Origin of the sequence: Bradyrhizobium sp. JR4.1, assembly GCF_040548605.1 — a bacterium.
In the GTDB taxonomy this organism is placed as follows: domain Bacteria; phylum Pseudomonadota; class Alphaproteobacteria; order Rhizobiales; family Xanthobacteraceae; genus Bradyrhizobium; species Bradyrhizobium canariense.
This window is the reverse complement of record NZ_JBEPRY010000017.1, coordinates 109,538-165,570: the sequence shown is the minus strand read 5'-3', so window position 1 is coordinate 165,570 and position 56,033 is coordinate 109,538. Positions and strand designations below refer to the sequence as shown.

General features: G+C 63.1%; 56 protein-coding genes and 1 pseudogene (2 of these 57 running past the window's edge). 21 read left to right on the top strand and 36 right to left on the bottom strand.

Annotated features, from left to right (window positions below; translation table 11 throughout):
• From ABIB90_RS28505 to ABIB90_RS28490, 4 genes are all read right to left on the bottom strand, one after another.
• A protein-coding gene (locus ABIB90_RS28505; protein WP_007601612.1) for an SDR family NAD(P)-dependent oxidoreductase crosses the window boundary here: on the bottom strand, positions 1-761 show its 5' portion. It extends 46 nt beyond the left edge of the window; the window shows 761 of its 807 coding nt (coding positions 1-761); the start codon lies at positions 759-761; the stop codon falls past the left edge of the window.
• 24 nt (positions 762-785) lie between these two features.
• The gene (locus ABIB90_RS28500) at positions 786-2,078 is read right to left on the bottom strand and encodes a TRAP transporter large permease (RefSeq protein WP_007601611.1); all 1,293 of its coding nucleotides are present in this window, start codon (positions 2,076-2,078) and stop codon (positions 786-788) included.
• A complete protein-coding gene (locus tag ABIB90_RS28495; RefSeq protein WP_354164881.1) occupies positions 2,069-2,617 on the bottom strand; it encodes a TRAP transporter small permease in 549 nt (182 codons plus the stop codon). Before ABIB90_RS28495 ends, ABIB90_RS28500 begins: the two co-directional genes overlap by 10 nt.
• A gap of 86 nt (positions 2,618-2,703) precedes the next feature.
• The gene (locus ABIB90_RS28490; protein WP_085349491.1) at positions 2,704-3,675 is read right to left on the bottom strand and encodes a TRAP transporter substrate-binding protein; all 972 of its coding nucleotides are present in this window, start codon (positions 3,673-3,675) and stop codon (positions 2,704-2,706) included.
• 324 nt (positions 3,676-3,999) lie between these two features.
• On the opposite strand from ABIB90_RS28490, the gene ABIB90_RS28485 reads away from it, so the two are divergent.
• Positions 4,000-4,776 carry a cyclase family protein gene (locus tag ABIB90_RS28485; protein WP_354201758.1) on the top strand — a complete coding sequence of 259 codons (777 nt, stop codon included), beginning with the start codon at positions 4,000-4,002 and terminating at the stop codon, positions 4,774-4,776.
• On the opposite strand, the gene ABIB90_RS28480 is transcribed toward ABIB90_RS28485, so the two are convergent.
• Entirely contained in the window at positions 4,773-5,501 is a 729-nt protein-coding gene (locus ABIB90_RS28480) for a Crp/Fnr family transcriptional regulator (RefSeq protein ID WP_354201757.1), read from the bottom strand. The genes ABIB90_RS28485 and ABIB90_RS28480 overlap by 4 nt on opposite strands.
• A gap of 497 nt (positions 5,502-5,998) precedes the next feature.
• Positions 5,999-6,709: a helix-turn-helix domain-containing protein gene (locus tag ABIB90_RS28475; RefSeq protein WP_354201756.1), complete on the bottom strand. Its 711-nt coding sequence runs from the start codon at positions 6,707-6,709 to the stop codon at positions 5,999-6,001.
• Between the two features lie 148 nt (positions 6,710-6,857).
• On the opposite strand from ABIB90_RS28475, the gene ABIB90_RS28470 reads away from it, so the two are divergent.
• On the top strand, positions 6,858-7,175 hold the full coding sequence (locus ABIB90_RS28470) for a c-type cytochrome (protein ID WP_007601604.1): 318 nt from the start codon (positions 6,858-6,860) through the stop codon (positions 7,173-7,175).
• A 6-nt stretch (positions 7,176-7,181) separates the two neighbouring features.
• On the opposite strand, the gene ABIB90_RS28465 is transcribed toward ABIB90_RS28470, so the two are convergent.
• From ABIB90_RS28465 to ABIB90_RS28455, 3 genes are read right to left on the bottom strand one after another with little or no spacing between them, the layout of a single operon-like run.
• Positions 7,182-8,285 (bottom strand): ABC-type transport auxiliary lipoprotein family protein, encoded by a 1,104-nt coding sequence (locus ABIB90_RS28465; protein ID WP_354201755.1) that lies wholly within the window; start codon positions 8,283-8,285, stop codon positions 7,182-7,184.
• 3 nt (positions 8,286-8,288) lie between these two features.
• Positions 8,289-9,056 (bottom strand): ABC transporter ATP-binding protein, encoded by a 768-nt coding sequence (locus ABIB90_RS28460; RefSeq protein WP_219682423.1) that lies wholly within the window; start codon positions 9,054-9,056, stop codon positions 8,289-8,291.
• Between the two features lie 2 nt (positions 9,057-9,058).
• Positions 9,059-10,195, bottom strand: a complete 1,137-nt coding sequence (locus ABIB90_RS28455; protein WP_354128474.1) for an MlaE family ABC transporter permease — start codon at positions 10,193-10,195, stop codon at positions 9,059-9,061.
• Between the two features lie 175 nt (positions 10,196-10,370).
• Between ABIB90_RS28455 and ABIB90_RS28450 the strand changes: the two genes are divergently transcribed.
• Together ABIB90_RS28450 and ABIB90_RS28445 are read left to right on the top strand one after the other, a co-directional pair.
• A complete protein-coding gene (locus ABIB90_RS28450) occupies positions 10,371-10,646 on the top strand; it encodes a hypothetical protein (protein WP_354201754.1) in 276 nt (91 codons plus the stop codon).
• Positions 10,647-11,135 carry a phage holin family protein gene (locus ABIB90_RS28445; protein WP_354201753.1) on the top strand — a complete coding sequence of 163 codons (489 nt, stop codon included), beginning with the start codon at positions 10,647-10,649 and terminating at the stop codon, positions 11,133-11,135. It abuts the gene before it with no gap.
• A 9-nt stretch (positions 11,136-11,144) separates the two neighbouring features.
• Here ABIB90_RS28445 and ABIB90_RS28440 read toward each other — a convergent pair whose 3' ends face one another.
• Both ABIB90_RS28440 and ABIB90_RS28435 read right to left on the bottom strand, forming a co-directional pair.
• Complete coding sequence (locus ABIB90_RS28440) at positions 11,145-13,838, bottom strand: bifunctional acetate--CoA ligase family protein/GNAT family N-acetyltransferase (protein ID WP_354201752.1); 2,694 nt, start codon at positions 13,836-13,838, stop codon at positions 11,145-11,147.
• Between the two features lie 69 nt (positions 13,839-13,907).
• Complete coding sequence (locus ABIB90_RS28435) at positions 13,908-14,747, bottom strand: universal stress protein (RefSeq protein WP_007601593.1); 840 nt, start codon at positions 14,745-14,747, stop codon at positions 13,908-13,910.
• Positions 14,748-14,941: 194 nt separating this feature from the next.
• Between ABIB90_RS28435 and ABIB90_RS28430 the strand changes: the two genes are divergently transcribed.
• Both ABIB90_RS28430 and ABIB90_RS28425 read left to right on the top strand, forming a co-directional pair.
• Complete coding sequence (locus tag ABIB90_RS28430; RefSeq protein WP_354201751.1) at positions 14,942-16,474, top strand: bifunctional aminoglycoside phosphotransferase/ATP-binding protein; 1,533 nt, start codon at positions 14,942-14,944, stop codon at positions 16,472-16,474.
• 12 nt (positions 16,475-16,486) lie between these two features.
• Positions 16,487-17,458 (top strand): CHAD domain-containing protein, encoded by a 972-nt coding sequence (locus tag ABIB90_RS28425; RefSeq protein WP_354201750.1) that lies wholly within the window; start codon positions 16,487-16,489, stop codon positions 17,456-17,458.
• Here ABIB90_RS28425 and ABIB90_RS28420 read toward each other — a convergent pair.
• A complete protein-coding gene (locus ABIB90_RS28420) occupies positions 17,455-19,302 on the bottom strand; it encodes a PHA/PHB synthase family protein (protein ID WP_354201749.1) in 1,848 nt (615 codons plus the stop codon). The genes ABIB90_RS28425 and ABIB90_RS28420 overlap by 4 nt on opposite strands.
• A gap of 208 nt (positions 19,303-19,510) precedes the next feature.
• Here ABIB90_RS28420 and ABIB90_RS28415 point away from each other — a divergent pair, with 208 nt between their 5' ends.
• Complete coding sequence (locus tag ABIB90_RS28415) at positions 19,511-20,239, top strand: CBS domain-containing protein (protein WP_354201748.1); 729 nt, start codon at positions 19,511-19,513, stop codon at positions 20,237-20,239.
• A gap of 74 nt (positions 20,240-20,313) precedes the next feature.
• On the opposite strand, the gene ABIB90_RS28410 is transcribed toward ABIB90_RS28415, so the two are convergent.
• The 3 genes from ABIB90_RS28410 to ABIB90_RS28400 all read right to left on the bottom strand — a co-directional run bounded on the left by ABIB90_RS28410 (position 20,314) and on the right by ABIB90_RS28400 (position 23,145).
• Entirely contained in the window at positions 20,314-20,772 is a 459-nt protein-coding gene (locus ABIB90_RS28410; protein WP_035994404.1) for a RidA family protein, read from the bottom strand.
• A gap of 21 nt (positions 20,773-20,793) precedes the next feature.
• Entirely contained in the window at positions 20,794-22,479 is a 1,686-nt protein-coding gene (locus ABIB90_RS28405) for a benzoate-CoA ligase family protein (protein WP_354201747.1), read from the bottom strand.
• A gap of 147 nt (positions 22,480-22,626) precedes the next feature.
• Entirely contained in the window at positions 22,627-23,145 is a 519-nt protein-coding gene (locus ABIB90_RS28400) for a MarR family winged helix-turn-helix transcriptional regulator (RefSeq protein ID WP_219682411.1), read from the bottom strand.
• A gap of 247 nt (positions 23,146-23,392) precedes the next feature.
• On the opposite strand from ABIB90_RS28400, the gene ABIB90_RS28395 reads away from it, so the two are divergent.
• Together ABIB90_RS28395 and ABIB90_RS28390 are read left to right on the top strand one after the other, a co-directional pair.
• A complete protein-coding gene (locus tag ABIB90_RS28395; protein WP_354201746.1) occupies positions 23,393-24,568 on the top strand; it encodes an ABC transporter substrate-binding protein in 1,176 nt (391 codons plus the stop codon).
• A gap of 29 nt (positions 24,569-24,597) precedes the next feature.
• A complete protein-coding gene (locus ABIB90_RS28390; RefSeq protein WP_007601580.1) occupies positions 24,598-25,053 on the top strand; it encodes a cupin domain-containing protein in 456 nt (151 codons plus the stop codon).
• A 2-nt stretch (positions 25,054-25,055) separates the two neighbouring features.
• On the opposite strand, the gene ABIB90_RS28385 is transcribed toward ABIB90_RS28390, so the two are convergent.
• The 4 genes from ABIB90_RS28385 to ABIB90_RS28370 all read right to left on the bottom strand — a co-directional run bounded on the left by ABIB90_RS28385 (position 25,056) and on the right by ABIB90_RS28370 (position 30,450).
• Positions 25,056-26,306 (bottom strand): flavin-dependent oxidoreductase, encoded by a 1,251-nt coding sequence (locus ABIB90_RS28385; RefSeq protein WP_007601579.1) that lies wholly within the window; start codon positions 26,304-26,306, stop codon positions 25,056-25,058.
• Positions 26,307-26,361: 55 nt separating this feature from the next.
• Entirely contained in the window at positions 26,362-28,713 is a 2,352-nt protein-coding gene (locus tag ABIB90_RS28380; RefSeq protein ID WP_354201745.1) for a bifunctional salicylyl-CoA 5-hydroxylase/oxidoreductase, read from the bottom strand.
• Positions 28,714-28,807: 94 nt separating this feature from the next.
• Positions 28,808-29,644, bottom strand: coding sequence for an enoyl-CoA hydratase family protein (locus tag ABIB90_RS28375; RefSeq protein ID WP_007601577.1), 837 nt, complete (start codon positions 29,642-29,644; stop codon positions 28,808-28,810).
• 44 nt (positions 29,645-29,688) lie between these two features.
• Positions 29,689-30,450: an SDR family NAD(P)-dependent oxidoreductase gene (locus ABIB90_RS28370; RefSeq protein WP_007601576.1), complete on the bottom strand. Its 762-nt coding sequence runs from the start codon at positions 30,448-30,450 to the stop codon at positions 29,689-29,691.
• A gap of 215 nt (positions 30,451-30,665) precedes the next feature.
• Between ABIB90_RS28370 and ABIB90_RS28365 the strand changes: the two genes are divergently transcribed.
• Genes ABIB90_RS28365 through ABIB90_RS28345 form a run of 5 tightly spaced genes read left to right on the top strand, consistent with a single transcriptional unit; the run spans position 30,666 to position 36,372 of the window.
• Positions 30,666-31,463: an alpha/beta fold hydrolase gene (locus tag ABIB90_RS28365; protein WP_354201743.1), complete on the top strand. Its 798-nt coding sequence runs from the start codon at positions 30,666-30,668 to the stop codon at positions 31,461-31,463.
• Positions 31,464-31,475: 12 nt separating this feature from the next.
• Positions 31,476-32,765 carry an acyl-CoA dehydrogenase family protein gene (locus tag ABIB90_RS28360; protein ID WP_007601574.1) on the top strand — a complete coding sequence of 430 codons (1,290 nt, stop codon included), beginning with the start codon at positions 31,476-31,478 and terminating at the stop codon, positions 32,763-32,765.
• 2 nt (positions 32,766-32,767) lie between these two features.
• Entirely contained in the window at positions 32,768-34,291 is a 1,524-nt protein-coding gene (locus tag ABIB90_RS28355; protein ID WP_354201742.1) for a class I adenylate-forming enzyme family protein, read from the top strand.
• On the top strand, positions 34,288-35,376 hold the full coding sequence (locus ABIB90_RS28350; RefSeq protein ID WP_354201741.1) for an NAD/NADP-dependent octopine/nopaline dehydrogenase family protein: 1,089 nt from the start codon (positions 34,288-34,290) through the stop codon (positions 35,374-35,376). Before ABIB90_RS28355 ends, ABIB90_RS28350 begins: the two co-directional genes overlap by 4 nt.
• A 3-nt stretch (positions 35,377-35,379) precedes the next feature.
• Positions 35,380-36,372 (top strand): 3-hydroxybutyryl-CoA dehydrogenase, encoded by a 993-nt coding sequence (locus ABIB90_RS28345; protein ID WP_354201740.1) that lies wholly within the window; start codon positions 35,380-35,382, stop codon positions 36,370-36,372.
• Here ABIB90_RS28345 and ABIB90_RS28340 read toward each other — a convergent pair.
• From ABIB90_RS28340 to ABIB90_RS28315, 6 genes are all read right to left on the bottom strand, one after another.
• A complete protein-coding gene (locus ABIB90_RS28340) occupies positions 36,369-37,415 on the bottom strand; it encodes a 2,5-dihydroxypyridine 5,6-dioxygenase NicX family protein (protein WP_354201739.1) in 1,047 nt (348 codons plus the stop codon). The two genes, ABIB90_RS28345 and ABIB90_RS28340, sit on opposite strands and share 4 nt — an antisense overlap.
• Before the next feature lie 37 nt (positions 37,416-37,452).
• Positions 37,453-38,220 carry an ABC transporter permease gene (locus tag ABIB90_RS28335; RefSeq protein WP_354201738.1) on the bottom strand — a complete coding sequence of 256 codons (768 nt, stop codon included), beginning with the start codon at positions 38,218-38,220 and terminating at the stop codon, positions 37,453-37,455.
• Complete coding sequence (locus tag ABIB90_RS28330; protein ID WP_354201737.1) at positions 38,217-39,002, bottom strand: ABC transporter permease; 786 nt, start codon at positions 39,000-39,002, stop codon at positions 38,217-38,219. The genes ABIB90_RS28335 and ABIB90_RS28330 overlap by 4 nt, the downstream gene beginning before the upstream one ends.
• Positions 38,999-39,844, bottom strand: a complete 846-nt coding sequence (locus ABIB90_RS28325) for an ABC transporter ATP-binding protein (protein WP_219682400.1) — start codon at positions 39,842-39,844, stop codon at positions 38,999-39,001. Before ABIB90_RS28325 ends, ABIB90_RS28330 begins: the two co-directional genes overlap by 4 nt.
• Positions 39,845-39,967: 123 nt before the next feature.
• Positions 39,968-41,662, bottom strand: a complete 1,695-nt coding sequence (gene ilvD, locus ABIB90_RS28320) for a dihydroxy-acid dehydratase (RefSeq protein WP_354201736.1) — start codon at positions 41,660-41,662, stop codon at positions 39,968-39,970.
• 78 nt (positions 41,663-41,740) lie between these two features.
• Entirely contained in the window at positions 41,741-42,724 is a 984-nt protein-coding gene (locus ABIB90_RS28315) for an ABC transporter substrate-binding protein (protein ID WP_027566680.1), read from the bottom strand.
• Positions 42,725-42,855: 131 nt separating this feature from the next.
• Here ABIB90_RS28315 and ABIB90_RS28310 point away from each other — a divergent pair, with 131 nt between their 5' ends.
• Entirely contained in the window at positions 42,856-43,827 is a 972-nt protein-coding gene (locus ABIB90_RS28310) for an NAD(P)-dependent oxidoreductase (RefSeq protein ID WP_354201764.1), read from the top strand.
• A gap of 25 nt (positions 43,828-43,852) precedes the next feature.
• On the opposite strand, the gene ABIB90_RS28305 is transcribed toward ABIB90_RS28310, so the two are convergent.
• From ABIB90_RS28305 to ABIB90_RS28285, 5 genes and pseudogenes are all read right to left on the bottom strand, one after another.
• On the bottom strand, positions 43,853-44,398 hold the full coding sequence (locus ABIB90_RS28305; protein WP_354201735.1) for a flavin reductase family protein: 546 nt from the start codon (positions 44,396-44,398) through the stop codon (positions 43,853-43,855).
• Positions 44,399-44,407: 9 nt separating this feature from the next.
• A complete protein-coding gene (locus ABIB90_RS28300; protein WP_354128498.1) occupies positions 44,408-45,637 on the bottom strand; it encodes an acyl-CoA dehydrogenase family protein in 1,230 nt (409 codons plus the stop codon).
• 107 nt (positions 45,638-45,744) lie between these two features.
• Positions 45,745-47,013, bottom strand: a complete 1,269-nt coding sequence (locus ABIB90_RS28295; protein WP_354201763.1) for a CaiB/BaiF CoA transferase family protein — start codon at positions 47,011-47,013, stop codon at positions 45,745-45,747.
• A gap of 238 nt (positions 47,014-47,251) precedes the next feature.
• Positions 47,252-47,680 (bottom strand): annotated as a pseudogene (locus ABIB90_RS28290) (GNAT family N-acetyltransferase).
• Positions 47,681-47,742: 62 nt separating this feature from the next.
• A complete protein-coding gene (locus ABIB90_RS28285) occupies positions 47,743-48,042 on the bottom strand; it encodes a hypothetical protein (protein ID WP_219682395.1) in 300 nt (99 codons plus the stop codon).
• Positions 48,043-48,395: 353 nt separating this feature from the next.
• Here ABIB90_RS28285 and ABIB90_RS28280 point away from each other — a divergent pair, with 353 nt between their 5' ends.
• From ABIB90_RS28280 to ABIB90_RS28270, 3 genes are all read left to right on the top strand, one after another.
• On the top strand, positions 48,396-48,596 hold the full coding sequence (locus ABIB90_RS28280) for a hypothetical protein (protein ID WP_007601553.1): 201 nt from the start codon (positions 48,396-48,398) through the stop codon (positions 48,594-48,596).
• A 59-nt stretch (positions 48,597-48,655) separates the two neighbouring features.
• Positions 48,656-49,084 carry a response regulator gene (locus ABIB90_RS28275; RefSeq protein ID WP_354164779.1) on the top strand — a complete coding sequence of 143 codons (429 nt, stop codon included), beginning with the start codon at positions 48,656-48,658 and terminating at the stop codon, positions 49,082-49,084.
• Positions 49,085-49,331: 247 nt separating this feature from the next.
• On the top strand, positions 49,332-50,870 hold the full coding sequence (locus ABIB90_RS28270; RefSeq protein WP_354164776.1) for an FAD-dependent monooxygenase: 1,539 nt from the start codon (positions 49,332-49,334) through the stop codon (positions 50,868-50,870).
• A gap of 389 nt (positions 50,871-51,259) precedes the next feature.
• On the opposite strand, the gene ABIB90_RS28265 is transcribed toward ABIB90_RS28270, so the two are convergent.
• From ABIB90_RS28265 to ABIB90_RS28240, 6 genes are all read right to left on the bottom strand, one after another.
• Positions 51,260-51,475 (bottom strand): hypothetical protein, encoded by a 216-nt coding sequence (locus ABIB90_RS28265; RefSeq protein ID WP_354201734.1) that lies wholly within the window; start codon positions 51,473-51,475, stop codon positions 51,260-51,262.
• Positions 51,476-51,619: 144 nt separating this feature from the next.
• A complete protein-coding gene (locus ABIB90_RS28260; protein ID WP_354128500.1) occupies positions 51,620-51,826 on the bottom strand; it encodes a GDCCVxC domain-containing (seleno)protein in 207 nt (68 codons plus the stop codon).
• A 246-nt stretch (positions 51,827-52,072) separates the two neighbouring features.
• Positions 52,073-52,390 carry a hypothetical protein gene (locus ABIB90_RS28255; RefSeq protein ID WP_354164770.1) on the bottom strand — a complete coding sequence of 106 codons (318 nt, stop codon included), beginning with the start codon at positions 52,388-52,390 and terminating at the stop codon, positions 52,073-52,075.
• Positions 52,391-52,435: 45 nt separating this feature from the next.
• Positions 52,436-52,675, bottom strand: coding sequence for a DUF6894 family protein (locus tag ABIB90_RS28250; RefSeq protein WP_007601548.1), 240 nt, complete (start codon positions 52,673-52,675; stop codon positions 52,436-52,438).
• A 77-nt stretch (positions 52,676-52,752) separates the two neighbouring features.
• Entirely contained in the window at positions 52,753-53,019 is a 267-nt protein-coding gene (locus ABIB90_RS28245; RefSeq protein WP_354164767.1) for a hypothetical protein, read from the bottom strand.
• A gap of 160 nt (positions 53,020-53,179) precedes the next feature.
• Positions 53,180-53,365, bottom strand: coding sequence for a DUF3606 domain-containing protein (locus ABIB90_RS28240; protein ID WP_007601546.1), 186 nt, complete (start codon positions 53,363-53,365; stop codon positions 53,180-53,182).
• Between the two features lie 131 nt (positions 53,366-53,496).
• On the opposite strand from ABIB90_RS28240, the gene ligD reads away from it, so the two are divergent.
• The 3 genes from ligD to ABIB90_RS28225 form a co-directional block, all read left to right on the top strand.
• Positions 53,497-54,420 (top strand): non-homologous end-joining DNA ligase, encoded by a 924-nt coding sequence (gene ligD, locus ABIB90_RS28235; protein WP_354201733.1) that lies wholly within the window; start codon positions 53,497-53,499, stop codon positions 54,418-54,420.
• 1,221 nt (positions 54,421-55,641) lie between these two features.
• Entirely contained in the window at positions 55,642-55,842 is a 201-nt protein-coding gene (locus ABIB90_RS28230) for a hypothetical protein (protein WP_354164760.1), read from the top strand.
• Positions 55,839-56,033: the 5' portion of a hypothetical protein gene (locus tag ABIB90_RS28225; RefSeq protein ID WP_007601533.1), read on the top strand. The gene runs 12 nt beyond the window's last position; only the first 195 of its 207 coding nucleotides appear in the window; the start codon lies at positions 55,839-55,841; the stop codon falls past the right edge of the window. The genes ABIB90_RS28230 and ABIB90_RS28225 overlap by 4 nt, the downstream gene beginning before the upstream one ends.

Genomic DNA, 56,033 nt, shown 5'->3' with positions numbered 1-56,033 from the left:
GTCCAGCCGCCATCGACGAACAGCGTGCTGCCGCTGACATAGCTCGCGGCGTCCGAGGCGAGATAAGCGACGGCTGTCGCGACCTCGTCGGCGCTGCTCCAGCGGTTGAACACGGTGTGGCCGGCGTAGAGATTGTAGATGTCGGGACGCTGCTTGAACGGGCCGGTCAGCGCGGTCTCGGCGATGCTTGGCGCGATCGCGTTGACCCGCACGCCGGAGCGTCCAACCTCGGAGGCAAAGCCCTTCACCAGCAGGCCAATGGCCGCCTTGGTCGAGCCGTAGACGCCGAGGCCCGGCTCGATGGTCACCGCCCGCACCGAGGAGCAGGCAATGATGCTGCCGCCCTTCTGCTCGACCATGATGCGGCCGAAAGCCTGGAAGAACCACACCGTGCCCTTGATGTTGAGGTTGAGGACGCGGTCGAGATCCTCCTCGGTGTAGTCGAGGATGGTCTTGCGGATGTTGAGCCCGGGCGTCGTCACCGCGATGTCGAGCCGTGAGAATTTCTGCATCACGGTCTTGGCCAGCGCATTGACATCAGCAGCGCTCGCGGCGTCGCACGCAGCCGCCTCGGCCCAGCCGCCCTTCTCACGAATGCCGGCGGCGGTTGTTTCGGCGGCGTCAAGCGCACGATCGGCGCAGATCACGCGGGCGCCAAGCCCGGCCAGCGCCTCGGCCGACGACTTGCCGATGCCCGAGGCAGCGCCCAGCACTACGGCCGTCTTGCCGGTGAGATCGAAGAGCTTGCGATAGTCAGTCACGGATAGAGTCTCCCTGCGTTGCTGCTATCCCTTGTAGCCCATCAGCAGGCGGGGCAGCCACAGCGAGAACGCGGGGACGTAGGTCACGAACATCAGAGCTGCGATCAGCGCGGCGTAGAACGGCAGGATGGTGCGCATCACCGCGCCCACCGAGATGCCGCCGATCGCGCAGCCTACGAACTGCGTCGTTCCGACCGGCGGGGTGTTCAGTCCCAGCGCGCAGTTGATCAGCATCAGCATGCCGAACTGCACCGGATCCATGCCCGCCTTCATCGCGATCGGCAGGAAGATGGGCGTGCAGATCAGGATGGTCGCGGCCATGTCCATGAACGTGCCCAGCACGAACAGGATGACGTTGATGAGCAGGAAGATGACCCAGGGCTGCGTCGAGACCTTGCCCATCATCTCGCCGGCGAAGTCGGCGACCTCGTAAAGCCCCATCAGATACTGGAACATGGTGGAGACGCCGATCAGCAGCAGCACCACGCCCGTGGTCTTCACCGCCTTGGCCGCAGCGCGCAGGAAGTTCGGCAAGGTCATGGTGCGGTAGATGAAGAACGTCAGCAGGATCGTATAGGTGACCGCGACGGCCGCGGATTCGGTTGCCGTGAACACGCCGGACAGGATACCCGCCAGGATGATGCCGACGATCAGAAGGCCGGGCAGAGCGGCGGCGAACGAGCGAAAAACCGCGGGCCAGCCCGGGAACTTGCCGGCCGGATAGCCGCGCTTCACCGCGACCGCGTAAGCGGCGACCAGCATGCACACCATCAGCACCAGCGCGGGCAGGAGGCCGGCGGCGATCAGCGCGCCGATCGAGACCTTGCCGCCGGCGGCGAGCGCATAGATGATCATGTTGTGACTGGTCGGCATCAGTGCTCCGACCAGCGACGCATGGGTGGTGACGTTGACGGCGTAGTCGGTGTCGAAACCTTCCTTCTTCATCATGGGGATCATCACGGCCCCCATCGCCGACACGTCGGCAACAGGCGAGCCGGACACGCCGCCGAACAATGTGCAGGCGACCACGTTCGACATACCGAGCCCGCCGCGGATGTGTCCGACGAGATTCTTGGCGAGCTGCACGATCTTGTCGGCGACGCCGCCATGCAGCATCAGCTCACCGCTGAAGACGAAGAACGGGATGGCGAGGAAGGAGAAGATGTTCATCCCCGACATCATCTGCTGGAAGATGACCGCGACCGGCAGGCCTTCGTAGAGGATCGTGCAAATCGCCGACAGGCCGATCGCGAAGGCGACCGGGACGCCGAGGACCAGGAAGCCGAAGAAAGTGGCGCCGAGAATGATCAGTTCCATGAGGGGACGACCTCTTCGCCGCGCAGGAGAGCGATAATGTGCTCGATTGAAAAGGAGACGATCAGGACGCCGGAGGCGATCAGCGGCACGTAGCGGATGACCTCGGGCAGGCCGAGATTGGGGATCTTGACCGTTCCGACCGAGGCTCCGAGGATCCAGCCGTTATAGGCCATCGCGACGCCGAAGCCGGCGACCAGGACGTGGATCACAAGCTCGATCTTCTCTCGTGCGTGGTCCGGCAGCATCACCAGCAGACTATCCATCCCGATATGTCCGGCATCGCGCACGCCGACGGCGGCGCCGATCAGCGTGACATACAGGATCAGAACCAACGCAAGGTTCTCCGTCCAGGTCGGGCTGGAATTGAGCACGTAGCGTCCGAATACCTGGTAGAAGACGATTGTCACGATGACGAGCAGCCCGGTCACCGACAGATACATGCCCAGCCGAGCGACGGGAGCATTGATCCGGGACAGCAGGGCGGTGGACGGGCGTCCGGCTACGTCCAGTTCGTGGTCTGCGACGTGAGGGTCTGTCATCCAAGTCTCCTTGCAAGTCTCCTTGCGCGCCTCCACTGCGTCGGTCCGGCGTCGCCAATCGGCAACGCCGGGCCGACGCTATGGCCTTACTTCGTGTCCTGGATACGCTTGACGAGGCTCTTCAGCTTCTCGTCACCCGCGAACTTGTCGTACACGGGCTTCATCGCGTCGACGAACTCCGCCTTGTTGGCGATCGTCACGACCTGAACGCCAGCCGCCTCAACGGTCTTGCGGGACGCCTGCTCGCGCTCGTCCCAGAGCTTGCGCATGACGGGCACCGATTCCTTGGCCGCCTTGCGGACCATCGCCTGGTCTTCCTTGCTCAGCGTGTCCCAGACCGTCTTGGACATCACGAGAACTTCGGGCGCCAGAGAGTGCTCGGTGACGTTATAGAACTTGGCGGCCTCGAAATGGCGCGAGGACTCGTAAGACGGCCAGTTGTTCTCGGCAGCGTCCACCAGACCGGTCTTGAGCGCGGTATAGACCTCGCCATACGGCATCGGGGTCGGATTGGCCCCAAGGCTCTGGATCATGCCGACCCACAGATCGGATTGCTGGACGCGAATTTTCAGACCCTTGACATCCGCGAGCGACTTGATCGGTGCCTTGACGGTGTAAATGGACCGGGCGCCGCTGTCGTAATAGGCGAGGCCGATCAGGCCTGCGGGCGCCATGGCCGCCAGGATCTCGTCGCCGATCGGCCCGTCAAGGACGGTACGCATGTGCTGCGTGTCCCGGAAGATGAAGGGCAGGCACAACGCGATGGTTTCCGGCACGAAGTTGTTCAAGGGCGATGCGTTGATCCGCATCATGTCGAGTGCGCCGATCTTGAGCTGCTCGATAGTGTCCTTCTCGGAGCCGAGCGCACCGTTGGGGAACACCTTCACGCCGAGCTTACCGCCGCTCGCCGCAGCGAGCTGCTTGCCCATGAACTTGACGGCCTCGACGGTCGGATAATCGGCGGGATGGATGTCGGCGGAACGGAAATCGCGTGCGGTCGCCAAGGGGGCTGAGACCGCCAGCAGAGCGGCTGCGATGACGCCGGTAAGTATCTTCATCTGGGCTTCCTCCTGAGTTGATTATGTCGTTGGGCAGATGCTGCGGGCCGCCTTGGGTCGCTCCACTTCCGGTGTGAAGTCAAGCGCCATTGTCGTCCCTAGGGCGCGCGGCATTCTCTGTCCAAGCCAAATCCGGCATCGATCAATGCTAGAGTTGCATCGATGGATCAGACCGGCTTTGGGCGGACAACCGGCCCACCGTCCTGTTTTTCCGAAATCATCTGTCCGTCGGGCGCGGGAAGCGTTGATAGGCGTTGCTTGACGACGCCGGTGCGGCCCCCTCAAGATGCTGCGAAACAAGACGGACCATCCCGAGGAATGCCCATGCCGCGGAAGCTGATCGACATCTCCGTGCCGCTCAGAAACGACGTGACGGCGGATCCGCCGGGCAATCACCCGACGATCCAGTACATCGATCACCAGCAGGGCCTGCCGCGGATGCTGCAGTTCTTCGACGGCCTCACGGCGCAGGACCTGCCGGACGGCCAGGGCTGGGCCGTCGAGCAGGTCTCGCTGTCGACCCATAACGGCACGCATCTCGATGCGCCCTGGCACTTCAATCCAACCATGAATCGCGGCGAGCGGTCATGGACGATCGACGAGGTGCCGCTGGAATGGTGCTTTCAGCCCGGCGTGAAGCTCGACTTCCGACATCTGCCCGACGGCTACGTGGCGAGCGCCGACGACGTCGAGAAGGAGTTGAGGCGGATCCGGCATGCGCTGTCGCCGCTGGAGATCGTCGTCGACAACACCGGCGCCGGCGCCAAGTTCGGCCAAGCCGACTATGTCAGCTCAGGCTGTGGCATGGGCTATGAGGCCACCATGTATCTGCTCGAACGCGGCGTGCGGCTGACCGGCACCGACGGCTGGAGCTGGGACGCGCCGTTCGTCCACACCGCGAAGAAATATGCCGAAACGAAAGACGCCGGCCTGATCTGGGAGGGCCACAAGGCGGGGCGGCACATCGGCTATTGCCATCTCGAGAAGCTGCACAATCTCGACCAGCTGCCTTCGACCGGGTTCACCGTCTCGTGCTTTCCGGTGAAGATCGAGCGGGCCTCCGCAGGCTGGACCCGCGCGGTCGCGATCATCGACAGCTAGCTGTCGAGCCTGCTCTCGGCGAGTTCGCGCAAGGCATCCATATCTAGCACAACGATGGCCCCGTGCTCGAGGCGAACCCAGTTGCGGCCCGCCCAGGCGCGCAATTGCTTGTTGATGCTCTCGCGCGTCATCCCCACCATCTCGCTGATCTCCTGCTGCGTGATGGCGAGCGTGCCGCTGCCGGAGTCGAACTTGCGCTCTTCGGTGAGGCCGAGCAGCGCGCTCGCAAGCCGGCCCGGCAGATTTTGCAGGATCACCTGCTCGACCTGCTGGCTGGTCCAGCGCAGGCGCGCGCAGAGCAGCTCGATGAATTTCATTGCGAGCGCCGGCTGGCTCTTCACGAACGGCAGAAAGTCCCGGCGATCGATGATGTAGAGCTCGCAATTGGTGTTGGCGGTCGCATCGGCCGACCTGGGGGCGCCGTCGAGCACCGCGATTTCGCCGAAGATCTCTCCGGGACCGATCAGATTGAGAATGGCGTTGCGGCCGTCGGGCGACGAAGAGGAGATCTTCACCGTCCCCGTGATCACCGCAAACAGGTTGTTGCCGGGATCGCCCTTGGCGGCGATCGTCGCGCCGCGCTTCACCGTGGTGTGCTTGGCGTAACGGCAGAGCTGATCCAGCGCCTCCGGCTCCAGATCCGCAAAGATCGGGTGCTTGCGCAGGACCGATAATTTATTTCCCGCCGCTTGTCGGGGGTCGTCGCCGGTCTTGTCCTGAGGCACGCCACTGGGCTCCTAAGACTGCGAGGCACTGGGGTCCCTGCGTAGTCAGTGTAGCCCAGTTTTTCAACCGGAAAGCATGCTCTCGATTTGAGGCAAACGCGGCGAAAATGCCGCGGTCAGGGGCGAAGCCGGCAGCCGAAGGATGAGCCAATGCGTCCCGGTCGATGCAGAGTTGCAAGCGCCGCACGCCGCCTTGCGTTGAGGCGCTGCCAATCGTCCCGAGTTCGCACGGCATAGCCCGCGCCGCGGGCGCCACAAAATGCGACCCTAATCTCAGGAGCTTCGACGCTTGACGTCTGACTTGAGCGGGCCCGCGCTGGTTTGCCGGTCTGCCCAGGCCAGAGCCCCGGCGAATGTGACAAAGATTGCCACGACAATGATGCTCATAAGCAACGCGTCAGCCGGCATGATGCCCTCCCCTGTGGTTTCAGGCATTATTCGGGGCACGCGGCCGAATGCATTGATCCCGATCAAAATCGAGCCGCGCTGCGTCGGAATCAGGCTGCGGCCAGGGCCTCGACCTTCGCCGGATCGAGCAGGCTGATCCCGCCATGAATGATCTCGATCACGCCGTGGCGCTCCAGCTTGGTGAAGGTGCGGCTGACGGTCTCGATGGTCAGGCCGAGGTAGTCGGCGATGTCCTGGCGGCTCATCGGAAGCGGAACCGTGTCCGATGCCCCCTTCAGCGAGACCAGCCGCTCGCGCCAGCCGAGCAGAAAGGCCGCCACCTTTTCGTCCGCCGAACGGCGGCCGAGCAGGACCATGTGGTCCCGGGCCTGGTTCAGCTCGCGAATTGCCAGCTCGTTGATCCGCCTGAGGAGGTGCAGCCGGTGCTCGATGAAACGGCCGAAGGGTGCCTTCGCAAACTGGCATACCGTCACCGCGCCGATCGCATCGGCCGAAAAATTGTGCCTGCCCGAAATATTCATCCCCAGGAAATCGCCGGGCAAGGCAAAGCCCACGATCTGCCGGCGGCCGTCGGCGAGTAGCTTGTACAGCCGCATGACGCCCTCGAGGAGATTGTAGAACGAGGTCGTGATGTCCTCCTCGGAGAACACAGTCTCGCCTGAGGAAAAATGGACGCGCCGGCCGAGATGCTCGAATTCCCGAAGCTCGACCGCATCCAGCGACGAACAAACCGCTGATGCGCGGACGGCGCAATCGGTGCAGAGCTGCCAGTTCGGTTCAATCGTGACTATGGGCTTCATCGACCGCTCCAAGCGCCGGGTGGCCATCAGGCCCATTCCGTCGCGCGGCTGCATTTTACTGCACTGCGCCAAAGCCGGTTGACCCAGATCAATTTTGGAGGGAATCCCCGCCCTATTCTTCTCCCGGACATAATCGGGGTCACTTTACATGCTGCAAGGAACGCTGCGTCACGGGTTGATTGGGTTGCTTCTGATCACGCCTGCTGTGGCGGCCCCGACCGCCGAACAACGCGGCAAGGCCTTTGCGCGAGCCAATTGCGCGCGCTGCCACGCGATCGACCGTGCGTCGAACAGTCCGCTCAAGATCGCACCGCCGCTGCGCGCCCTGCACCAACGCTATCCCGTCGAGAGCCTTGGGGAGGCGCTGGCCGAAGGCATCAACACCGGCCACGCCGACATGCCGGCCTTCGAGCTCAGTCCGGACCAGATCCACGATCTCCTGTCCTACCTCAAGACCCTGGAATAGCCGGCGTCACACCGCCTGCACCGTCCAGCCGATCAGCTCCTTGGCGATGCGTGTGAAGGCCACATCGAACGCTGCGACCGCCGCGGCCGGTTCGACCTTGTCGAGCTTTTCGCTGGTGTCGAGGAGACGCGAGGCGATCACCTTGCCGTTCTTGTCGACGATCCGCGCCGACAGTCCGATCTCGACCCGTGCCTCCCCCTCCGTGGCGATGCGGAAGCGCCTGATGTCGATCAGCAGCTGATAGTCCGCTTGCCCGAGATCGGCCGTTCGCAATGGCGCGTGGGCGATGTCGTAGTTCTCGAAACTATCGATCAGCCGCGCCTGCACCAGTTTTGGAATGCTGTCGGCCCAGAGGAAGTCCGCAAAGCCCGGATTGTCGCCGCCAGGGGCGAACAGCATGCGCTGGGTCTGGAGCATGGCGACCGCCGTCGGCTCGGGAATGGCCAGTGACGTCGAGAGCGTCTTGCCGGCCGGCCCGAGGTTCTGCGGCGTGCGCAGGTCATAGGTGACTTTCTGCGCCGGCGTTCCGCCGCCGGTCATCTTCTCCAGGCCCGCCAAAATGCCGTCGATTTTGCCGGTGTTGCGCGCAAGCCCGTCCGAGAAGGTCTTGAGATTGGCGATGGTGTCCTTCAGCGGACCCGAATTGTCCTCCAGCACGGTGTCGACCCGCCGCAACGCATCACGCGCGGCTTGCGTCATGCTCTGGCCCGCACCCGCCTCGGCAATCAAGGTCGGGGTCTCGCCGGATTTGGTGACGATGACGCCTCCCTCCAGCGTCACTACCGGCACGCCGGTCAGCCCCTGGAAATCGAGCCCGACCCTGCTGTCGGCGCGCACCGGCGTGGTTGAAGCAACCGATATCGTCGCATTGACGAAGCGTGGATTGTCCGGCGCAAGCCCGAGCTGGGTAACCTCGCCGACGCGGATGCCGTTGAACAGTACGCCGGCTCCGACCAGAAGACCGGGCACCGGGCCCTGGAATTGTACGTGATAGCTCGTGCGCGGCCCGATGCCGCCGGTGTTGTTCAGCCAATAGACGAAGCCGAACACCGCGAGGATCGCGGCCAGGACGAAACTGCCGATCAGCACGTAGGGAGCGCGGGTTTCCATGTCTCATCTCATCTCGTGTTGCAGCATCTGCGAGCGCTTGCCATGGAAATAGGCGCGCACCCAGGGATGCTCGGATTGCAGCAGGTCGCGCATCGGACCGATCGCCACGATCTTGCCGTCGGCAAGAGCAGCGACCCGATCGCAGACCGTTGTCAGGCTCGCCAGATCATGGGTAACCATGAAGACGGTGAAGCCGAGGGTCTTTTGCAGGGTCGCGATCAGCGCATCGAAATCACCCGCCGCGATCGGATCGAGGCCCGAGGTCGGCTCGTCCAGGAACAGGATCGGCGGATCGAGCGCGAGCGCGCGCGCCAGCGCGACGCGCTTGGTCATGCCGCCGGATAGCTCCGCCGGATATTTATCGGCATCCTGCGCCCGCAGCCCGACCATTTCGAGCTTGGCGATCGCGATCTCGTCCATCAGCTCCTGCGACAGGACGAGATTTTCACGAAGCGGAAATTGGATGTTCTGCCGGACCGTCAGCGAGGAGAACAGCGCGCCCTGCTGGAACAGAATCCCCCATGTCGTGGCCGCGCCTTCGGTGCGGCCGCCGATTGGCCGTCCCGTAACCTCGATGGTCCCGCCTTGGCGCGGGATGAGGCCGATGATGGTCCGCATCAGCACCGACTTGCCGCCACCGGACGCCCCCACGAGTCCGAGGATCTCACCCCGGCGCACGTCGAGCGACAGATGATCGAGCACGGTCTGCCGGCCGAAGCCGACCACGAGGTCGCGGACGCGGATCGCGAACTGCTCTTGCGATTCGCCCATGATCACATTCCGATCGAGGCGAAGAAGATCGCGAACAGGCCGTCCAGCACGATCACCAGGAAGATCGACTTGACCACCGACGTCGTGGTCTGTCGTCCCAGCGACTCGGCGCTGCCCTTCACGCGCAAGCCCTCGCTGCAGGCGACGATTCCGATCACCAGCGCCATGAACGGCGCCTTCAGGATGCCCACCTCGAAATGGGTGACCGAGATCGCCTCGTGCAGCCTCGCGATGTAGATCGCCGGCGCCATGCCGCCGTAGAACTGCGCGACCAGGCCGCCGCCATAGAGTGCGGCAATCGATCCGATGAAAGCAAGGATCGGCAGCGCAATCACCAGGGCCGCAACCCGCGGCAGGATCAGGACGTGGACGGGATCGAGGCCCATGGTCGAGAGCGCATCAATCTCCTCGCGCATCTTCATCGAGCCGAGCTCGGCGGTGTAGGCGCTTCCCGAGCGGCCGGCGACCATGATGGCAACGATCAGCACCCCGAGCTCGCGCAGCACCAGGATGCCGACCATGTCGACGGTGTAGGACTCCGCGCCGAACCTGCGGAAATGGAAAAATCCCTGCTGGGCGATGATGGCGCCGATCAGGAAGGTGATCAGCACGACGATGGGGATGGCCTGCCAGCCGATGCGATAGAGCTGATAGATCAGCGATGTCAGTCGCAGCGAGCGCGGCCGGCGCAGCACGCCGATCACGGCCATGCACAACGCGCCCAGCATTTGAAGAAAGATCGTGATGTCTTCACGCGCGCCGACCGTGGACTTGCCGAGATCGTTCAGTCTGAGCAGAACCGGGTTAGGTGCAGGCGTCGGCAGCGGCGTGTGGCGGTTGACCTGACGCACCTCGTCCATCAGGCCACTGAAATGGTCGGCGACCCCGATAAATTCGGTCGATCGACCGGACGATGAAGCCCTGCGCGACAGCTTTTCCAGGACCCAGGCGCCGAGCGTGTCGAGCGCGCTGACGCCCGACATGTCCAAGGTCACGGCTCTGGATTGATCGACGTCCGCCCCGACCGACCGGGACAATGTCTCCAGCATCGACACGTTCGCGGCAATCCACGGCCCTTCCGGGCACAATTTCAGCTCTTCGCCGGAGGGCGTTGCCAGCAACAGCGGTTCGGAGTTCACGCTTCCACCTCATCGGGACAACCCGGTCCCCATTCAGCCGGTCATTCTAGGCCAGCATGTGGCAGCCGGTTTGACCTGTCTCAAGACCACGACGCGTCTGCCTCCTTGACGCAAATCAAGCGCGGTCGGACCAGTGGGTCCTAGGTTTGTTTCCACTAACGGGGAAATCAGATCCATGTTCGACAGCGACAGGATGAGCGAAGAACTGCGCACGCTGAAGATTGACGTCACACGCTTGCTGAGCACGGCCGGCGAGGAGATGTTCGACAGTTCGAAGGACCGCGCGGAGGCGCTTGCCGATCAGATCAGGGCCGCGCTCGCCGAGCTCGGTGAGACCGTCGACGAGGAGCAGCAGCAGCTGCAGGGCCTCATTGCGGACCGCCCGATCACATCACTTGCCTCGGCCTTCGCGCTCGGCGTGGTCGTCGGCTTCATGCTGCGGAGGCACTAGGTGAACACCGAAAATGTCGTCAAACATCTGCGGGTGCTCTGGCGTACCGACAGGATCATCGCGGACATCCGACTGCGCCACCTGCTGATCGGCCTCGGCCTGCGCGCCTTTGCGGCGCTGATCGCCGCCTTCGGCCTCCTGATGCTGGAGCTGTCCGCCTATTTCGCACTGGTGCAGATCTGGAGTGCCATTGGCGCGGCCGCCATCCTCGGCGCCGTCAATTTTGTCATCGCAGCAATTCTCTTTGTGATTGCCGGCCGCCCGCCTTCAGGCCGCGACATCGAACTCGCCAACGAGATTCACGGCGCATCCATCGAAGCTCTTCAGCTCGAGGCACGCACATTCCAGGCCCAAATGTCGGGCGCCGTGCATCATCCGCTCAGCACGATCTTGCCGGTGCTGGTGCCGCTGATTGCGGTCCTGATCAAGACTTTGCGGAGAACGGCCAAGGAGTCCCCCGCGGCAAATTCGGCCGAAGCGCGCGCCTGACGGACGCGCTCAGAGTTTCAGCCTGACGTCGCAAATGTCCGGTTCAGTGGGATCCGGCTTCACCTCGAAGCCGAGCTGCCGGCACATCTCCAGCATGGTGGTGTTCTCCCTGAGAACATCACCCGAGATCGCCTTGAGCCCCTCCGATCTCGCGTAGTCGATGATCAGCTGCATCAGGGCCCATCCCAGCCCCTTGCCCTTGAGATCGGACCGCAGCAGGATCGCATATTCGCCGCTCTCGTAGATCGAGTCCGAATGGAGTCGGACCACGCCGACCATCTCACCGCTCGCCTCGTCGAATGCGATAAAGGCCATCGCGCGCGCATAGTCGAGCTGGGTCAGGCGCGCGATGAACTCGTGGGTGAACTCCTTCATCGGCGCGAAGAAACGCAGACGAAGATCGTGCGCCGTGACATGACGCAGGAATGCGTGGATGGTCGGCTCGTCCTCCGGACGCAGGGGCCGCGCGAAGATCCGCCAGCCCTCCTTGAGCTTGAGGCGGCGCTCCCATTGGGACGGATAGGCCCGAACGGCGAAGTTGGCGGCGCCGGAGCCGGCAAACTTCGGTTGCGGCGGCCCGACCGCGACGCGAGCGTCGACCGCGGTCACGCCGGTTTCATCCGCCAGCAGCGGATTGATGTCGAATTCGCGGATCTCGGGAATGTCGGCGGCCATCTGCGCCAGCTTGACCAGGACCATGGCGACAGCGTCAGGCTTCACCGCCGGCACGTCCCGGTAAGCGCGAAGCAGCCGGGACACGCGCGTGCGGTCGATCAGGTCGCGGGCCAGTTGCAGATCGAGCGGCGGCAGCGCAAGCGCCTTGTCGTTGATGATCTCGACCGCGGTCCCGCCGCGGCCGAATACCACGACGGTCCCGAAGGTCGGATCGTCGGCGAGGCCCAGGATCAGCTCGCGCGCCTTCGCCTTGACGACCATCGCCTGCACGATGACGCCCTCGATGCGAGCTTCGGGACGCAGCTTTCTCGCCCGAGCGAGAATGTCGGTGGCGGCGGCGCGCACCGCCTCGACCGTCGTCAGATTGAGCACGACGCCGCCGACATCGGATTTGTGGACGATGTCGCGCGACATGATCTTCAGCACGACGGTGGCGCCTTGCGCAAAGATGTCTTCCGCGTAGGCCACCGCCTGCTCGACATCGGCCGCGGCGTAAGTGGGCACCATCGCGATATCGTAGGCTTCAAGCAGGTGCTTGATCTCGACGGGTTCGAGCCATTGCCGGCCGTCTGCGATGGCGGCAGCGACGATCTGTTTTGCGGCACGTGCGTCCGGCACGAACGTGTCGGGCATTGCGGGTGGAACCTGGCTCAACTCCTCCACGACTTCGCGATGCCTCACGAGGTACATGAAGCCGCGCACGGCGTCATCCTCGGTCGGATAGTTCGGGATGCCCGCGCCGGACAGTGTTTCGATGATGTTCTGGTCTGCTCCGATCCACGAGGCGAGCACGGGCTTGGCCCAACTGCGGTGCTTCTCGCGATATGTCTTGACGCGTTCGGTCACCATCGTTGCGATATCGGCAGCCGAGGCGATCGCGGTCTGCACGTTGAGGACGAGGACCGCGTCGTTGTCGGGATCGGCGAGCAGCACCTCGAGCGCCGCCGCATAGCGCGACGCATCGGCGTCGCCCACGATGTCGACGGGATTTGCGCCGGACCAGGTCGGCGGCAGCGCGTCATCGAGCTTCTTGCGCGCGTCCGCCGAGATGCTCGCCGGAATGCCGCCGAGTTCGACCAACCGGTCGATGGCGAGGACACCGATGCCGCCGCCATTGGTCAAGATGGCGAGGCGCTTTCCCGCCGGCGACTCGACGCGGCCGAGCGTCTCGGCGCAATCGAACAGCTCGCGCAGATCGGAGACCCGCAGGACGCCCGCGCGGCGGAACGCCGCGTCATAGACGGCGTCGGCGCCCGCAAGCGCACCGGTATGGGTGGCAGCCGCCTTCGCGCCCTGCGCCATTCGGCCGGACTTCACCAAGACAACGGGCTTCACGCGCGCCGCGGCACGCGCGGCCGACATGAACTTGCGCGCGTCCTTGATGGCTTCGATATAGAGCAGGATCGCGCGGGTCTTGTGATCCATCGCGAAATAGTCGAGCAGATCGGCAATATCGACGTCGATCTGATCGCCGATCGAGACGATGCCGGAGAAGCCGACGCCGCGCTGCGCGGCCCAATCGACCATGCCGGCCGCGATTGCGCCTGATTGCGAGATCAGCGCGAGATTCCCGGGCCCCGGCATGTGCGCGGCAAAACTGGCATTGAGGCTCACGGCGGGCATCATGATGCCCAGGCAGTTCGGCCCGATCAGCCGCATGCCGTATTTGCGGGCCGCAGTGATGGCGGCCCCGTGGAGGGACCCCGGTCCATGGCCGAGCCCGGCCGAGACGATCAGGGCGCCCGCCGAGCCGCGCCGCCCGGCTTGATCGAGAATGCCCGGAACCGCGCGCGCCGGCGCGGTGATAACCACAAGCTCGGGCACGAACGGCAATAGATCGAGGCTGTCCACGGCCGTGACGCCGCCGATCTCCGCATGGCGCGGATTAACGAGGCCGAACTGTCCCGTGAATCCAGCCTTACGAATGTTCTCCAGAACGGCGCGTCCGACGGAGACCGGGCGGGCGCTCGCACCGACGAGCGCGACCGAACGCGGCGACAGCAGGTTCTTCAGACGATAGGTCGACATGAAAGCAAATGCGCCCGGTCGGTGGCGGTTCCGATGGTTGACGATCAGGCCGATAAACTGGCCACCCGCCTAGTACGAGATCATAACCCAGCACGGTGGCTCGCCAATGACGGTCTTTGTCACACCGCCCCAAACGATCTCGTTCAGGCGCGAATGATGGTAGGCGCCCATTACGATCGCATCGATGGCATGGGAATTCGCCCAGCTTCCGAGCACCTTGCCAATCGAGCTGCCGCCGCCCGCCACGGTTTCAAACGAGGCGTAGACCCCATGTTCCCTCAAGTGATCGACGAGAGCCGTCCCGGATTGCACGATCGCCTCGGACTTGTCGTCCGCCACGGTCACCACGCGGACTAGGGCGGCTGCCTGAAGGATAGGCAGCGCGTCGCCGACCGCACGCGCCGCACGCGCGGAGTGGTCCCAGGCGATCATGACGTTCTCGAATTCCGGGCGCAGTTCGTCCACATGCTGCTCCGGGCAGAGCAGCACTGGCCGTCCGGATTCGAACAAGAGCGTCTCGATGATGTGCTCGGTTCGGCTGTCGTGCGGCTTCACGGGGACCAGCGTGAGATCGCTGAAGCGCCCGTGCTCGGCCAGGACTGTCGCGATCTGGTCTGCCGGCACCTTGGCGGACCGGCTTTGAGCGCGAATGCCGGTGCGGGAGGTTGCGCGGGTGAACGCACCCAGGAGATCCTGACTGTCGCCCGCCCCAAGCGAGCCGTTTGGCTCGGCCGCATCGGAATCATCGGGGAGCATCACCTTCGGCCGCACGAAAACATCCTCTTCGAGCGCAAGCGCGGTGATCCTGGCGCCGAGGTCGGCGGCAACGGCCACGCATTTCTCGATCGCAGCAAGGGCCGGGCCGCGTGACTGGCCGACGAGCGGCAGAAAGACGTCCTTGATCGGCATCGGGATTCTCCTCAGGCGCCAGAATAGGCCGGCTTTGGTTGGGACGCTTGATCCTCGTCAAGCCCAAGAACTCCGACCGATCGGAAAGGAGACAGGCGTTGACCGAAGTCAAGGACTGGCCGTGATCTGCTTCTATGGATTACCCTGATCGCGGGGCGAGCCGCCTTCCGACGCATCTGGACGTACCAGCTGGAATGACAGACGATTCTGCGACCCAGGACCGGATCTTTGCGGCGCTCACCAATTCCGCGGGTCATCCGAACGTAAGGCGGATCGATACGCACGCAGCTTCGGTCTTTCTCGAAGGCAGACGCGCTCTGAAAATCAAGCGCGCCGTGCAGTTTCCGTTCCTCGATTATTCGACGCTCGAGAAGCGCAAGGCGGCGTGTGAGGAGGAGATCAGGATCAACCGGCCGCTGGCGCCGCAGATCTATCACCGTGTCGTGGCGATCACGGAAGAGCCCGATGGATCGGTGAAGGTCGACGGAAGCGGCCGGCCGATCGAGTATGCGGTCGAGATGTTGCGCTTCGACGAAAGCCGGACGCTGGATCATCTGGCCAACGCCGGAGCGCTGGATGACACTTTTGCCTCGGCTGTCGCCGACGCGATCGCCGCTTCGCATGCGCAGGCTATTCGCGCCGACGGCAGTGCATGGGTTTCCTCCATCCCCGGCCTGATCGATGGCAACAGCAATGGCCTGCGGACCGGCAATCATTTCGAAGCCGAAGAGATCGCAGAACTCGGCAGAGACTCGCACGCAACGTTCCTCCACCTTCGGCCTTTGCTCGAAGAGCGCGGCCGTCAAGGCTTCGTGCGCCGCTGCCATGGCGACCTGCATCTTGCGAACATCGTGGCGATCGACGAACAGCCGGTGCTGTTCGACGCCATCGAGTTCGATGCGCAGATGGCAACCACCGACGTGCTCTACGATCTCGCATTCGGATTAATGGACCTGTTGCACCACGATCAACCACGCGCGGCCAACATCGTGCTGAACCGTTATCTCGCCGGGACTCCGGTCAAAAATCTCGACGCGCTCTCCGCACTGCCGCTGTTCATGTCCATCCGGGCGGCGATCCGCGCCCAGGTCGCGCTGGCACGGCTGAAGCCGCCGCATTCCGGTGATCCCAGCATTCTCGACAGGGCACGGCGCTATTTTGGCCTCGCCCGCGCGCTGATCCAACCGCCCGCTCCCCGGCTGATTGCAGTCGGCGGATTGTCAGGCACCGGAAAGACGATTTTGGCACGCGCGCTCGCGCCGGACATTGCGCCGCAGCCGGGGGCCGTCGTGCTGCGCAGCGACCTCGTCCGCAAGCAGATGTTAGGGGTCAAGGAAACGAACCGCCTGCCGGCATCCGCATACACGCCGGAGGTCACGGCCCGCGTTTACGATATATTGGCTCGGCACGCCGGGCGGGTGCTGGCGCAAGGCCATTCAGCGATCATCGACGGCGTGTTCGCCCGCGAGGACGAACGAGACGCGGTCGCCGCACTGGCGCGCGAGCGCAACGTGCCGCTGAGCGGCCTATTTCTGGTTGCGGACCTCGCGACCCGGCAGGCGCGGATCGGAGCCCGCCGGGGCGACGCATCCGACGCCACGCAAGAGGTTGCCGCGCGGCAAGAGCACTATAATATCGGCCATATCGGTTGGGCGACCATCGATGCATCCGGGACACAAGAGCAGACGCTCCAGAACTGCCGGGACGCGATCGCCGAGAGCAAGTAAGGCAATCTGCAAATGGCGCGACCCAGCACGAGTTCGACGGCCGCGCGCGTCAAGCCTGCGGCGAGGCGCAATGCCCTGCCCGGCCGCCTCAGCTCCGGCATGGTCTGCGACACGGCCTTCCGGATCATCGCCCGCCGTCACCTCGCCGCCGTTCTCGCCCAGCATGACGGCACCTGCCGCGGCGATCCCGAGGCACTGCACCAGATCCGGATTGCACTGACGCATCTGCGCACCGCCATCCGCTTCTTCTCGCCGATGGTCGATGATGCCCTTCGGCCGGAGGTCTGGACCGAACTGAAATGGCTGAACAGCCAGCTCGGCATGGTCCGGGACCTCGACGTGGCGATCGAGCGGGTCATCGCCGAGAGTGAAGGCGAGTTGACCGTGATTGCCGAGCTCCAGCATTGGGACGAAAAGCGCGCCGAGAGCCATCGCCAGTTGGCGCGCGCGCTGCAATCCGCGCGGTATCGCCGGCTCGTCGAGCAGACCTCAGCCTGGATCGAGAGCGGCCCCTGGTCGACCCGGCGCAGCAAGGAAGCTATTAGGCTACGCCGCTGCACGCTCGCCGACCACGCAACAGTGAAACTCACGGAATGGGAAAAAACGCTGCTCAAGAAAGCACGCAAGCTCCGCAAGCTCGACGTCGAGAAACGGCACAAGCTGCGGCTTCTCAACAAACGACTGACCTATTCGATCGAGTCCCTGGACGACCTGTTCGCCGACGAATCGCTGACGAAGCAGAAGTCGATCCTCAAGCAATTGCGCAAGGCGCAAAAATCCCTCGGGCGATTGAACGACGATGCGCGGGGGCAAACCTTGGCGGCGTCATTGAACGGGGCCGTCCCCGAGGCGGGCATTCGCTTCCTCAACCGCAAGCGCGAAAAGAAACTGTTGCGGACCGCCTCGCGCGCCTACCGGAAACTCGACAAGGCCAAGCCGTTCCGCTCCGCCGACCTTGCGCCGAATGCGGAGCCTGAGGACTAGGTGTGGACGTAGTCTCCTGGCGCGTCCGGCAGACCGTCAAGGTCTCCGCCTCCGATCTGCGGCGGATCGCAGGGCGACCCGGAGCGTGCGGCCAGCCATTCGGCCCATTCCGGCCACCACGATCCCTCGACTCGCGGCGCCAGCTTCAACCATTCGTCCGGGCCAACATAGGGCGCATCGGCGGCCTTGATCAGCACTTGATAGCTGTGGCCGGACTCGTCCGGCGCCGCGACGACGCCGGCATTGTGGCCGCCGCTGGTCAATACAAAGGTCACGTCGGCATCGACCTGGTAGTGGATCTTGTAGACCGATCGCCACGGCGCCACGTGATCGGCGAGCGTGCCGACCACGAACATCGGCGCATGGATGTCGGAAAGCGAAACACTCTTGTCCTCGACACGATAGCGGCCCTCGGCCAGATCGTTGCCCAGGAATAGCTTTCGCAGATACTCCGAGTGCATGCGAAAGGGCAGCCGCGTGGCGTCGGCGTTCCAGGCCATCAGGTCGCTCGGTGGCGCACCCTCGCCCATCAGATAGTCATGCGACAGCCGCGACCAGATCAGTTCATTGGAGCGCAACAGCTGGAACGCGCCGGCCATCTGCGTCGTGTCCAGATAGCCCCGCTGCCACATCAGGTCCTCGAGAAAGGCGACCTGGCTCTCGTTGATGAAGAGCGTCAGCTCGCCGGCCTCGGTGAAATCCGTCTGTGCGGCAAGCAGGGTGATCGTGCACAGTCGCTTGTCGCCATCGCGTGCCATCGCGGCCGCGGCGATCGACAGCAATGTGCCGCCCAGGCAGTAGCCGAGTGCATGGGTGTTCCGGCCCGGCAGGATCCGGCCGATCATGTCCAGCGCCGCCATGACACCCAGCTTGCGATAGTCGTCGAAAGCAACATCCCGATCTTTGGCATCCGGATTTCGCCAGGAAATCGCGAATACGGTGAAACCCTGACTGGTCAGATACTTCACCAGAGAATTCTGCGGCGACAGATCGAGGATGTAGTACTTCATGATCCAGGCGGGCACGATCAGGATCGGCTCGGGTCGCACTTGCGCAGTCGTGGGTTGGTACTGGATCAGCTCGATCAACTCATTGCGGTAAACGACCTTGCCCGGCGAAGCCGCGACCGTCTCGCCGACGATAAACTGTTCGTCACCCGCTGGCCTTGCGGCGGAGAGCAGGCGCATCAGATCGCTGCACCAGTTCTGCCAGCCGAATACGAAATTCTCCCCGCCGCTCCGGAACGCCTTCTCCAGCACTTGCGGATTGGTCGCCGCAAAATTCGACGGCGCCAGCATGTCAAGCATCTGACGCATCGAAAATTCGACGATGGCTTCATTTGCGTGCGACACGCCACGTACACCTGTCGTGGCATCGTGCCACCAGCGCTCTCCGAGCAGGAACGCCTGCGCAAGCAGATTGAATGGTGCGGCCTCCCACTCTGGCCCCCTGAAGCGACGATCCCGCCCCTGCGGCGCAATCACGGACCACGGCTTTTGCGACGTCGCATGCGCGGCGGCTTCCACAAACTGGCCCATGTCGCGAAGCACGTTGCGCGACATCTCCACCTGACGCTGCGGTGCCGCAGCCAGATGAGAGCTCCAATCGAGCCAGGCGAGCGACAAGGCCAGCGGCGAAATCCCGCCCGTCAACCGCGACAGCATCGCGTGAAACGCGCGGTCAAGAGGGTATGGCTCCGATACAGGCAGGGAATCGGCGGCGACGGGCCTTCCAGCCAGGGCTTCGGGGGCCGTCGTAGAGGCTTCGGGCTCAACAACAGGACTGACGGAGAGAGCCTGCGCGGACGGCTCTTCGGGTCTTGGAAATATCTGCACGACGCTCATGGCTGAATGTTCCTGCCCGCTTCTTGGCGGCGTGGCAGCAGGATATGGCGAGGCTTCGGATGCGCGTTGAGCTGCATCAAGTCCGGGCATCGATCACGATTGCTCAACCGGGAAGAGCCCGATTCATCCTTTGACCTGCGTCAAGCCGCAGCACGAGGCCAGAGCTAGGCTCCGCGCATCGACATTCGACAAGCCAGCGGAGTCCGGCATGCGCGCCCATCAGATCATGACCCGGTCGGTCATCTCGGTTACCCCAGACACCAGCATCGTCGAGGCGGCAAACATCATGCTGAAGCGGCATGTCAGCGGTCTCACCGTCGTCGACGATGCCGACAAGCTGGTCGGCGTGGTCTCGGAAGGCGACTTCATCCGCCGCAGCGAAATCGGCACGGGACGCAAGCGAGGGCGCTGGCTGCGGTTCATTCTCGGATCCGGCAAATCGGCCAGCGACTTCGTCCACGAGCACGGCCGCAAGGTCTCGGAGGTGATGACCCGTTCACCAGTGACCATCACCGAGGATACGGCACTTGCCGAGATCGTCGATCTCATGGAACGGAACAATGTGAAGCGTCTACCGGTGATCCGCGGCGACAAGATCGTCGGCATCGTGTCGCGCGCGAACCTGCTCCAGGCGGTGGCGGACCTCGCCCGAGACGTACCCGACCCGACCGCGGACGACGATCACATTCGCAGCCGCATCATCGATACCATGGAGAAGAACGACTGGTGCCCGTTCGGGCTGAACGTCATCGTCCGCGACGGCATCGTTCATCTCAGCGGCATCATCACCGAGGAGCGCGTGCGACAGGCCGCGATCGTCGCAGCGGAGAACGTCAACGGCGTGAAGAAGGTGCATGACCATCTCTGCTGGGTCGACACCATGTCAGGAATATATCTGAACTCACCCGAGGACGATGACCTCGCCAAGGCAAGCTGACCAAGGCAAGCTGACCAAGGCAAGCTGACCAAGGCAAGCTGACCAAGGCAAGCTGAGCACGCACGGACCGCAGTTCAGCGCGGGATGACGGCGGTGGCCTCGATTTCGACGCGCGCCGCCTTCTCGACGAGGCGGACGACCTGAACCAGCGCCATCGCCGGATAGTGCGCGCCGAAGATGGTGCGGTAGGCCTTGCCGAGCTCTTTCAGGTTCGCCAGGTACTCCTCCATGTCGACGACGTACCAGGTCAGGCGCACCAGATGCTCGGGCTGCGCACCGGCCTCCGCGAGGATCGCGGCGATGTTGCTCAGGGTCTGGCGCACTTGCGCGACAAAACCGTCCGCGAGATGCTCCTCGGCATCCCAGCCGATGACGCCGCCAGTGACGACGATGCGTCCCTCGGCGGCCATGCCGTTGGCATAGCCTTTCGGCACCGGCCAACCGGACGGCTGGAGCACCTGCGCCCTGGAGCGGGCTTCGTCCTCGGCTGCTGTCGGCAGCACCGCGAGGTGCGGGCCTTTCGGCGTCGTCACTGACAATTCTCTATCCTTCTCTCATTCCGCCGCGACGCCGGAGGACGCCACCGCGGTCTGCGCCAGTTGCCGAAGCGCAAAGCGCTTTAGTTTGCCGGTCTCGGTCTTCGGCAGTTGCGTCACGAACTCGATCGCGCGCGGATATTTGTATGGCGCGATCGCCCGTTTGACATGCTCCTGCAACGCAGCCACGAGCTCGGAGTCCGGCGTTACGCCCGGCGCGGCAATGACATAGGCCTTCACAATCATGCCGCGCGCCTCGTCCGGCGCGCCGACGACCCCGCACTCGAGGACGGAGGGATGCGTGAGCAGCGCCGCCTCGACGTCCGTGCCTGCGATGTTGTAGCCGGCCGACACGATCATGTCGTCCGAGCGCGACTGGTACCAGAAATAGCCGTCGCTATCCATCAGATAGGTGTCGCCGGTGATGTTCCAGCCGTTCTGGACGTATTTGCGCTGCCGCTCGTCGGCGAGATAGCGACATCCGGTCGGCCCGCGTACCGCGAGCCGCCCCATCGTGCCCGGCGGCAAATCATTGCCGGAATCGTCGACGATCTTCGCTTCATACCCCGGCACCGGCTTGCCCGTCGCACCGGGGCGGATCTCGTCCTCGGTCGCGCTGATGAAGATGTGCAGCAGCTCGGTCGAGCCGATGCCGTCCATCAGCTTGATGCCGGTCGCCTTCAGCCAGGCATCGAATGTCGGCTTGGGCAGCGTCTCGCCGGCGGACACGCATTTGCGAAGCGAGGAAATATCGCGGCCCGGAAGCTTGCCAATCATCGCCCGGTACGCGGTCGGCGCGGTGAAACAGATCGTGGTCTTGTACCGCTCGATCGCATTCAGAATGTCATCGGGCGTCGTCTTCTCCAGGACGACGAAAGAGGCACCGATGTGCATCGGAAACAGCACGCCGCCGAAGCCAAACGTGAAGGCGAGCGGTGCCGAGCCGACGAAGCGATCCTTCTGCTCCGCGCGCAGGATGTTGCGCGCATAGCCATCGCACACCGCCAGCATGTCACGGTGGAAATGCATGGTGCCCTTGGGATCGCCGGTCGTGCCCGACGTGAAAGCGATCAGGCAGACGTCGTCGGAGGCGGTATCGACAGCTTTGAACTCCGGACTTGCATCCCCCATCAGCGCCTCGAGCGAGTCGCCGGCGCCGTTGCCCCAATAGAATACGCGCTTGAGGCCGGGGGCTGCGGCTTTCGCCTTCTCCATTTCGTCGGCGAGCTTGCCATCGCAGAGCGCAAGTACGATCTCCGCCTTCTGGATCGGATAGGACAGCTCCTTCGCACGCAACAGTGGCATCGTCGCCACGACGATGCCACCCGCCTTGATCACCGCCAGATAGGTCGCGACCATCATCGGATTGTTGGCCGAGCGTAGCAGCACGCGCCCGCCGGTGACGAGACCAAGCTTGCCGACCAGCACATTGGCGATGCGGTTCACGACCGTTTGCAGCTCACGATAGGTGTAGCTGACGGCGGGGCTGATCACACAGGGAGCGTCGCCATGTCCCTGCTCCACCCAACGGTCGAGGAAATAGCTGACGCAGTTGAGGCGGGGCGGATATTGCAGTTCCGGTCGCGTGAAGATGAATTCCGGCCAGAGCTCGGCTGGCGGAAGATGCTGCCGCGCGAATATATCGACATGGGCTGTCGCAGCGTTGTCATCACGCGAGCTCGAGACCTTGGCGGCGTTGGCCATCGCACGCTCCTTTCAGCATGGAAAGCACCCGGCAGCACTAACTCGGAAACATTTTAGGCTTAAAGCAATTTCGCGCAATAGCGGATTTTGGGCATCCCGTGCTTTTTCCGGTGGCAAACGGGATGGGCGGGTGCCTCGGCCGCGGACCTAGCCCCGGCGGCGAGCGGCCGATTTCTGCGCCGATGCCTTGGTCTTGGCGAGCAGCCGCATCAATTCGCGCACATCCTTCGGGGTCAGATCAGCGAAGAGATCGGCGATCCAGGTTTCGTGTTCCGCGGCCATTCTGCGAAACTCGGCGCGACCGAGTTTCGTCAGCCGGATCACCTGGACGCGGCGGTCCGTCTCCGACGTGCGGCGGTCGAGATGACCGGATTCCACGAGGCGCTCGACGAGGCCGGTGACGTTGCCGTTCGACACCATCATGCGCTTGGAGACGTCGGACAGCGTCATGCCGTCGGGTGCCTTGTCGAGCTGCGCCATCAGGTCGAAACGGGGCAATGTGACGTCGAAGCGCTGCCGCAACCGGCCACGGACCTCGCCCTCGATCAGGGTCGTGCAGGTCAGGAGGCGCAGCCACAGCCGAAGCTCTTCGGCGTGGTCCTCCGGAGTTTCGACGGCCTTGGTCTCGGAATCGAGCATGTTGATGCAGTCACTCACGGCCGACATTGGCGCCCGGCAGGGATTCCCAACGTTTTGAGCTTCAAATAAATCGACGCCGGCTGCAAGCCTAAAGCCGCAACAATCGACCGCATGCCGATTTCTTTAGGCTTCAAATAATTGGCGCGCCGCTTGCATGCACCGCTGCCCGCAGGATGACGAGTTGAGCTTAGCTTGCCGCGGCAGCAATCATCGGCATAAACTTGGATTGGAGTAGCGGCTTGCAACGCAAGACCGTCGTCACGGGGGACCGATCATGAAGACGCAAATGACGTTGGCCGCAGCCGCCTTGCTGCTTGGCACCGCGGTGAGCCCTTCCCTCGCCCAGGAAAAAATCAAGCTGGGTGTGATCGTGACCCTCTCGGGACCCGCCGCCGCGCTCGGCCAACAGGTTCGCGACGGCTTTGCGCTCGGGGTCAAGGATCTCGGTGGCAAGATGGGCGGCCGCAATGTCGAGGTCGTCGTGGTCGACGACGAGTTGAAGCCGGACGCAGCGGTCACCAAGGTCAAGGGCCTTCTGGAGCGCGACAAGGTCGACTTCGTGGTCGGTCCGATCTTCTCCAACATCCTCCAGGCGATCCACCGGCCGGTGACGGAATCGAAAACCTTCCTTATCAGCCCCAATGCCGGCCCATCGACGTTTGCCGGCAAGGACTGCAATCCGTTCTTCTATGTGACCTCGTATCAGAACGATCAGGTGCACGAGATCCTCGGCAAGGTCGCGCAGGATCGCGGCTACAAACGCATGTATCTGATGGTGCCGAACTATCAGGCCGGCAAGGACTCGGTCGCGGGCTTTAAGCTCGACTACAAGGGTGAGATCGTCGAAGAATCCTACATGCCGCTCAACACGCTGGATTTCCAGCCGGAGCTTTCCAAGATTTCGTCGCAGAAGCCCGATGCGCTCTTCACGTTCATGCCCGGCGGCCTCGGCGTCAATCTCGTCAAGCAATACAAGCAGGCCGGCCTCGCCGACAGCATTCCGGTGCTCTCGGCTTTCACCGTGGATGAATCGACCTTGCCGGCGCAGCAGGACGCCGCAGTCGGCATGTTCGGCGGCGCGAACTGGGCGCCCAATCTCGACAATCCCCAGAACAAGAAGTTCGTCGCTGCCTACGAGGCCGCCTATAATATCGTGCCGGGCACCTACGCCTTCCAGGCGTATGATGCCGCGATGCTGATCGACAGCGCCGTCAAGGCCGTGAAGGGCGATCTCTCGAACAAGGATGCGGTCGCGGCCGCTCTGAAAAAGGCGGACTTCACCTCGCTGCGCGGCGCCTTCAAGTTCAACACCAACGGTTATCCGATCCAGGATTTCTACCTGACCAAGGTCGCCAAGCGCGCGGACGGCAAGTTCCAGACCGAGATCGTCCAAAAAGTCTTCGAGAATTACGGCGACCGCTACGCCAAGGACTGCAAGGCGGCGAACTAAGCCGCACGTCGCGTTGAGGGAGGATCACAATGAAGAGCGAAATCACCGGCATCACGCGCGCCAATGAGGGAATCCAGGGCATCTCCTGGAACATCCTCGGCCAGACCTATGTGCCGAAGAGCAACACGGAGCACAGCTTCTCCTGGCATGCGACGCTGCCGCCGGGCACGTTCGTGCCGCCGCACATCCATCCCGACCAGGATGAATATCTCTATATGCTGGAGGGCAAGCTCGATTTCATGCTCGGCAATTCCGAGTCGCAGGCGACTGCGGGCGACCTGATCCGGCTCGGTATGGGCGTGCCGCACGGCATCTTCAACAAGTCGGAGCAGACCGCGAAAGTGCTGTTCTGGGTGTCACCTACCCGCAAGCTGTTCGACCTGTTCTGGGGCCTTCACAACATGAAGGAACAGAAGCCGGAGGACGTGGTGGCGATGGCCGCCGAGTTCAACATCCACTTCCTGCCGCCGCCTCCCGGCGGCTAGCTTCAGGCGCGCACCGCCGCAAGTCCCGGCACTGCGGCGAAGCCGGCCTTGGTAGCATAGCCGCGCACGATCGCCTCGCGCTGGGAATAGCTCAGCACGTTGTCGACATTGTCGAAACCATCAGGCGCGAGCTGCTCGACGGCGTCGATGACGCCCTCGGGACCGCCGCGCCGGTTGGAGCGGACGATGTCCGCGGTCATGGGCAGGCGCTTCTTCTCGTATTCAAGCAACGCCTGGCGCGGATGCTCGGCGCGCACCAGCGCGTCTGCGAGGCAGCGCGCATCGAGGATGGCCTGCGAGGCGCCATTGGAGCCAACCGGATACATCGGATGCGCGGCGTCACCGAGCAGCGTGACTCGGCCGGACGACCAATAGGGCAATGGATCGCGGTCGCAGGTCGGATATTCGTAGAACTCGGGCGTGGCGGAGATCAGGCTCTTCACGTCGACATAGGGCACCGAGAAGCGCGCGACATGCGGCATCAACTCCTCGCGCCGGCCCGGCCGCGACCAGTCTTCCTTGCGCGGCGGCGGGGCATTGCCCTCGCCGACCCTCACCAGCACCGCCCAGTTGGTGAGACGGCTCGCCGGGCTCGATCCCTCCGCGATGGGATAGATCACAACCTTGGCGTTGAGCCCGCCGGCCACAATCATCGACTTGCCGGTGAGGAATAGCGGCCAATCCCGCGCACCGCGCCACAGCATCAGGCCGTTCCAGCATGGCGGCCCCTCGCTCGGGAACAGCGTGTCACGGACCCGCGAATGGATGCCGTCGGCACCAATCAGGATGTCGCCGCGCGCGGTATGGATGTGCGCGCCTGAGCGGTCGAAGAAGTAAGCGGTGACGCCGCTCTCGTCCTGCGTGAAGGCGCCGAGGCGGCAGCCGGTGTGGATGGCCTCCGGCCCGAGCCGCTCCTCGACGGCGCGATGGATGACGCCCTGAAGGCGGCCGCGGTGGATCGAGAATTGCGGCACATCGTGGCCGGCGTCGATGCCGCGAGCCTCGCGCCAGACTTCCTGGCCGTGACGGTTGAGGTAATAGAGCTGGTCGGTGCGGATCGCGACATCGTCAAGCTGCTGGAGCAGACCGAGGCCTGCCAGCTCGCGCATGGCGTGGGGCAGCGTATTGATGCCGACGCCAAGCTCGCGGATGGTGTCGGACTGCTCGAAGATCTCGCAAGCGAGGCCCCGCGAGCGCAGCATCAATGCGGTGGTGAGACCACCGATACCGCCACCGACGATAATCGCCTTCATCGCCCTCACTCCACTCGGTACACACCAGGCAATGCGGCCAAAGTCGCACGGGCGGTCACTCCGCCGCAAGCGGCTTTGTCGCCTCCGCCTTGAGCTCGGCTCGGGTCTTGGGCTTAGCCTTAATTCTCAGCTCCTCGAGATCCTGCCGGTCGCGCACGCTGTTGCGGAAAATCTGATCTTTTCCGGGAAGGTATTGCGGCGGACAGAACGCGTCGTCCGCTCCGTACCAGGCCGCCGCCCTCATGGTGAAGGAGGGATCGACCAGATGCGGCCGCCCGAGCGCGACGAGGTCCGCCCGGCCGGCAGCCAGGATGGTGTTGGCCTGGTCCGCCGTCGTGATGTTGCCGACACACATCGTGGCCACGCGCGCCTCATTGCGGACCTGGTCGGAGAACGGCGTCTGGAACATGCGGCCGTAGATCGGCTGCGCATCGCGCACGGTCTGCCCGGTTGAGACGTCGACGAGATCGACGCCGGCTTCGGCAAACGCGCGCGCGATCGCCACCGCATCGTCGCCGCCGATGCCACCCTCGGCCCAGTCGGTCGCGGAAATGCGCACGGACATCGGCTTGTGCGACGGCCATACGGCCCGCAGCGCCTCGAAGATTTCGAGCGGAAAGCGCAGGCGGTTTTCGAGCGAGCCGCCATACTCATCCGTGCGGGTGTTCGTCAGCGGCGAGATGAAGCTCGCAAGCAGATAGCCGTGGGCGCAGTGCAGTTCGAGCATGTCGAAGCCACAGCGTTCGCCGCGCTCAGCCGCCGCGACGAAAGCATCTCTCGCGGCGTTCATGCCGACCCGATCGAGCTCGCGCGGAACCTGGCTGTCGGGGAAATAGGGCAGTGGAGACGCCGAAAACACCTCCCAGCCGCCCTCCTCGAGCGGACGATCCATGCCGTCCCACATCAGCTTGGTCGCACCCTTGCGCCCGGCGTGCCCCAGTTGGAGGCAGATTTTTGCGGCTGAATTGGCATGGACGAAATCAACGATGCGCCGCCAGGATGCCTCCTGCTCGTCATTCCACAGTCCTGTGCAGCCGGGCGTGATGCGCGCGTCGCGGGCAACGCAGGTCATCTCCGTGAAGATGAGGCCGGCACCGCCGATCGCACGCGATCCATAATGCACCAGGTGGAAATCGGTCGGCACGCCCTCCTTCGCCGAATACATGCACATCGGCGACACCACGGCGCGATTGGCGATCTCCATCTCGCGCAGCCGGAAGGGCTGGAACAGCGGCACCATCGGGTTCTCGGTGTCGACGTCGAAGCCGCTGTCACGAACACGCTTGGCAAATGATCTTTCGACCTCCGCCACGAAGTCAGGGGCGCGAAGCTTCAGGTTGTCATAGGTGATCGCCTTCGAGCGCGTCATCACGCCGAAGGCGAACTGCACGGGATCGAAATCCCAGAAGCGGTCGACATGCTCAAACCAGACCAGCGAGACGTCGGCGGCGTGCTGCGTCTTCTCGACCTCTTCGCGGCGGCCGTGCTCATAGACGTCCAGCGCCGCTTTGATGCTGGGCGCCTTCTCCATCGCCTCAGCCAGCGCGATCGCGTCTTCCATTGCGAGCTTGGTGCCCGAGCCGATCGAGAAATGCGCGCTCGCCTTGGCGTCGCCGAGCAGGACCATGTTGTCCTTGACCCAGCGCTTGCTGCGGATCATCGGGAAATTGCGCCACGTCGAGCGGTTGGTGAGCAATTGGTGCCCGTCGAGGAACCAGCCGAAGATCTCGGCCATTCGCGCAGCAGACTGGGTCTCGTTCAGCCCTGTCAGCCCGGCGCGTTCGAAGGTCTCCGGATCGGTCTCGAAAATCCAGGTCGAGTGTCCGGCTTCATATTGATAGGCATGGGCGATGAACGGGCCCCACTCCGTCTCCTGGAAGATGAAGGTGAAGGCATCCAGCGGCCTGGTCGAGCCCATCCAGGCGAACTTGTTGGTACGGAGGTCGACTTCCGGCGCGAAATGATCGACATATTTGTCGCGGAAGCGGCTGTTGATGCCGTCCGCGACCAGGATCAGATCGGCTTCGGCGAAGCGGGATTCGTCCTCGACGTCTACTTCGAAATTCAGGACGACGCCCAGTTCGCGCGCGCGCGCCTGGAGGATCAGGAGCAGCTTCTGCCGCGAGCAGCCGCAAAAGCCGTTGCCGCCGACCCGATGAACCGTTCCGCGGAAGTGGACGGCGATGTCATCCCAGTAGGCGAATTCCTGGGTGATGCGGCGATAGCTCGGAAGGTCGTGCTTCTCGAAATTATCGAGCGTGGCGTCCGAGAACACCACGCCGAAGCCGAAGGTATCGTCGGCGCGATTGCGCTCGTACACCGCGATCTCAGCGCTCGGTCGCTGCTTCTTCAGCAGGATTGCAGCGTAGAGACCCGCAGGTCCGCCACCGATGATCGCGACTTTCATGGGAGCCTCGCCAATTCAACCCGCCGAAACTATTTTAAGCCTAAAATAATTTCGCGCAAGTCCCCATTGCGGCAGGCCGGCGGCAAAGCCCGGCTTAATCGCCCCTGAAGACCGGCTTGACCTTGTTGGCAAAGGCCTCGAAGGCCCGTTCGAAATCGGCGGTCGTCATGCACAGCGCTTGAGCAACGGCTTCCGCCTCGATCGCCTCCTCCACCGACATCGCCCATTCCATGGCCAGCATCCGCTTGGTCATGGTGTTGGCAAACGTCGGTCCCTCCGCGATTTGCTTGGCCAGCACTTGTGCCTGGGGCAGCACCTGCTCCGACGTGAGGATACGGCTGAAGAAGCCCCAGCGCTCACCCTCCTCCGCGGTCATGAACCGGCCGGTGTAGAGCAACTCGGAGGCGCGGGACTGTCCGATGATCCGCGGCAGGATCGCGCAGGCGCCCATGTCACAACCGGCAAGGCCCACCTTGTTGAAGAGGAATGCAACCTTGGCTCCGCTCGCCGCAAGCCGCATGTCCGACGCCATGGCGATGATCGCGCCCGCCCCGGCGCAAATGCCTTCGACCGCGGCAACGATCGGCTGCGGACAGGCCCGCATCGCCTTGACGAGGTCGCCAGTCATCCGTGTAAACGCCGTCAGCCCCTTGGTGTCCATCTTCACGAGCGGACCGATGATCTCGAACACATCGCCGCCGGACGAGAAATTGGCACCAGCGCCGGTCACGACGATGGACTTGACCGCATCGTCGAAGGCGCAGGCGCGAAAGAAATCGGTGAGTTCGCGATAGCTCTCGAAGGTTAGTGGATTCTTCCGTTCCGGACGATTGAGCGTGACGGTTGCAACACCATCGACGACGGCCAGCAGGAAGTGCTGCGGCGAATAGTCCGCAAGCGGTAAGGTCACGGGATTGGCTGGTCTGCTCATGCGATCTCCTTGGCTTCCTTGCTCCGCGCCTTGGCCAACGCGCGCTAAATCTCACCACCGGCAACAGCGATTGCCTGCCCGGTGATTGCGCCGGCGCCCTCGCCGCACAGCCAGAGCACGGCATCCGCGACCTGCTGCGGCGAGATCAATCTCCCCTGCGGATTATGTTTCGCGAGCTCGGCAATGGCCTGCTCGCGGCTGCGTCCCGTCTTTTTCATGATGTTCTCGATGCTGCCGGCGACGAGATCCGTGTTGGTGAAACCGGGACACACCGCATTGATGGTCACGTTGCTGGCAGCCATCTCTAGTGCAAGGGACCGCACGAGACCGACCACAGCGTGCTTGGCCGCGGTGTACGCGCTGACATAGGCATATCCCTTGAGCCCCGCCGTCGACGCGATGGCGACGATCCGGCCATAGGGACGATCCTTCATGCCCGGAAGCACAGCGCTGACAGCATGGACCACGCCCATGAAATTGACGTCCATCATGCGCGCGAACAGGGCACTGTCGGATTTGGCGAACGGCGCGGACTCGGCGCTTCCCGCGTTGGCGATCAGGATATCGATCGGCTGCCGCGCACTCGCTTGAGCGATGGCGGCTTTCAATGAGGTTTCGTCCGAGACGTCGGCGACGGCCGCAAAATGGGCAGCTCCTGCGCTGACTGCGTCCTCGAGTGTGGCAGCATCCCGCCCAAGGACGGTCACAGTAGCACCGGCCTCGACGAGCGCTGCTGCGATGGCCCGACCGATGCCGCGACCGCCACCGGTCACCAGCGCGTGCGGCGAATGCGGTAATCCGGACATGCGCTGGCTTCCTTGCATTCTGCTGATCGCCCTCTCGATATATTTTAACCTTCAAACTTTTGCAAACAAAGCGCGACTCGGCCCCGCGAACAACCGTACTCCGACGACCGGCCTGAAAATTGCTTTAAGTATAAAATTATCTCTTCCCATCCCTCACAGGCCTGTTAGCATCGAAGAGCCAAGCAAAAGGATGTCGCGTGTCGCAGCCTGCGCCAATGATAACAAAGGACGGCCGCTTCGCCTATGAAGCAGCGGGCGATCCGGGCGGGACACCTCTGATTTTCCTGCATGGCATCGGCGGTGCGGCACGGGCCTGGCGGCAGCAGCTTGCCACATTCGGCGACCGCTTCCACGCGATTGCATGGGACATGCCTGGCTATGGCGGCTCGGCGCCGCTCGCCAGCGTCAGCATCGCTGCCCTGGCGGATGCGCTCCAGCAATTCATCGAGCAGCTTGGTGCGAGTAGGCCGATTCTGGTCGGCCATTCCATCGGCGGCATGATCGTCCAGAAATGGCTGGTGCACTCCCCAAACCTGGCGCGCGCGGTCGTGCTGGCGCAGACCAGCCCGGCCTTCGGCAAGGCCGACGGCGATTGGCAGAAATCGTTTATCGCCGCACGGCTCGGGCCGCTCGATCGCGGCGAAACGATGAAGTCGCTGGCGCCCTCTCTGGTGAAGGAACTCGTGGGCGACGATCCCGATCCCAAGGGAATTGAGGTTGCGCGCGAGTGCATGGCAAGCGTGCCCGAGGCGAGCTATCGCGCCATGATGCTGGCCTTGATCGGCTTCGACCAGCGCAGCACCCTCAAGGACATTTCCATCCCGACGCTGCTGCTGTCCGGCTCCAAGGACAACAACGCGCCAGCGCCAATGATGGCGAAGACGGCGAGCTACATTCCCTCGGCGGAATATGTCGAGCTCGGGGCTGTGGGCCATCTCGCCAACCTGGAACGCCCCGATGCCTTTAACGAGGCCCTCGGCCTCTTCCTGAATTCCGTCGCGATCAAAACTTAAGGTGACTGCGCAATGACCATGCAAGTCAGCAAGACCATCGGCGCGACTGACAAGGTCGCGCTGGATGCGCCGATCTTCGATCCCGTCGCATTCCGACTGAGCGACGAGCAGGCCGGCATCATCGCGCGGGCGCGCGAGATTGGCCAGAGCGTGTTCGCCGGCCGCGCCGCGACTTACGACCGCGAAGCGATCTTCCCGTCTGAGAATTATCGCGACCTGCATCGCGTCGGCCTACTCGGTATTGCCATCCCCAAGAAACATGGCGGGCTCGGGGCGAATTATCAAACTTACGCACTGGCGGCAGCCGAAATCGGCCGGTATTGCGGCGCGACCGCGCTCACCTGGAACATGCATGTCTGCTCGACGCTGTGGTCGGGCCCGCTCGCCGACGATCTCGACATGGATGCTGAAACCCGCGCCGAGCACGAGCAGCGACGTGCAGTCCACTACAAGCGTATCGTCGAGGACGGCGCGATCTATTCGCAGCCTTTCTCGGAGGGCGGTGCGGCAGCGGCAGGCGGCGTCGCTTTCGGCACGGAAGCGAGGCCGGTCGAGGGCGGCTGGATCGTCAACGGCAAGAAGATCTTTGCATCACTCTCCGGTCATGCGGATTATTACGGCGTTCTCTGCACCGAGATCGAGGAAGGCGAGAAGGCTTCGCGCCGCAATACGCTTTACCTCGCCATCCCTGCGAAATCGGAAGGCGTTTCGGTCGTCGGCGACTGGGACCCGCTCGGCATGCGCGGAACCGTCTCGCGCACGCTGCTGTTCAAGGACGTGTTCGTGCCGGCAGATTCGGCGCTGATGCCGCGGGGCGTCTATTTCCAGGCCGCGATGCGCTGGCCGCACATGTTCCTGACGTTGTCGCCGACCTATATGGGCCTTGCTCAAGCCGCCTATGACTTCACCCTGCGATATCTGCGCGGCGAAGTGCCGGGCATGCCGCCGGTGAAGCGCAGGATGTATCCGACCAAGCAGATTGCGGTCGCGCAGATGCAGATCAAGCTCGAGCAGATCAAGGCGATCTGGTTCCAGGCGGTCACCGAGGCGCGCGCCAATCCGAGCAAGGAGCAGGTACTGCGTGCCTATGCCGCGCAATATTCCGTGATGGAGGGCGCCAATGAGCTCGCCGCGCTCGCGATCCGTACCTGCGGCGGACAGGCCATGCTCCGCTCGCTGCCGCTGGAGCGGATCTATCGCGACAGCCGCTGCGGCTCGCTGATGTTGCCCTGGACAGCCGAGCTCTGCCTCGACCGGATCGGGCGCGAGGCGCTGTACGAGGCCGGCGAAACGGACGACTGACGGTGGATCTCTGCAGTCTGATCGATCGCAACGCGGCGTTCGCGCCAGACAAGACAGCCATCGCCTTCGAGGGCGAACGGTTGAGCTATGCGGCATTCGCTGCACGGATCGAGCGGACGGCGGCGACATTGAAGCAGGAACTCGGCGTCGGTCGGGGCGACCGCGTTGCGATCCTCAGTCTGAACCGGCCGGACTATCTGGTTCTGCTTTATGCCTGCGCGCGACTCGGCGCGATGCTGGTGCCCCTGAACTGGCGGCTGGCTATCGCCGAGCAGCTTTTTATCCTCACCGATGCCGGCGCCAAGGTCCTGGTCCTCGAGCAGGCATTTGAGGGGGTACTCGCCGAGCTTGAGGGGACCGCAATTGTCGGGCTCGATTTCGAGCCGCCGCGCGGCACGACGTTCGAAAACCTGTTAGCTCGGTGCCGGGGCACCGGCCGCAACCCGCACACTGATCTCTCCTGTCCGCTCCTCATTGTCTATACATCAGGAACGACCGGACGGCCCAAAGGCGCGGTGCTGCGCCAGGAGGCATTGTTCTGGAACGGCGTCATGAGCCAGCACATGCACAACATGACGTCCGATGACCATGTGCTGACGCTGCTGCCGTTTTTCCACGTCGGTGGCCTCAACATCCAGACCACGGCGGCGCTCCAGCTGGGCGCGACGGTCACGGTTCACGCACGCTTCACGCCGGACACCGCGCTTGCAGCCATCGAACGGGACCGGCCGACCTTGACCGTGATGGTGCCGGCGATCATCCAGGCGGTGAGCGAGCATCCCGCCTGGGCTACGACCGACCTTTCGTCACTCAAAGCCGTCGCGACCGGCTCGACTATCGTGCCGCCGCATCTGATCGACCGCTTCGTGGCGCGCGGCGTATCCGTGCTTCAGGTCTACGGCTCGACGGAAACTTGTCCCATCGCAGTCTACACCCGGCTTGGTGGCGATCTCTCGCGCGCGGGATCGACCGGACTTGCCGGCCTGTGCTGCGAAGCGAAAGTGATTGATCCCGCCGGCAACGAGGTGCCGGCGGGCGCGCCGGGCGAGATCGCGGTGCGCGGCCCCAACGTGTTCTTCGAATATTGGGGCAATGCGGACGCCACGCGCGATGCGCTGCATGACGGCTGGTATCGTACCGGCGATATCGGCCTGTGCGACGCGGACGGCTATTTCTGGGTGCGTGACCGCAAGAAGAACATGATCATTTCCGGCGGCGAGAACATCTATCCGGCGGAGGTCGAACGCGTCCTGCTCGAACATCCCGATGTCAGCGAATGCGCCGTGATTGGCCGGCCCGATCCACGCTGGGACGAGGTGCCCATCGCCTACGTGATCCGGCGATCCGACTGTCGACTGGAAGCAGACGCGTTGAAAGTCCATCTTCAGGCCCAACTCGCTCGCTACAAGGTTCCGCGCGACATCGTTTTCGTCACCGACCTGCCGCGCACGGCGCTGGGCAAGGTCCAGCATTTCCTGCTGAAGCAGCTTGATGCGCAATCGCGCACCCAAGGAGAAGCATCTTGAAGATTGCGGTTCTGGGTGGGGGAAACGGCTCTTTCGCGGCCGCGGGCGATTTCGCGCTGTCGGGACATGAGGTCCGGCTCTGGCGCCGCGACGCGGATCAGGTCGCGGCACATCGCGCCGCCGGCGCGCGTATCCTGGTGAAGGATCATAACGGCGGTCACGACGTCAAGCTCGCGCTGGTCACGGCCGGCATCGCCGAAGCGGTCAATCGCGCAGAGCTGATCCTCTGTCCCGCCCCCGCCTTCGCGCAGCCTGATATTGCGCGCCTGCTTGCTCCACATCTGCGGGATGGCCAGGTCGTGTTTCTGCCGCCGGCGACCTTCGGCTCGATGATCTTCGCCCAGGCTGCGCGGGATTCCGGCAACCACGCCAAGGCGAGCTTCGCCGAGACCGGGACCTTGCCCTGGCTCACCCGCAAGCACGGGCCGTTCGAGGTCGCGATCACCATCCGCGCCAAGCGACTGCCGGTCGGCGTTTTCCCGCTCGATCAGGCGCCGCGCGCACTTGCGGTGATTGGACAGGCGTTCCCCGGCGCAATCGAGCCGTGCGGAGATGCTCTCTCCGGTGCGCTAATGAACGCAGGCCCGATTATCCATCCGCCCCTGATCGTGATGAATGCTGGCCCGATCGAGCATTTCGAGAAGTGGGACATCCACAAGGAAGGAACGCAAGCCGCGATTCGCCGGGTCACCGACGCGCTCGATGCCGAACGGATTGCCGTGCGTGAGGCGCTCGGATATGGCGCACCGCATTTTCCGCTCGCCCATCATTATGCCAAGGAAGGCGAGATCTGGATGTATGGCCGCGGCTCGCATGACCGGCTGACCGATTCCGGTGACTGGCGCGAGCGGATCGTGCTGACCGAGCACCGCTACATGAGAGAAGATTTGCGGCTTGGGCTATCGCTGCTGGTCTCCGTCGCCGGCCTGGCGGGCGTGGCTACGCCGCTGGCCAAAGCATTCCTGGCCATTGGCGGCGCAGTTTGCGGTGAGGATTTCGCGCAAGGCGGCCGAACCCTCGAGACGCTGGGGCTCGGCAATCTCGATAAGGCCGCTTTGCAGACGCTTCTTCGCAGGGGATTTTGACCGATGACCAGCCGAGCCATCATCGCCTGTCTCGGCGCCGGCCGCATGGGCCGCGGCATCGCCGTCGCGTTTGCCTACGCGGGGCATACGGTCACGATGATCGACATCAAGGACCGCTCGGCGGAAGATTTCGCCAGGCTGGAGGCAGATGCTCTCGGCGAAATCAGGAAGACCTTTGCCAGCCTGTCGAAGCTGGGGCTACTGACCGAGGCGGATGTCGACCCGCTCATTGCGCGGGTCTCGGTGGTGCCGGCCAGCCAGAGCGATGTGGCACTGTCCGATGCGGGAATAATCTTCGAAGGAGTCCCCGAAGTCGTCGAGCTCAAGCGGAAGGTGCTGGGGGCGGCCTCACAACAAGTCGGCCCCGATACGATCATCGCATCGACGACGTCGACCATCCTCGTCGACGACCTCTCAGGCGCGATCGTGAATCCCCGCCGTTTCCTCAATGTGCACTGGCTCAATCCGGCATATCTGATTCCGCTGGTGGAGATTTCGCCCGGCAAAGCCACAGATCCCGCTGTCATCGACGAGGTCAAGGCGCTACTCGAAGGCATCGGCAAGGTGCCGGTGGTCTGCGCGGCGACACCAGGCTTCATCGTCCCGCGCATCCAGGCGCTGGCGATGAACGAGGCCGCGCGCATGGTCGAGGAAGGCGTTGCCAGCGCAGAAGACATCGACAAGGCGATCCGCTACGGCTTCGGCTTCCGCTACGCCGTGCTCGGGCTGCTCGAATTCATCGACTGGGGTGGCGGTGATATCCTCTACTACGCCAGTCGCTATCTCGAAGGCGCACTCGGCAGCGACCGCTATCGTGCACCGGAGGTCATTTCGCGGAACATGCAGGAGGGCCGGATCGGCCTGCGCACAGGTGCAGGCTTTCTCGATTATTCAGGCATGGACATCGACGCCTATCGGGCAAAACGGCTTCAGGCCATGGTCGACCTGCTTCGGCACTTTGACCTGGCGCGGCCACCGGTGCTCGATCGCGGTTAGCCGAAGACGTCCTGCAGCACCCCGTCACGCACCACCGCCACGCCATCGAGCTCGATCGTCGTCCCCATCATCGGCAGGTCGAAATGGCCCGCCGTGTAGCGGCCGGCGAATTCGTTGGCACCGGTCGAGAACAGGAAGTTGCCGGAGACGGCACGAATTTCCGTGCCGTTGGTGTCGCGCTGATCATACATCGACAGCGCCTCGTAGCGCGCGGCCGGGTTCATGCCGAAACCGACATGCGATACCGCATAGGCTTCCCGATCGCCCCAGGCGGCAAGGTAGGCGCGCATCATTGCGGCATCGGTGCCCTCGCCTTCCAGCTCGACGACATAATCGTCCTTCAGCGTCATCTTTACCGGCGACGTCAGGTAACGCTTGAAGGTCAGGTTGATGTCGCCGGGCGCCATCACCAGCGTGCCATTGATCGTTCCGCTCTTGGGGAAGCTGACGACGATGCCGCCGGGCCAATGCGCCAGCGTCCCGGGCTTGTCGGTCCAGCCCCACACGCCGACCGTGGAAGCTCCGACCATGTCGACGTCGAGCGCCGTGCCGGCTTTTGACGTCACCCGCATCCGCTTGGTCCCGCGCAGCATCTTTGCCGCTGCGCGAACGCGCCTCTCGAGCGCGGGATCCGGCACCATCCGCTCCAGCGCCTCGGGATGCTCGTTGGAGATCACCAGGATACGCGCGCCGGCTTTGAGGATCTCGGGCGTTTCCACCGCATGCATCAGGCCCTCGATGGTGCAATCCACCACGAAGCCGGCTTGTTGAAGCGCGGTGATCACCGGGCCGAGCCGCTGGATCGCCTCGCTTGCCCCTGTCGAGCGCACCGGAACGATATTCCGGTTACGCGGGGTCGGCATGACCACGTGAAACGGTCGCGCGCCCATCCGCAGCAGCGCGAGCTCCGCCAGATGAACATTCAACGCACGTGACTGGGTTTCCGAGAGGATCGCCGCGGTATCGCCGACCTTGACGGCGCATCGCTCAAAAATCTCGCAAAATGCGTCGATCCATTTTGCCTCGATGCGATCAGCCAGCATGGTATACTCCCGGTCTTCCTGTTTCTTCTTCGTCAGTTCATGCTTCGGGGAAACCCCGCAGCAGATACGCGCGCACTGCCCCCAGCAGGCCATTGAGGATCAGGCCCAGCAGCGAGATCGTGATCAGCGGCACGAACATATCGACGGCCTGAAAGGTCCGGGCCGCCGTGACGAGGACATGTCCGAGCCCGTCGCTCGACGTGATCATCTCGGCCAGAAACACCACGATGCAGGAAATGACAAGGCCGATCCGGCAACCGGTCAGGATCGACGGCATCGCGGCAGGCAGCACCACCTTGAACAGGATCTCATAGCGCGGCGTTCCCGCCGCCATGGCCGACCAGATCAGTTTCTGCTCCACCGTCGACGCGCCGTAATAGGTAGACAAGAGAATGGGAAAGAGTGCATCCGCCGCGACCAGCGTGATCTTCGATCCGTGACCGAAGCCGAGCAGCAGCAGCAATGCTGGATAGAGCGCGACCTTGGGCAAAGGCGCGAGCACGCGCACAATCGGCCGAACCACGGCGTTGATAGCCGGACTGGCAGCGGCGGCGATGCCGATGCTGACACCGAGCACGACCGCGATCGCGAAGCCGGCAAACAGCCGGAGCAGGGTCGCCGCGATCTCCTGCTGGAACGTCCACGTGACGAGTTGCTGAAGCAGCCTGCTGAAGACATATCCCGGCGGCGGCAGCAAGACCGCAGGCGCAAAACCAAATGACACAAGGCCTTGCCACAGCGCGATCACCAGCACGATCGGCGCGAGCCCAAGAATAATGCTAGTGGAGCGAAGCTGCGGGATCATGAGAAGCTCAGCGGCATGTCGAACTGCGGTTCGGACCAGCGCACCAGCCTTGCGCGGACCCGCTCGAACATCGCATCGAGGCAAATTCCCATCGCGCCGACGATGATGATCATCGCAAAAACGGTATCGTATTGGCCCATGTCGAGGGCATTGAACAGGATATTGCCGGCGCCGGACTGACGGGCGATCATCTCGCTGGTAATCATCGTGATCAGCGCCAGCACGAGTCCGGTGCGGCAACCGGTCAGAATTTCTGGAAGCGCCGCCGGCAGTACGATCCGGACCAGCCGCTGCGCAGGCGAAAGCCCCATCGCGGCGCCCGACCACAGCATCTTCTCTTCCACCGCCTTGGCGCCCTCGAAGCTGTGATAGATCACGGGCAGGCTGACGCCGAGAAAGATCACCAGCGTCTTCGTGATGTCACCGACGCCCAGCCACAGCATGATGATCGGCATCAAGGCGGCCTTCGGCACCGGGTAGATCACCATCAGGAGCGGATTGAAGAACGCCGCGACGGCCCGGCTGCGGCCCATCAACAGGCCGAGCGGGATCGAAACCGATACCGCTATGCCAAACCCGACCGCCATGCGGCGGAGCGAGGCCAGGATGTTGATCAGAGCTTCCTTGTCTCCGAGGATGTCCGGGATTGCACGGATCGCCTCGATCGCCGTCGGGAAGCTGTCGTTCTCGAGCGCGAGTGACGCAACCTGCCATGCCGCCAGAAGCCCGATACAGGCAAACACCGGAGCGGCACGCTTGCCCAAGGCCGCCAGCGACGTCACGACCGCGATCCCGTCTCGTCGACCTCGTCGAACATGCGCTCGATATCGACAACGTATTTCTGGTACCGTGGATCGAGCAGCAGCTCGCTGCGGCGGCGCGGCCGCGGCAGATCGATGTCGATGACCTCGCGGATGCGGCCGGGCGATTTCGACATCATCACGACCTTGTCCGAGAGGAAAACCGCTTCGTCGACCGAATGCGTGACGAACAGCACCGTTTTGCGATCACGCTCCCAGATGTTCAACAGATCGTTCTGCAGCCGCGTTCGCGTGTGAGCATCGAGCGCGCCAAACGGCTCGTCCATCAACAGAACCTCAGGATGGTAAGCCAGCGTTCGAGCCAATGCCACACGCTGCTTCATGCCGCCGGACAGCTCCTTGGGATAGAAGTCCTCATAGCCCTTGAGCCCGACCATTTCGATCAGGGCCCGGCTCTGTGCTTCCGCCTCGGTGGTGCGCACGCCCTGCTGGCGAGGGCCGTACATCACATTGCCCAGCACGGTCTTCCACGGAAACAACGCGAATTCCTGGAATACCGGACCGCGATCCGGCCCTGGTCCCGTGATCGTCCGTCCCCTGATCTTCGCTGAGCCGCTGGTCGGGCTGACGAAGCCGCCGACGACGTAAAGCAATGTCGACTTGCCGCAGCCCGACGGACCAAGGATGGAGACGAAGGCTCCCTCCTCGATCGCCAGAGAGATGTCCGATAGCGCCACATGGTCCTTGCGCGCTGAGGTCTGAAATACCTGCGAGACGCTCTCGATCTCGATGATTGCAGAAGCCGGTTTTTGCGGCGTCACCGGTCTCACCCATCCGCTCGATCTCGAAGGCACTACCTTCATCCCGTCTCACTTCGTTCGCGCGCGAACCCTGCGCAACAGACACGCTGAATGTCCTCCGTCAGCGGCACCAGCTTAGCAAGAAACTTGCCAGACCACGCGCTGTTTTCGGGCAAGTGCGCCGCGTCATCCGAACCAGGGCCATTCTGCGGGCCCCTCATGCGTCACGGCCCCGCCCGGTGCCTGGCCAACCAATCGGGCATATTTCGCCAGCGCACCGGCACGGTGACGAGGCGGACGCGGCTTCCAATCGTGTCGGCGAGCCGTGAGTTCCTGCTCGTCGACCAGCATATCCATCCGCCGATTTGCCGCATCAATCCGGATCCTGTCGCCATCGCGAACCAATGCCAGCGGACCGCCGACGAAGGCCTCGGGAGACACATAGCCGATGCACATTCCGCGGGTGGCGCCGGAGAAGCGTCCATCCGTGATCAGGGCCACCTTCTCGCCCATGCCCTGGCCGTAGATCAGCGCGGTGACGCCGAGCATCTCGCGCATGCCGGGGCCGCCCACCGGCCCTTCATTGCGGATCACAAGCACATCGCCCGCCCTGTAGCTGCGGTCGCGAACCGCTGCGACACAAGCTTCTTCGTCTTCGAAGATGCGCGCTACGCCTTCGAACAACTGGCTCTTCAGCCCGGCGACCTTGATCACCGCACCATCAGGGCAGAGGTTTCCCTTCAGCACTGCCACACCGCCGTCTGGCATGATCGGCGCGCGAGCCGCGTAAACGACCTCTCCGTCAGGAGCATTGGCGGCGCTATATTCTTCGGCAAGTGTACGGCCCGTGATCGACAGGCAACTGCCATCAATATGCCCGCTCTGGATCAGCTCCCGGATCACCACGGCAGCGCCGCCGATATCGTAGACATCCTTTGCCGTATATTTGCCTCCAGGCCGCAGGTTTCCGATCAGCGGCGTCCTGGCGAAAACCTCGCCGACATCATCGATCGTGAATGCGATCCCGGCCTCGTTCGCGATCGCCGGCAGATGCAGCGCAGCATTGGTCGAACCGCCCGTAGCAGCCACGATCGCCGCACCATTTTCCAGGGATTTCCGCGTCACGACGTCGCGCGGCAACGGCCCGCCGCGCTCCAGCATCTCCATGATGAGGCGCCCGGCCCGCCTGGATATCTGCGCGCGCTCGGCATAGACACCTGGCACCATCGACACGTTGGGAATGGTGAGGCCCAACGCCTCCGACACCATGCCCATGGTGTTGGCAGTGAATTGGCCGGCGCACGCGCCGATGGTCGGCAGGCAGGCCCGCTCAATCCGCTCGAGCGTGGCACCGTCGATCTCTCCGGTCATGAAGCTGCCGACAGCCTCATAGGAGTCGAGCACGGTGAGGGTCCGCCCGTCTACGCGGCCCGGCAGCGCGCTGCCGCCATAGATGAAAATGGACGGGACGTTGCACCGGACCATGCCCATTATCACGCCGGGAAGCGTCTTGTCGCATCCGCCGTAACCGATCAACGCATCGTAAGCGAGACCATGGACGACGGCTTCGATCGAATCGGCAATCAGCTCCCGCGAAAACAGGGAGAACTTCATCCCCTCGTGATTCATGCTGATACCGTCGGAAACCGACACGGTCGAAAACTCGCGCGGCGTACCGCCGGCCTCCTCGATTCCCGTCTTGGCCGCCGCGACCTGAAAGTCGTGCGTCATGTTGCAGGGTGTCTGTTCGCCCTTCATGCTGACGACGCCGACCATCGGCTTGGCAATCGCAGCGTCGTCGAGCCCCATGGCGCGCATGAACGCGCGGTGCGGAGCCCGGTCGAGGCCATCCGTCGTGATCCGAGATCGGAGCTTCTTCATACGTGCATCTTCTTCATGCAACGTCCCGGATCATCCTGGACGCCGCGACCTTCTCGCTCGGTTCAGTCGCCCGATCGCCTATTGCAGCGGAGCGACGATCGTCGAGTGCTTGAATTGCGCGACATCCAACTTTGGCAGCATCCCTGTCTCCGCGTAGATGTCCAGCATCTTCTGGATCGCGGGGAAATTCGGTGCCGCGCCCGGATCGCGGCCGAAATCATTGTCCTTGAGCAGATAGGTCTCGAGAACCGGAATAGGTGCCTTCAGGACTTCGTTGACAACCTTCAACGTCTCTTCGCGGTTCGCCAGCGCTTTCTTCATGCCAGAGGTAATGTCACGCACGTAAGCCTTGACCAGTTCCGGGTTCTTGTCGACGAAATCGGCACGGCAGGCTTCCAGGATGTGCACGATGTTCGGCATCGCCTGCGACAGCGAGAACAGTTTGCGCGTGCCGCCCTTTGCCTCCGCGCGCGCGGCAAACGGCTGGTTCATGTTGACCGCATCGACGCGGCCCTGCCGCAACGCATCTTCGGAGACGGCAAAGCCGACCTCGACCAGCTTGATGTCCTTGGCCGGATCGATGCCGTTCTGCTTCAGCAACAGATTGAACGGGCCCTGGGTGCCGCCGCCGATCACGGAGATCCCGACCGTCTTGCCTTTGAGATCGGCGATCGTCTTGATCGGGGAGTCGTCCATGACAGCCCAGTAGACCGAGAAACCACCGGCCTTCTCGAAGACGTGCTGCGCCACGATGTAGGCCTTGAGGTTGCCGCCAACCACGCCATTGGCGAGCGACAGCGGTGCCTGCGTCGCGCAATCCAGCGCGCCGGCCGCCAAGGCCTGCGTCATCGGAGCGGTGCCCTGAAACTGGGTCCATTCGATGTTGTAGGCCTTGCCGATGTTGGGAAACTCAGCCGGGCGGCGCATCATCCAGTATTTGGATTCCTCGGCCGGAATCGTCCAGCCGACACGAATTGTCTGCTGCGCCCATGACGAGCCTGCGCTCGCGCTCACGGCCGCTGCCGCCCCCAAAGCCAGGATCCACTTCGAAACGGTTCGCATCGTGCCCACTCCGCTGCCCAGGCGCCGACCGGCGCCATCCAACCCGACCGCGGCAAATGTTTCATGGTTCAAACAATCAAGCAAGCCATGCAGGCCGGGCGGTTTCGTCGTGGGATACACCATGTATGGTAATGCAACGTCGCGCGGCGTCGCGGAGCGACAGATGGAGGCAACCTATGGCTGAAGGGAGCAAGACAAACCCGCAAGGCGTCGAGCGGCTCGGCTATCTTGGCCTTGGACTGATGGGGACGCCAATGAGCCGGCGACTGCTCAAGGCCGGCCATCAGGTCACTGTCTGGAACCGTTCGGAAGGGAAGATGGCCGCGCTCGTCGAAGCCGGTGCCAGGCGCGCAGCCAGCCCACGCGACTTGATGGAGAACTCGGACATCGTCTTCATGTGCGTGACAGATGCGGCTGCCGTGGAAGAGGTGATCTTCGGGGCCGAGGGCATCTCAACTGCGCCCGGCGCGGGCAAGCTCGTGGTCGACTTCTCGTCGATCCATCCTGATGCCGCACGGGACCTTGCAACGCGATTGTTAGCGGCGAACGGCGCGGGCTGGATCGATGCGCCGGTCTCCGGTGGTACCAAGGGCGCCGAGGAAGGCACGCTTGCCATCATGGCCGGCGGAAAAGCAGGCGATATCGAGCGGGTCCGCCCCTACGTGCACGCTATGGCACGAAGGTTCACCCACATGGGCCCGACCGGCGCCGGCCAGACCACGAAGCTATGCAATCAGGTGATCGTCGGATGCGCGATGGCTGTTCTTGCGGAGGCAACACGCCTTGCCGTGAACGCCGGAATCAATGCCAACCGGTTGCCCGAAGCACTCGCCGGCGGCTTCGCGGACTCCATTCCGTTGCAGCTGTTCGTGCCGCGGATGGCCCAGGGCATTCACTCACCGCCGCTTGGTCACATTGCGACAATGCTCAAGGACCTCGATACCGTCGCCGATGTCGCGCAGACGACGTCGACGCCGGTGCCCATGGCCTCGCTCGCAGGACAACTTTTCAGGCTCGCCAAGGCCGCGCGAGGCGCGGACGCGGATGCGCTCGAAATCTACAAGCTTTCGGCAGGGCGCGCCGAACCGTCCAGCGCGAACTGAAGCACGCTTGCTGTGACTGCTTGCGCTAGCCGTCGGCGAGAAATCGGCCGAACGCGCCGCGCGCGAAGAGCAGCGGCTCCTTCGTATTGTACGTATAGGCCTCGACTGCACCGAGAAAGATCACGTGGTCGCCGCCGTAATAGCGATTGACTGAGCGGCATTGAAAATTGGCCACGCTCTCGGCGAGCACCGGCGCGTTGCCGAGGCCCGGCGTCCACTCGACACCGGTGAACTTGTCATCAGACGATTTGGCGAATTTGCTCGCCAGCGCCTGTTGCGAAACGCCAAGAACGTTGACCGCGAAATGACTGGCGTTCTGGAAGATGGTCAGGCTAGAGGAATAGACGACCAGGCTCCAAAGAACCAACGGCGGATTCAGCGAGACCGAGGCAAACGAATTGCACGTCAGGCCATAGGGCTTGCCGTCGGGAGCCGCGGCCGTGATGATCGTCACCCCCGTGGCGTAGGTGCCGAGCGCGCTGCGAAAATCGCGGGGATCGATCGGCGAGCTGTCGCTCGCGAGTTCGTTGGCCGGATCGGGAACGGCCGGCTGCTTCGGCAGATCATTCATCGGCCGGCCTCACAGCGTGAGATTCTCGGACGGCAGCCCCAGCGCCACGCGTCCATAATTGGTCCCGGCTGCATCGAAATTGAACGCGAGATGCGAATTGATCGCGTGCGCATCGCGGAACTGCCGCTGCAACGCGCCCGTCGTAAACAGGCCCCGTGCTCCGCTCGCGGCAAACAGCATCGACACCGCATCCGTGCAGAAGTTTACTGAAAAAGCGCCGTCGCGCCGATATCTGGTCTTGGTCGCCATATCGGGGATATGACCCCGCCTTGCATCCGCCATGGCATTCAGACAGGCCGAGCGCATGATCAGGCGTGCGGCGTCGATCTTCGCCGAGGCCTCGGCGATCTTGATCTGGGTGCTTTGAAAGTCGCTCAGCCTGGCGTGGTTGTAGGTGGAAATGCGATGACGGACGACCTCCGCATAATCGTCGAGGCATGCCTGCGCGTTTCCCAGCGCGACGCCGGACAGGACGTAGGGAAACAGCGAGAATACCGGGAGCGCATACAGCGGGTTGGGATTGAGCTTGCTTCCCGGAGTCGGCCCACCGTCAAGATCGCCGACCGCGACCGTCATATCGTCGGGCACGTAAGCGTCCCTGACCTCCACGTCGCAAGACCCTGTCCCGCGCAGTCCCGCGACATTCCAGGTGTCGAGGACCTTGTAGTCGGCTTTCGGCAGCAGAAATATCCGATACTCGATGCCGTCCGCCTCATCGTCGGAGTAGACCACGCTTGCAAGCATGTTCCATGCACAGGAGGCAACGCCCGAGGAGAACGGCCAGCTGCCATGGAGCCGGTATCCGCCCTCGACTCTCGTGGCACGTCCGGCCGGAAAAATGAACGAGGACGCGATCAGCGCGTCCGGATCACGGGCCCAGACCAGATCCTGCGCCGTCGGCTCGAACATGCCGAGCATCCAGTGATGGCTCGCCAGATTGGCCAGATTCCAGGCCACCGAGGCGTCTGCTTGTCCGAGCAGGTCCGCGCAATCGATTAAGGCGACATAATCGAGTTCTGCGCCGCCAATGCGCTTCGGCTGAAGCATCCGGAACAGGCCGGCCTCGTGCAGATCCTGCTCAGTTTCCGGCGGCAAATGCCGCAACTCCTCCGTCCGCGCCGCCCGCTCTCGCAGCCGTGGGACGAGCGCCCGGGCCTTCGCGATCATTGCCGCATGGGCAGGTTCATCGGATTGCACCGCCGCGGGCCGGCCCACGCTCGGCTCTTGACCAGGCGCCATTCGTATCCCTCGCTTTCATGCATTTATGCGGCTGGAACATCGCCAAATCAAGCGGATGCAGCGCTAGGGCGCGATTTGCACGTTCCAAGGGAACGCCCTGCTTGGGTTCAAACCTGCTCCGATGGCTTGCCCGATCCAAAAGCCCCCTTTTGATTGAACTCCGAGATCCGAAGATTGTCGTATCCGAGCGTATCACGCAGGACGTCGTTAGTATGTTCGCCCAACAAGGGGGCAGCCACGGGATTGATCGCTCCCGTCAAGCTCATACTGATCGGCGGCTCGATGTTCGGGATCCACTCTGCCGTACGATGTGGAATCCGGTTCAAGCGATGGCGCTCTCGCGCCTCCGGTGCATTGAACCCCTCCTCGACCGTCCGCAGATAGCCGACCGGTATATTGGCCAGCTTCATCTTGGTCATCCAGTTTTCGAGAGTATCGCTCGCGAAGACCTCCGCGATGGCTGCCCGCAGAAGCTCCTTGTTCTCGGAACGCGCCTTGCGCGAGGCAAACTGCGGATCGGTGATCAGATCCGGCCGGTTCAGCACCTCAACAACCAGCCGACGATAGAGCCGGTCGTTCGCGCAGGCCATGTAAAGCGGTCCATCGGAGGCCTCGTACACGCCGACGGTAGGAGAGCCACTCGGCGAATTGCCAAACCGGCCGGGATTTTCGCCGTTGATCAGATAGGCCATGCCATAGAAGCCGGTCATGCCCATAGCGACGTCGAACAGGGCGACCTCGACATGCTGGCCGCGACCGAGCCGATCCCGCGCCAACAGCGCCATCAGGATGGCGTTGCAGGCAGACATCCCCGTCGCCATATCTACGATCGGCGGGCCGGTGCGAACCGCCGGGCCATCAGCAAATCCGTTGAGCGACATGAAGCCGCTTTCCGCCTGCGTGATCGGATCAAAGCCGGGACGCGAGGCAAACGGTCCGGTGCGCCCGTAGGCGGAGATCGAGCAATAGACTAGCCGCGGATTGAGTGGCGCAACACTTTCATAGTCCAGCCCAAATTTCTTCATGATCCCGCTGGAGAAGTTCTCGACGACCACGTCGGCCTTGCGAATCAAATCCAGCGCGATCTCACGAGCCTCCGGCACGGTAAGGTCAAGCGCGATGCCACGCTTGTTGCGATTGAGGCTCAGATAGGCAGCACTCTCCCCACCGATCTCGGCGTGTTCATACGCACGCGTGTCATCGCCCCCGTCTGGATTCTCGATCTTGATGACGTGCGCGCCGAAATCAGCAAGCGTCTGCGTACAAGCCGGGCCGGCAACCACACGCGTGAAATCGACGACCAGCAGACCATCGAGCGCGGTAGGCGCGCCCGTCGCCCGCGACGAACGTTCCGGCAATTGAGGCTTGGTGGGCATCGACGGCGCTCCCTTACATCGGCTTATGGTTGCCGAATTTCCCGCAGGAGCAAACTTAAAGCCCGGCACCGCCGACTTCGCAAGTCCTTCGCCCGCATCGCTTCAATACGCAATAAGGGCCCGGCAGCTGTCAAGCTGCCGGGCCCTTGAACGTTCCGTGTTGCGCTTCATCTCGCGCGAACCATTTTTACGTTGCGTGAATCTCGTTCCGCACCACGGGAAACCTGGCTCCATTCGTTCAGCGAAGCCGCTTTCGCCAGTAAAGCGTATGCGGCCAAGCCCAGGGCACATGGGGTTCGAAGAGCCGATAGCCCCCCGGATGAAGTTATTGGCAGACACCGGATTGTCCGTCGTATCCGAGACGATGCTGTCCCATCCAATACGCCGTGCCCTTGCCTCGATCACCCGCATCAGCCTGCATTGGAGGTCACGTCCCCCGGTGCCGCTGCAACACACCGACCCTGGAGAAATAACCGCCATTTCGGATGTGCGTTGACGGCACGACACCGGCGAAGGCTACCGGCTCATCGCCGTGATAGGCAAGCCACCACGCCCCTAACTTGAATTGTGGCAAGGGAGCCGCATCGAAGAACGTCAACCGATGAAGGTCGGCCAATGTATCGGCGATGTCGTCGTCGGATGCATCGACAATGCGAATTTTGTACATGAGACGGTCCGTTGGCGAAGGATGACGCGAGTGGAATGCAGCAATGTCGTCGCGGCTGAAGCTCACTTGCCGAGCACGAACTTGACGCTTAGCCCAACCACGCCCATCAGGCCGGTGGCGATCACCGTAATCACGGCCTTGAGCGTGTAGCTCTGCGCCTGCTCCACGCTCCTTCGCCATCGGCGAAGGTGCTGAAAATCCGCCCTTAGCTCTTTTCGATCGTCATCGTCTATTCCGAAAGACGCCAGCACCGATGCTACTGTCCGCAATACGATGGCATCGATGTTCGCCTGCTGAAGCCTGTGTTGCTCGGCCAGCGTCTCGGCAACGATCGCCCTGACTTCGTCATCTGCCATCTTCACCGCTTGATGATCCTCTCAATGTTCTCGAAGCCGCGCTTGGCGAAGTAGGAGACAACCAGATTAGCTCCGGAGACCGCAGCGGCGCGAGCACTGGCCCAGCGCCGCGGCCCGGCACGTTCGCGCGTGCGCGGCCAGCGATGGTACGGCCGGCGGCGCACCAGGTTTGGCGAGTGCGTAGCCGCAACGCGCCGCCACCGTCCGATCTTGATCGAGACGAAAAAAAACCGCGGCGGAAGATTTCCGCGCGGGTGAACCAAACTCGTTTCGATGATGCCATTCCGCCAGTGTTTTCGCAGACGTGTCAAACGAACGAATTCGCTTAAGCCGCGTTAGGCGATCAGGAGGGCCGGCAGATGACACTCAAGACGACCTCACAAAACACGTCGCCAAATCTTCCTGGACGAAAGCCGCGCAGCGACAAGGAGCGGGACACGCAAGAAGCCGTCGTTGAGGACGCCGGCGACATGCAGGACAAGGACTGCGATCTCGTGAATGGCGAGGGCGGCCCTATCGACCTTCCCACCAAACCCGGCGATTTGTCGAAGGACGATTAGGCCGCTCCGCAGACGGGGCGCATCTCGACGTTGCCGTTCTGCGGCGCCTTGCGCGAGGTGTGAAACATCGCTCGTTCGACCAGGCCGTGCCGGAACTTACGCCACGGCGGGCGCGTTTATTCCTTCAGAAGGAACGTTGTGCGATGAGCCATACCGTACTCGTTGTCGACGACGATCCCAGCGTGCTCGATGTCATCGTTGACATGCTGGAAGATCTCGGCTGCGAAGTCATCAGCGCCCGGAGCGGCCACGATGCGCTCGACCGGCTCAAGCAGAACCAGGATATCTCCATCCTCATCACCGACATCAACATGCCTGGCATGGACGGTCATGAACTGGCCGAGCGGGCCAGGCGAGACCGCCCGGAACTGAAGATCCTGCAATTGTCCGGGCGTGAACCCTGGCGCGACGGCCTTCCCATGATCAGAAAGCCGTTTTCGTTCGAGGAACTCGCCAGCACCATGCAGCGGACTACCGGCATCTGCTGAAGGTCGCAAGCCCAGAAAACCCAAAACAAAACCCGCAGCGGATAGCGTCCGCGCGGGTTGAACCAAACTCTTTTTCGATGATGGCATTATGCCGGTGTTTTGCCCGACGTGTCAACGCGGCGAACGCGGACAAGGGATTAACCTCTCCCCCACCCAGATATGTGGTGTGCAACGGGCTTGCTTCAAGCCCCCGATCCTGCCGTAGAACCCTCGACCCGAACACCATACACACGCGAGGGGTCATCACATGCCTGTACTGCTTCCGACGTCCCGGACGCGCGGCCACGCCAAAGGGGCCGGCGCCCGCCACACGCAACACCAAGTGAAAGACCACGCGGTGGTGATCGCCGGCGGTGGCCCGACCGGCTTGATGCTGGCCGCGGAGCTCGCGCTCGCAAATGTCGATGTCGCCGTCGTCGAACGGCGCGCCGATCAGGAACTGGTCGGCACGCGCGCCGGCGGCTTGCACGCGCGCAGCATCGAGATCCTCGACCAGCGCAGCGTCGCGGATCGCTTCCTGCGCGAAGGACAGATCAGCCAGCTCGCGGGCTTCGCCTGGACCAGGCTCGACATCAGCGATCTCCCCACCCGGCACGCTTACGGGCTCGCCCTGCGGCAGAGCCACATCGAGCGCATCCTGGCTGACTGGGTCAGCGAGCTCGCGGTGCCGATCTATCGAAACCTCGAGGTGACGGGTTTTGCGCAGGACGAGACCGGCATCGACGTGACGCTCTCCGGCGGCGAGACCTTGCGCGCAAACTATCTGGTCGGCTGTGACGGCGGCCGTAGCCTGGTGCGCAAGGCCGCCGGCATCGACTTCGCGGGCACAGATCCGACGCTGAGCAACCTCATGGCCGAAGTCGAGATGCGAGACGAGCCGGAATGGGGCCTGCGCCACGACGCGCTCGGCTTTCACGGCCTCAGCAAGACCGAGAGCGGGCGCGTGCTGGTCGTCGTGACGGAAGCGACGCTCGATCGCACCGGCGCGCCCGGCTCCCGCGATCTGAGCGAAGCCCTCGTCGCCGTATACGGCACCGACTTCGGACTCCACAACCCGTCCTGGATCTCCCGCTTCACCGATGCGGCACGGCAGGCCGTGTCCTATCGCAAGCGTCGCGTGCTGCTTGCCGGCGATGCCGCGCATATCCATCACTCCGTCGGCGGTCAGGGCCTCAACGCCGGCGTGCAGGACGCCGTCAATCTCGGCTGGAAGCTCGCGCAAGTGGTCAAGGGCCTGTCGCCCGACAGCCTGCTCGATACCTACCACGCCGAGCGTCATCCCGTCGGCGCGCGGACCTTGCGCAACACCATGGCGCAAATCGCCCTGCTCCGCCGCGGCGAGGACGGCCTCAAGGCCGCGCGCGAGGTCGTCGCGGAGCTGCTCGCGATGGACGCGCCGCGCCAACGTTTTGGCGCGATGATGAGCGGGCTCGACGTGCACTATGATCTCGGCCAAGGACACGCGCTGCTCGGGCGCCGCATGCCCGATCTCGATTTGACGGTCGACGGGCGGCCGCTGCGACTGTTCACGCTGCTGCACGGCGCGCGCGGCTTGCTGCTCAGTTTCAGCAAGACAGGCGGCCTCGACACCGCGCCCTGGGCAGATCGCGTCGATCGCATCGACGCCGAGTGCGAGGGCCCGTGGCAGCTTCCGGCGATCGGACAAGTCGCAGCACCCGGCGCCGTGCTGGTGCGGCCCGACGGGCACGTGGCCTGGGTGGGAGATGAGAGCCAACATGGACTTGCGGACGCGATCACGAGATGGTTCGGACCGGCTTCAGACTAGTTTCCGGTCGGGCGCGAAGGAACGCGGCTCAAGATTCGAATATTCGCGCGTTCACCGTGCGCAGGCTCATCGACGCTGCCGGCTTGCTGCGGTGGCGTGGGGACCGGCTGATGAGATAGCGCGTCGCGCATCCATCGGGGTAAACCGATCGGAGCCGCGTTCTCTTGCTGTGGATGCATATCTTTAGACTCCAGTGGAGTCGATGGCGACCGTTTGTTCATTACAATTCCTCGCCTGGAGACAAGACGATGCGAAGCTTACGAAGCCTCGGGTTCGCCGGTCTCATTGTTGACTATCGATGAATGATCCGGATGTACGATGATGCGTTCAATCCGTTGCAGCAATTCGCGCGGCCGTGCGTCCGTAGCCAAGGGCTGCACCGGCTTGCCCTACCCACGATCGGGAATAGCGTTTGCGGCGGCCACCCGCGCAAAAGCATTCGCTGTCTCTCTAAACATGATGGCAGCAAGCACGTTGAGTGCGGCTTCGGTCTTGGCGCGTGCCAGGGTTTCGATATCGGCCAGCGTTGGTGCCCCGAAACCTTCACTGGGCACATGCTGAACAACAGGAAGATGCGGCTCGGTCCTTCTCCTAAATTTGGGCATTTGAAATCCGTTTGTTAAGTAACGAGTCTCCGCAAATACAAAGCCCGCGGCGGATTGCTCCGCGCGGGCTGATCTTCAATGATGCTATTCTGCCAGTGTTTTGCCCGACGATTCAGGCGCGGCAGCCGCACTCCTTCAAGGCAGCTAGCTACAGCAGCACCTGCCGGTCTCTTGAACCGGCGGACAGCGAACGGTACCGAAGGAACAGAACACGCAGCAGTCGCCAGAGAGCGGCTTCAGGCGCTCGCCGCAGCCTTTGCAGTCATAGAAGAACTGGCAGGCGTCGGTCGGCATGACCTCGGTAGCAGCGTGACCGCACTTCGGGCACGTGATGGTAGAGTTTAAGATCATCCGAGATGTTACCGTGCGCGGTGCTCTGGACCAAGGAACGTCCGCTCCCTCCAACTTGTGGCGCAGCTTCCTGATCAATTCGCGGAGGTCCGCGGCATAATTTTCGATGATGCGCCACCGGGCCTCGTCGCTCTCGCGGGGCATCACTTCTGGCTTTTCCGGCGGCTTATCACTCACGGCATCATACGAACCGCCCCCGCGCCATGCGACTTTGACCTAGATCAAAAATCTTCGGTCCTTGGAGCCTCATCCACCTCCTTCAAGCGCGCGGGGGGCACCGAGAAGGAGCTGCCGGCGAGCCTTCTTCAGATCGGTCGCCAGTTTTATCTTCTCTCTCAAAACGAGAATTTCGGAATATTCCTTTTGGATCTCTGGGTGGATGCGAAGTGCTTCGAGCTGCTGGGTGGCTAGTTTGAAGATTGCGGCAATATGCGTACCTTGGATGGAGTGCATGGTGATCAAATCCGCTGTGGGAAAAACGGGACGGGACCATACAGCGAACTGCGTTGCGGTGTCGCTCGAAATAAACAGCCAACCATGCTGTCGTTTTTTGCAGCGCGTCATTGCCGGTGTCGGTGCTTGGCCGAACAGGCGTTCACTGGCGCGGTCTCAATGAACAGCGGCGTGCACAATCTCAAAGCGGAGCACCACCCTAAGCACAGGTCCGCAGCCGTCCCGCACCTCGATTGAGAGGGTACGAACTACCGAGCCCGGCAGCACGTCCTTGGCGAAGTCTGCCATTGCCTCGGAGGCCGCACGCTTCACATTCGCTAAGGTGGCGATTTCGACCCCGATCTCGTCAGGAACGAACCTGTCGTTGTCGCGCGTGTCGAAGTAGTAGTGGGGCATGGTGGTCAAGGCGCGGTTGCGCTTGATGTTCCTACCAAAATTAGAACACCCCCAAGAAAACGACTATGACGGCCCAGCTACGGCGCTCGGGATGGATCGAGACGGTTCTCGCGCTGGTCGTCGGCGTATTCTTGTGCCACCCGGGGAGCTTGCTGACGGTGGCGCTGGTCCCTCTCGGTGGCAGTGAGAATTTGCTGCGCTCGCCTGGCTATCGCTTCATAGTTCTTGGCAACCTGGCGAAGCGTGGCTCTCGCCTCCACGTGTTCGCAGTTGTCGGCCTTGGTGTGAAACTCCTCAGCCCGTATGAGCCAATACTTCGGGGAGTGCATTCGCTCGATGCCCATGGCCAAATCCCCTAAATCGGACCATCCAGGTTATTAATGGACGTTCAGGCCAGCTGGTTCCCGGCTGCACTCAAATAGCGAAGAGCAAAACACGGAGCGCAAGAAAACCGGCCGCTCACGCGACCGGCTCGCCACAAACCTATGGGCTAACGCAAAACTATCAGCGCCCCAGCTTACGCTCCACCTTCTTCCGGCTGCTACCCACCTTCTTGACCGCCTTCTTGACGGCAGAAGCCGAGCGGCCGGTCTTCTTTGCCTCGTACCCAACTTCGTATTTCTGCCCACCCGCAACGCGCGCGCGGTCCTGCTTGCGACCGCGAGTTGTCTGCTTCTTCGCTTTAGCCATGTTGCTCTCCTTGCATCTCTGAAACGCAAGGATTCAATCGGTTCCCCACGCCCTACAAGGTCGCGCCCGTCGTCGGAACGAATCCGGCCAGAAAGATTCGAATCAACGTGTTCGTTGCGTGGAGTTTGTCAGTGGCGTTGCAGCGTCAGCGTAAGCCGGGGGCGCTCGGGGTGAAAGCGCCCTTCCCCGGCTTCATCGAACCGGCCTTGGCATCGACGGTGGACCGCGTACCAACCGGAGAGAGGTGGATTCACGAAATCAAATTCGACGGCTATCGGGTGCAGCTTCATTTGGCCAACGAGGCCGTCACCGTCTACACCCGTCGCGGTCACGACTGGACCAAACGCTTCAAGAAAGTCGCCGACGACGCCTGGCACATCAAGGCGGGATCGGCGGTCATCGACGGCGAGGTCGTCGTCCCTGCTGCCGATGGCAACACCGATTTTTCCGTCCTTCAAAACGAGCTGAAGGGCACATCGCCCAAGATCGTGCTCGTCGCATTCGACCTGCTTTATCTGAATCGGCGAGACCTTCGCGGTCTGCCGCTGTTTCAGCGCAAGGCCGAGCTGAAGAAGATCATCGCCGGCACCGACGTGCAGTTCAGCGAGAGCTTCGAGATCGAAGGACGCGAGATGTTCGCGCATGCCTGCAAGGTCGGGCTGGAAGGCGTGGTCTCTAAGGTTCGCGACAGCACCTACAGCAGCGGCAGGGGTAACAATTGGGTCAAGACAACTTGCGCGCAGCGAGAGACGCTAACCATCGCCGGCTTCGCACTCGACGAAGGCAAATGGGGCGGCATCTATCTCGGGCGCCAAAAGGGAGATGATCTCATTTATGCGGGCAAGGTCGACCACGGATTCGACAAGACATCTGCCGCAGAACTGCAAAAACGATTGAAGCCGCTCATTCGCAAGACGCAACCTTACGCCAAGCGCATCGGGCACAAGGGCATCTGGGTTGAGCCGAAGCTGCTCGCGGAAATCGAGTATCGCGCCAAGTCGGCGGTGGGGAAAGTCCGGCATCCATTCTTCAAAGGGTTGAGGGAGGACCTGTAATGGAAGCGTTGGACCGAAGGGCGAGATCGTTCCGAGGTGAATGCAGCGTTAAGAGAGGCGGAAGCCCGCTATGAGACCTAAATTCCGCACAGAGGGTTGGCAGCCCAGGAGCGAGGAAGATCACTTCATGACTTGCCCGACCTGCGGCGAACGCTTCGACTGCCGTGACCTCGGCGAAGCGCTTGAGCACCAACACGGCGAACCGGTCGAGGAAGAGCCGACGCAGCACTGAGGCCGCCGGAGGTTTTCCACAGCCACGATAGGCAGTGGTTCGTCCAGCTTTTCGCCTACTACCCATCGATAATTTGCCAGCTTGGCCGGCACATGGCTTTGATCGCCCATGACCACCAAGCCGCGCCAAGATATCGGCCGAACGCGCCAAGGAGGCGCGCAAGGAGGCCGACAAGCTTGCTTGCGCGGCGTGGAACTATCGGATGCTTGGCTATAAGGGCCCCGCGCAGCCATCGCCGACGGCGGACCGACTTTGAAATGCCGAGTACCGACGAGTGCACTCAAGTTGCGTGTATTTATGCAGGCTCCCAAAAGTTGCAGAAACGTGAAATGTATCTAGGCGAGTTGTCAATTCCGTCCGCTCGTCCTACGCGAGACTGCATTATGGCAAAAGTCGCTCCGTTTCAAAAAAGCCGAATACTAAGAACGTTTATCACGACAACGACAAGTGCACAGAAGGCAACAACATCGAAAGGCAATACCTCGCCTCTGGCACCGGTGGCCGGCCAAAGTGCGAGCACTGTCAACGCTTGAGTTAGTTCATTCTCGGACCGTGGTGCGGAGCACGATCCCTCACCACGATCTCTCGCCGGCGTGCATGCGTGTTCGCCGCCGCGCATCGTTTTCGCGCTCGACCTGTCGGGGCCGAACGCTGAAGGAGGTGAACGACGGCAGAGCCGAGGTGAAATCGATGCGCAGCCATCCCGAACATCTACGCCGCGGCTCTGCGGCTCAAAGCGCATCATGGCAGATGGCCGAGCGCACAGACATCGTCGCTTCTGTCCAAAAGTGAACATTGCCTCAAGTTGAGTAACCCGCTCAAGCCACTGAACCTGCTCACGCAATTTAATCCGGCGACCTATCATATGATATGTCGCCGCCTCAGACGAGGGGCGTAAGCTTTATCCATCACCGCAAGGCAATTGGCATCTGCCGGTGATGAGAACGCCCAACCAGCGCTCCCGCCCCGGACGAACGAGGGAGACGTGCATGCCGACACGCCGACGCTTCAAGCAGACCACGACACTCACCGAACGACTCGCCGCGGAGGCCGCGCGGCTTCGCGAGGAGGCGCGTACGATCGCGCCGGGGCGCCGCCGCGAGATGCTGCTGCGCCGGGCGCGGCAGGACGAGACCGCCATGCACATTTCCGCCTGGCTGCATTCACCCGGGCTGAGGCCGCCGACATGACCCAGCAATATCGCGCTTATCTCGTCGGCGACAACGGCGTCTTCCGCTCCGCCGAAGCGTTCGAGGCCGCGTCGGATGCGATCGCCCTCACCTTCGCGCAGCAGTTCACGCGGCACGGCAAGGTCGAGGTCTGGCAGCTCGGCCGCAAGATCGCCGTGCTCGAGGCCGAGTCATCCCCGCCGGGAGTTCTC

Coding starts and splice junctions, on each gene's coding strand:
- ABIB90_RS28500 (WP_007601611.1), bottom strand. CDS start 2,078: ATGGAACTGATCATTCTCGGCGCCACTTTCTTCGGCTTCCTGGTCCTC.
- ABIB90_RS28495 (WP_354164881.1), bottom strand. CDS start 2,617: ATGACAGACCCTCACGTCGCAGACCACGAACTGGACGTAGCCGGACGC.
- ABIB90_RS28490 (WP_085349491.1), bottom strand. CDS start 3,675: ATGAAGATACTTACCGGCGTCATCGCAGCCGCTCTGCTGGCGGTCTCA.
- ABIB90_RS28485 (WP_354201758.1), top strand. CDS start 4,000: ATGCCGCGGAAGCTGATCGACATCTCCGTGCCGCTCAGAAACGACGTG.
- ABIB90_RS28475 (WP_354201756.1), bottom strand. CDS start 6,709: ATGAAGCCCATAGTCACGATTGAACCGAACTGGCAGCTCTGCACCGAT.
- ABIB90_RS28470 (WP_007601604.1), top strand. CDS start 6,858: ATGCTGCAAGGAACGCTGCGTCACGGGTTGATTGGGTTGCTTCTGATC.
- ABIB90_RS28465 (WP_354201755.1), bottom strand. CDS start 8,285: ATGGAAACCCGCGCTCCCTACGTGCTGATCGGCAGTTTCGTCCTGGCC.
- ABIB90_RS28460 (WP_219682423.1), bottom strand. CDS start 9,056: ATGGGCGAATCGCAAGAGCAGTTCGCGATCCGCGTCCGCGACCTCGTG.
- ABIB90_RS28450 (WP_354201754.1), top strand. CDS start 10,371: ATGTTCGACAGCGACAGGATGAGCGAAGAACTGCGCACGCTGAAGATT.
- ABIB90_RS28440 (WP_354201752.1), bottom strand. CDS start 13,838: ATGTCGACCTATCGTCTGAAGAACCTGCTGTCGCCGCGTTCGGTCGCG.
- ABIB90_RS28435 (WP_007601593.1), bottom strand. CDS start 14,747: ATGCCGATCAAGGACGTCTTTCTGCCGCTCGTCGGCCAGTCACGCGGC.
- ABIB90_RS28430 (WP_354201751.1), top strand. CDS start 14,942: ATGACAGACGATTCTGCGACCCAGGACCGGATCTTTGCGGCGCTCACC.
- ABIB90_RS28425 (WP_354201750.1), top strand. CDS start 16,487: ATGGCGCGACCCAGCACGAGTTCGACGGCCGCGCGCGTCAAGCCTGCG.
- ABIB90_RS28420 (WP_354201749.1), bottom strand. CDS start 19,302: ATGAGCGTCGTGCAGATATTTCCAAGACCCGAAGAGCCGTCCGCGCAG.
- ABIB90_RS28415 (WP_354201748.1), top strand. CDS start 19,511: ATGCGCGCCCATCAGATCATGACCCGGTCGGTCATCTCGGTTACCCCA.
- ABIB90_RS28405 (WP_354201747.1), bottom strand. CDS start 22,479: ATGGCCAACGCCGCCAAGGTCTCGAGCTCGCGTGATGACAACGCTGCG.
- ABIB90_RS28400 (WP_219682411.1), bottom strand. CDS start 23,145: ATGTCGGCCGTGAGTGACTGCATCAACATGCTCGATTCCGAGACCAAG.
- ABIB90_RS28395 (WP_354201746.1), top strand. CDS start 23,393: ATGAAGACGCAAATGACGTTGGCCGCAGCCGCCTTGCTGCTTGGCACC.
- ABIB90_RS28390 (WP_007601580.1), top strand. CDS start 24,598: ATGAAGAGCGAAATCACCGGCATCACGCGCGCCAATGAGGGAATCCAG.
- ABIB90_RS28385 (WP_007601579.1), bottom strand. CDS start 26,306: ATGAAGGCGATTATCGTCGGTGGCGGTATCGGTGGTCTCACCACCGCA.
- ABIB90_RS28380 (WP_354201745.1), bottom strand. CDS start 28,713: ATGAAAGTCGCGATCATCGGTGGCGGACCTGCGGGTCTCTACGCTGCA.
- ABIB90_RS28375 (WP_007601577.1), bottom strand. CDS start 29,644: ATGAGCAGACCAGCCAATCCCGTGACCTTACCGCTTGCGGACTATTCG.
- ABIB90_RS28370 (WP_007601576.1), bottom strand. CDS start 30,450: ATGTCCGGATTACCGCATTCGCCGCACGCGCTGGTGACCGGTGGCGGT.
- ABIB90_RS28365 (WP_354201743.1), top strand. CDS start 30,666: ATGATAACAAAGGACGGCCGCTTCGCCTATGAAGCAGCGGGCGATCCG.
- ABIB90_RS28360 (WP_007601574.1), top strand. CDS start 31,476: ATGACCATGCAAGTCAGCAAGACCATCGGCGCGACTGACAAGGTCGCG.
- ABIB90_RS28345 (WP_354201740.1), top strand. CDS start 35,380: ATGACCAGCCGAGCCATCATCGCCTGTCTCGGCGCCGGCCGCATGGGC.
- ABIB90_RS28340 (WP_354201739.1), bottom strand. CDS start 37,415: ATGCTGGCTGATCGCATCGAGGCAAAATGGATCGACGCATTTTGCGAG.
- ABIB90_RS28335 (WP_354201738.1), bottom strand. CDS start 38,220: ATGATCCCGCAGCTTCGCTCCACTAGCATTATTCTTGGGCTCGCGCCG.
- ABIB90_RS28325 (WP_219682400.1), bottom strand. CDS start 39,844: ATGAAGGTAGTGCCTTCGAGATCGAGCGGATGGGTGAGACCGGTGACG.
- ilvD (WP_354201736.1), bottom strand. CDS start 41,662: ATGAAGAAGCTCCGATCTCGGATCACGACGGATGGCCTCGACCGGGCT.
- ABIB90_RS28315 (WP_027566680.1), bottom strand. CDS start 42,724: ATGCGAACCGTTTCGAAGTGGATCCTGGCTTTGGGGGCGGCAGCGGCC.
- ABIB90_RS28310 (WP_354201764.1), top strand. CDS start 42,856: ATGCAACGTCGCGCGGCGTCGCGGAGCGACAGATGGAGGCAACCTATG.
- ABIB90_RS28305 (WP_354201735.1), bottom strand. CDS start 44,398: ATGAATGATCTGCCGAAGCAGCCGGCCGTTCCCGATCCGGCCAACGAA.
- ABIB90_RS28300 (WP_354128498.1), bottom strand. CDS start 45,637: ATGGCGCCTGGTCAAGAGCCGAGCGTGGGCCGGCCCGCGGCGGTGCAA.
- ABIB90_RS28295 (WP_354201763.1), bottom strand. CDS start 47,013: ATGCCCACCAAGCCTCAATTGCCGGAACGTTCGTCGCGGGCGACGGGC.
- ABIB90_RS28280 (WP_007601553.1), top strand. CDS start 48,396: ATGACACTCAAGACGACCTCACAAAACACGTCGCCAAATCTTCCTGGA.
- ABIB90_RS28270 (WP_354164776.1), top strand. CDS start 49,332: ATGCCTGTACTGCTTCCGACGTCCCGGACGCGCGGCCACGCCAAAGGG.
- ABIB90_RS28265 (WP_354201734.1), bottom strand. CDS start 51,475: ATGCCCAAATTTAGGAGAAGGACCGAGCCGCATCTTCCTGTTGTTCAG.
- ABIB90_RS28260 (WP_354128500.1), bottom strand. CDS start 51,826: ATGATCTTAAACTCTACCATCACGTGCCCGAAGTGCGGTCACGCTGCT.
- ABIB90_RS28255 (WP_354164770.1), bottom strand. CDS start 52,390: ATGACGCGCTGCAAAAAACGACAGCATGGTTGGCTGTTTATTTCGAGC.
- ABIB90_RS28250 (WP_007601548.1), bottom strand. CDS start 52,675: ATGCCCCACTACTACTTCGACACGCGCGACAACGACAGGTTCGTTCCT.
- ABIB90_RS28245 (WP_354164767.1), bottom strand. CDS start 53,019: ATGGGCATCGAGCGAATGCACTCCCCGAAGTATTGGCTCATACGGGCT.
- ABIB90_RS28240 (WP_007601546.1), bottom strand. CDS start 53,365: ATGGCTAAAGCGAAGAAGCAGACAACTCGCGGTCGCAAGCAGGACCGC.
- ABIB90_RS28230 (WP_354164760.1), top strand. CDS start 55,642: ATGCCGACACGCCGACGCTTCAAGCAGACCACGACACTCACCGAACGA.